53 protein-coding genes (1 of these 53 cut by a window edge) are annotated in these 55,942 nt (G+C 68.3%); 33 read left to right on the top strand and 20 right to left on the bottom strand.

Annotated features, from left to right (window positions below; genetic code table 11):
- Positions 1–249: the 5' portion of a YihY/virulence factor BrkB family protein gene (locus tag ACMGFI_RS20855; RefSeq protein ID WP_436912278.1), read on the bottom strand. The gene continues 600 nt to the left of window position 1, outside the view; 249 of the gene's 849 nt are visible here — the first part of the coding sequence; the start codon lies at positions 247–249; its stop codon lies beyond the left edge, outside the window.
- Between the two features lie 179 nt (positions 250–428).
- Positions 429–974: an iron transporter gene (locus ACMGFI_RS20850; protein WP_436912276.1), complete on the bottom strand. Its 546-nt coding sequence runs from the start codon at positions 972–974 to the stop codon at positions 429–431.
- A 163-nt stretch (positions 975–1,137) separates the two neighbouring features.
- Here ACMGFI_RS20850 and ACMGFI_RS20845 point away from each other — a divergent pair, with 163 nt between their 5' ends.
- Complete coding sequence (locus ACMGFI_RS20845; protein ID WP_436912275.1) at positions 1,138–2,859, top strand: FAD-dependent oxidoreductase; 1,722 nt, start codon at positions 1,138–1,140, stop codon at positions 2,857–2,859.
- 166 nt (positions 2,860–3,025) lie between these two features.
- Here the strand turns inward: ACMGFI_RS20845 and ACMGFI_RS20840 are convergent, their stop codons facing one another.
- Entirely contained in the window at positions 3,026–3,493 is a 468-nt protein-coding gene (locus tag ACMGFI_RS20840; protein WP_436912273.1) for an SPW repeat protein, read from the bottom strand.
- 173 nt (positions 3,494–3,666) lie between these two features.
- Here ACMGFI_RS20840 and ACMGFI_RS20835 point away from each other — a divergent pair, with 173 nt between their 5' ends.
- A complete protein-coding gene (locus ACMGFI_RS20835; RefSeq protein ID WP_436912271.1) occupies positions 3,667–4,239 on the top strand; it encodes a hypothetical protein in 573 nt (190 codons plus the stop codon).
- A 76-nt stretch (positions 4,240–4,315) separates the two neighbouring features.
- Here ACMGFI_RS20835 and ACMGFI_RS20830 read toward each other — a convergent pair whose 3' ends face one another.
- Positions 4,316–4,855 carry a four-helix bundle copper-binding protein gene (locus ACMGFI_RS20830; RefSeq protein ID WP_436912270.1) on the bottom strand — a complete coding sequence of 180 codons (540 nt, stop codon included), beginning with the start codon at positions 4,853–4,855 and terminating at the stop codon, positions 4,316–4,318.
- A gap of 256 nt (positions 4,856–5,111) precedes the next feature.
- Between ACMGFI_RS20830 and ACMGFI_RS20825 the strand changes: the two genes are divergently transcribed.
- From ACMGFI_RS20825 to ACMGFI_RS20815, 3 genes are all read left to right on the top strand, one after another.
- Complete coding sequence (locus tag ACMGFI_RS20825) at positions 5,112–5,447, top strand: DUF6788 family protein (protein ID WP_436912269.1); 336 nt, start codon at positions 5,112–5,114, stop codon at positions 5,445–5,447.
- Positions 5,448–6,665: 1,218 nt separating this feature from the next.
- On the top strand, positions 6,666–7,868 hold the full coding sequence (locus ACMGFI_RS20820; protein WP_436912268.1) for an orc1/cdc6 family replication initiation protein: 1,203 nt from the start codon (positions 6,666–6,668) through the stop codon (positions 7,866–7,868).
- A 1,823-nt stretch (positions 7,869–9,691) separates the two neighbouring features.
- Positions 9,692–10,042 carry a TRAM domain-containing protein gene (locus tag ACMGFI_RS20815; protein ID WP_436912266.1) on the top strand — a complete coding sequence of 117 codons (351 nt, stop codon included), beginning with the start codon at positions 9,692–9,694 and terminating at the stop codon, positions 10,040–10,042.
- Between the two features lie 77 nt (positions 10,043–10,119).
- On the opposite strand, the gene ACMGFI_RS20810 is transcribed toward ACMGFI_RS20815, so the two are convergent.
- Positions 10,120–11,064: an ABC transporter permease gene (locus ACMGFI_RS20810; protein ID WP_436912265.1), complete on the bottom strand. Its 945-nt coding sequence runs from the start codon at positions 11,062–11,064 to the stop codon at positions 10,120–10,122.
- A gap of 168 nt (positions 11,065–11,232) precedes the next feature.
- Here ACMGFI_RS20810 and ACMGFI_RS20805 point away from each other — a divergent pair, with 168 nt between their 5' ends.
- The 3 genes from ACMGFI_RS20805 to ACMGFI_RS20795 are packed head-to-tail and all read left to right on the top strand — an operon-like array spanning position 11,233 to position 14,794.
- Positions 11,233–12,444, top strand: coding sequence for an ABC transporter permease (locus ACMGFI_RS20805; protein WP_436912264.1), 1,212 nt, complete (start codon positions 11,233–11,235; stop codon positions 12,442–12,444).
- Complete coding sequence (locus ACMGFI_RS20800; protein WP_436912261.1) at positions 12,445–13,509, top strand: ABC transporter ATP-binding protein; 1,065 nt, start codon at positions 12,445–12,447, stop codon at positions 13,507–13,509. It begins immediately after the preceding gene.
- Entirely contained in the window at positions 13,502–14,794 is a 1,293-nt protein-coding gene (locus tag ACMGFI_RS20795; RefSeq protein ID WP_436912259.1) for an ABC transporter ATP-binding protein, read from the top strand. The genes ACMGFI_RS20800 and ACMGFI_RS20795 overlap by 8 nt, the downstream gene beginning before the upstream one ends.
- A 67-nt stretch (positions 14,795–14,861) precedes the next feature.
- Here the strand turns inward: ACMGFI_RS20795 and ACMGFI_RS20790 are convergent, their stop codons facing one another.
- Positions 14,862–15,458, bottom strand: coding sequence for a DsrE/DsrF/DrsH-like family protein (locus tag ACMGFI_RS20790; RefSeq protein WP_436912257.1), 597 nt, complete (start codon positions 15,456–15,458; stop codon positions 14,862–14,864).
- A 2-nt stretch (positions 15,459–15,460) separates the two neighbouring features.
- On the bottom strand, positions 15,461–15,706 hold the full coding sequence (locus ACMGFI_RS20785) for a sulfurtransferase TusA family protein (protein WP_436912256.1): 246 nt from the start codon (positions 15,704–15,706) through the stop codon (positions 15,461–15,463).
- A gap of 247 nt (positions 15,707–15,953) precedes the next feature.
- Here ACMGFI_RS20785 and ACMGFI_RS20780 point away from each other — a divergent pair, with 247 nt between their 5' ends.
- The 8 genes from ACMGFI_RS20780 (at position 15,954) to ACMGFI_RS20745 (ending at position 22,117) form a co-directional block, all read left to right on the top strand.
- On the top strand, positions 15,954–17,195 hold the full coding sequence (locus ACMGFI_RS20780) for an MBL fold metallo-hydrolase (protein ID WP_436912255.1): 1,242 nt from the start codon (positions 15,954–15,956) through the stop codon (positions 17,193–17,195).
- Positions 17,196–17,203: 8 nt separating this feature from the next.
- Positions 17,204–17,761, top strand: a complete 558-nt coding sequence (locus ACMGFI_RS20775; protein WP_436912253.1) for a YeeE/YedE family protein — start codon at positions 17,204–17,206, stop codon at positions 17,759–17,761.
- Complete coding sequence (locus ACMGFI_RS20770; protein ID WP_436912251.1) at positions 17,758–18,216, top strand: YeeE/YedE family protein; 459 nt, start codon at positions 17,758–17,760, stop codon at positions 18,214–18,216. The genes ACMGFI_RS20775 and ACMGFI_RS20770 overlap by 4 nt, the downstream gene beginning before the upstream one ends.
- 9 nt (positions 18,217–18,225) lie before the next feature.
- On the top strand, positions 18,226–19,404 hold the full coding sequence (locus ACMGFI_RS20765; protein ID WP_436912249.1) for an inorganic phosphate transporter: 1,179 nt from the start codon (positions 18,226–18,228) through the stop codon (positions 19,402–19,404).
- A gap of 354 nt (positions 19,405–19,758) precedes the next feature.
- Positions 19,759–20,163, top strand: coding sequence for a helix-turn-helix domain-containing protein (locus ACMGFI_RS20760; protein ID WP_436912247.1), 405 nt, complete (start codon positions 19,759–19,761; stop codon positions 20,161–20,163).
- A gap of 161 nt (positions 20,164–20,324) precedes the next feature.
- The gene (gene trxA, locus ACMGFI_RS20755; protein WP_436912245.1) at positions 20,325–20,684 is read left to right on the top strand and encodes a thioredoxin; all 360 of its coding nucleotides are present in this window, start codon (positions 20,325–20,327) and stop codon (positions 20,682–20,684) included.
- Positions 20,685–21,722 (top strand): NAD(P)/FAD-dependent oxidoreductase, encoded by a 1,038-nt coding sequence (locus tag ACMGFI_RS20750; RefSeq protein WP_436912244.1) that lies wholly within the window; start codon positions 20,685–20,687, stop codon positions 21,720–21,722.
- Complete coding sequence (locus ACMGFI_RS20745) at positions 21,722–22,117, top strand: DUF7968 family protein (protein WP_436912243.1); 396 nt, start codon at positions 21,722–21,724, stop codon at positions 22,115–22,117. The genes ACMGFI_RS20750 and ACMGFI_RS20745 overlap by 1 nt, the downstream gene beginning before the upstream one ends.
- Positions 22,118–22,177: 60 nt before the next feature.
- Here ACMGFI_RS20745 and ACMGFI_RS20740 read toward each other — a convergent pair whose 3' ends face one another.
- Both ACMGFI_RS20740 and ACMGFI_RS20735 read right to left on the bottom strand, forming a co-directional pair.
- Complete coding sequence (locus tag ACMGFI_RS20740; protein ID WP_436912241.1) at positions 22,178–22,681, bottom strand: CinA family protein; 504 nt, start codon at positions 22,679–22,681, stop codon at positions 22,178–22,180.
- A 195-nt stretch (positions 22,682–22,876) separates the two neighbouring features.
- Positions 22,877–23,149, bottom strand: coding sequence for a hypothetical protein (locus ACMGFI_RS20735; RefSeq protein ID WP_436912240.1), 273 nt, complete (start codon positions 23,147–23,149; stop codon positions 22,877–22,879).
- Between the two features lie 137 nt (positions 23,150–23,286).
- Between ACMGFI_RS20735 and ACMGFI_RS20730 the strand changes: the two genes are divergently transcribed.
- Positions 23,287–26,700: an alpha-L-rhamnosidase gene (locus ACMGFI_RS20730; protein WP_436912238.1), complete on the top strand. Its 3,414-nt coding sequence runs from the start codon at positions 23,287–23,289 to the stop codon at positions 26,698–26,700.
- Between the two features lie 188 nt (positions 26,701–26,888).
- Here ACMGFI_RS20730 and ACMGFI_RS20725 read toward each other — a convergent pair whose 3' ends face one another.
- On the bottom strand, positions 26,889–27,578 hold the full coding sequence (locus tag ACMGFI_RS20725) for a DUF7509 family protein (protein ID WP_436912236.1): 690 nt from the start codon (positions 27,576–27,578) through the stop codon (positions 26,889–26,891).
- 100 nt (positions 27,579–27,678) lie between these two features.
- On the opposite strand from ACMGFI_RS20725, the gene ACMGFI_RS20720 reads away from it, so the two are divergent.
- A complete protein-coding gene (locus ACMGFI_RS20720; protein WP_436912234.1) occupies positions 27,679–28,041 on the top strand; it encodes an ArsR/SmtB family transcription factor in 363 nt (120 codons plus the stop codon).
- 14 nt (positions 28,042–28,055) lie between these two features.
- Here ACMGFI_RS20720 and ACMGFI_RS20715 read toward each other — a convergent pair whose 3' ends face one another.
- Complete coding sequence (locus ACMGFI_RS20715; protein WP_436912233.1) at positions 28,056–29,423, bottom strand: nickel pincer cofactor-dependent isomerase, group 22; 1,368 nt, start codon at positions 29,421–29,423, stop codon at positions 28,056–28,058.
- Positions 29,424–29,495: 72 nt separating this feature from the next.
- The gene (locus ACMGFI_RS20710) at positions 29,496–30,857 is read right to left on the bottom strand and encodes a restriction endonuclease (RefSeq protein WP_436912231.1); all 1,362 of its coding nucleotides are present in this window, start codon (positions 30,855–30,857) and stop codon (positions 29,496–29,498) included.
- A gap of 436 nt (positions 30,858–31,293) precedes the next feature.
- Here ACMGFI_RS20710 and ACMGFI_RS20705 point away from each other — a divergent pair, with 436 nt between their 5' ends.
- A complete protein-coding gene (locus ACMGFI_RS20705) occupies positions 31,294–31,431 on the top strand; it encodes a hypothetical protein (RefSeq protein ID WP_436912230.1) in 138 nt (45 codons plus the stop codon).
- 846 nt (positions 31,432–32,277) lie between these two features.
- Here ACMGFI_RS20705 and ACMGFI_RS20700 read toward each other — a convergent pair.
- Positions 32,278–33,432: a mandelate racemase/muconate lactonizing enzyme family protein gene (locus ACMGFI_RS20700; RefSeq protein WP_436912228.1), complete on the bottom strand. Its 1,155-nt coding sequence runs from the start codon at positions 33,430–33,432 to the stop codon at positions 32,278–32,280.
- Positions 33,433–33,822: 390 nt separating this feature from the next.
- On the opposite strand from ACMGFI_RS20700, the gene ACMGFI_RS20695 reads away from it, so the two are divergent.
- Positions 33,823–33,975, top strand: coding sequence for a hypothetical protein (locus ACMGFI_RS20695; protein ID WP_436912227.1), 153 nt, complete (start codon positions 33,823–33,825; stop codon positions 33,973–33,975).
- A gap of 25 nt (positions 33,976–34,000) precedes the next feature.
- Here the strand turns inward: ACMGFI_RS20695 and ACMGFI_RS20690 are convergent, their stop codons facing one another.
- Positions 34,001–34,756, bottom strand: coding sequence for an IclR family transcriptional regulator (locus ACMGFI_RS20690; protein ID WP_436912225.1), 756 nt, complete (start codon positions 34,754–34,756; stop codon positions 34,001–34,003).
- Between the two features lie 387 nt (positions 34,757–35,143).
- Between ACMGFI_RS20690 and ACMGFI_RS20685 the strand changes: the two genes are divergently transcribed.
- A complete protein-coding gene (locus tag ACMGFI_RS20685) occupies positions 35,144–35,707 on the top strand; it encodes a hypothetical protein (protein WP_436912224.1) in 564 nt (187 codons plus the stop codon).
- 224 nt (positions 35,708–35,931) lie between these two features.
- Positions 35,932–37,434: a family 10 glycosylhydrolase gene (locus tag ACMGFI_RS20680; protein ID WP_436912222.1), complete on the top strand. Its 1,503-nt coding sequence runs from the start codon at positions 35,932–35,934 to the stop codon at positions 37,432–37,434.
- Positions 37,435–37,577: 143 nt separating this feature from the next.
- Here ACMGFI_RS20680 and ACMGFI_RS20675 read toward each other — a convergent pair whose 3' ends face one another.
- Positions 37,578–38,345 (bottom strand): IclR family transcriptional regulator, encoded by a 768-nt coding sequence (locus tag ACMGFI_RS20675; protein WP_436912221.1) that lies wholly within the window; start codon positions 38,343–38,345, stop codon positions 37,578–37,580.
- A gap of 336 nt (positions 38,346–38,681) precedes the next feature.
- Between ACMGFI_RS20675 and dgoD the strand changes: the two genes are divergently transcribed.
- The 3 genes from dgoD (at position 38,682) to ACMGFI_RS20660 (ending at position 43,213) form a co-directional block, all read left to right on the top strand.
- Positions 38,682–39,827: a galactonate dehydratase gene (gene dgoD, locus ACMGFI_RS20670; protein WP_436912220.1), complete on the top strand. Its 1,146-nt coding sequence runs from the start codon at positions 38,682–38,684 to the stop codon at positions 39,825–39,827.
- 80 nt (positions 39,828–39,907) lie between these two features.
- Positions 39,908–42,112: a beta-galactosidase gene (locus ACMGFI_RS20665; protein WP_436912219.1), complete on the top strand. Its 2,205-nt coding sequence runs from the start codon at positions 39,908–39,910 to the stop codon at positions 42,110–42,112.
- Positions 42,113–42,217: 105 nt separating this feature from the next.
- A complete protein-coding gene (locus tag ACMGFI_RS20660; protein ID WP_436912218.1) occupies positions 42,218–43,213 on the top strand; it encodes a hypothetical protein in 996 nt (331 codons plus the stop codon).
- A gap of 27 nt (positions 43,214–43,240) precedes the next feature.
- On the opposite strand, the gene ACMGFI_RS20655 is transcribed toward ACMGFI_RS20660, so the two are convergent.
- Positions 43,241–43,402, bottom strand: coding sequence for a hypothetical protein (locus ACMGFI_RS20655; protein WP_436912216.1), 162 nt, complete (start codon positions 43,400–43,402; stop codon positions 43,241–43,243).
- 107 nt (positions 43,403–43,509) lie between these two features.
- Between ACMGFI_RS20655 and lysA the strand changes: the two genes are divergently transcribed.
- The 4 genes from lysA (at position 43,510) to ACMGFI_RS20635 (ending at position 47,884) form a co-directional block, all read left to right on the top strand.
- A complete protein-coding gene (gene lysA / locus ACMGFI_RS20650; protein WP_436912213.1) occupies positions 43,510–44,778 on the top strand; it encodes a diaminopimelate decarboxylase in 1,269 nt (422 codons plus the stop codon).
- Between the two features lie 78 nt (positions 44,779–44,856).
- Positions 44,857–45,660: a creatininase family protein gene (locus ACMGFI_RS20645; protein ID WP_436912211.1), complete on the top strand. Its 804-nt coding sequence runs from the start codon at positions 44,857–44,859 to the stop codon at positions 45,658–45,660.
- Between the two features lie 59 nt (positions 45,661–45,719).
- Complete coding sequence (locus ACMGFI_RS20640) at positions 45,720–46,787, top strand: ABC transporter ATP-binding protein (protein WP_436912209.1); 1,068 nt, start codon at positions 45,720–45,722, stop codon at positions 46,785–46,787.
- A complete protein-coding gene (locus ACMGFI_RS20635) occupies positions 46,784–47,884 on the top strand; it encodes an ABC transporter ATP-binding protein (protein WP_436912208.1) in 1,101 nt (366 codons plus the stop codon). The genes ACMGFI_RS20640 and ACMGFI_RS20635 overlap by 4 nt, the downstream gene beginning before the upstream one ends.
- 169 nt (positions 47,885–48,053) lie before the next feature.
- On the opposite strand, the gene ACMGFI_RS20630 is transcribed toward ACMGFI_RS20635, so the two are convergent.
- Positions 48,054–48,347 (bottom strand): hypothetical protein, encoded by a 294-nt coding sequence (locus tag ACMGFI_RS20630; protein WP_436912206.1) that lies wholly within the window; start codon positions 48,345–48,347, stop codon positions 48,054–48,056.
- A gap of 176 nt (positions 48,348–48,523) precedes the next feature.
- Here ACMGFI_RS20630 and ACMGFI_RS20625 point away from each other — a divergent pair, with 176 nt between their 5' ends.
- Positions 48,524–49,744 (top strand): aminotransferase class V-fold PLP-dependent enzyme, encoded by a 1,221-nt coding sequence (locus ACMGFI_RS20625; RefSeq protein ID WP_436912204.1) that lies wholly within the window; start codon positions 48,524–48,526, stop codon positions 49,742–49,744.
- Between the two features lie 83 nt (positions 49,745–49,827).
- Here the strand turns inward: ACMGFI_RS20625 and ACMGFI_RS20620 are convergent, their stop codons facing one another.
- Together ACMGFI_RS20620 and ACMGFI_RS20615 are read right to left on the bottom strand one after the other, a co-directional pair.
- Positions 49,828–50,808, bottom strand: coding sequence for an ABC transporter permease (locus tag ACMGFI_RS20620; protein WP_436912380.1), 981 nt, complete (start codon positions 50,806–50,808; stop codon positions 49,828–49,830).
- An 82-nt stretch (positions 50,809–50,890) separates the two neighbouring features.
- Complete coding sequence (locus ACMGFI_RS20615) at positions 50,891–51,916, bottom strand: ABC transporter permease (protein ID WP_436912201.1); 1,026 nt, start codon at positions 51,914–51,916, stop codon at positions 50,891–50,893.
- Between the two features lie 169 nt (positions 51,917–52,085).
- On the opposite strand from ACMGFI_RS20615, the gene ACMGFI_RS20610 reads away from it, so the two are divergent.
- The 3 genes from ACMGFI_RS20610 (at position 52,086) to ACMGFI_RS20600 (ending at position 55,762) form a co-directional block, all read left to right on the top strand.
- Positions 52,086–52,307: a hypothetical protein gene (locus ACMGFI_RS20610; RefSeq protein ID WP_436912200.1), complete on the top strand. Its 222-nt coding sequence runs from the start codon at positions 52,086–52,088 to the stop codon at positions 52,305–52,307.
- A gap of 87 nt (positions 52,308–52,394) precedes the next feature.
- Complete coding sequence (locus ACMGFI_RS20605) at positions 52,395–53,642, top strand: HEAT repeat domain-containing protein (protein WP_436912198.1); 1,248 nt, start codon at positions 52,395–52,397, stop codon at positions 53,640–53,642.
- A 158-nt stretch (positions 53,643–53,800) separates the two neighbouring features.
- Positions 53,801–55,762: an ABC transporter substrate-binding protein gene (locus ACMGFI_RS20600; protein WP_436912197.1), complete on the top strand. Its 1,962-nt coding sequence runs from the start codon at positions 53,801–53,803 to the stop codon at positions 55,760–55,762.
- Here the strand turns inward: ACMGFI_RS20600 and ACMGFI_RS20595 are convergent.
- Positions 55,705–55,942: hypothetical protein (locus ACMGFI_RS20595; protein ID WP_436912194.1), on the bottom strand; the 238-nt coding region annotated here is incomplete at its 5' end. The two genes, ACMGFI_RS20600 and ACMGFI_RS20595, sit on opposite strands and share 58 nt — an antisense overlap.

Below are 55,942 nucleotides of genomic sequence, written 5' to 3'. Positions count from 1 at the left end.
GCTCACCAGGTCCCGCGCCGAGGGCGTGAGATACTGTTCCGTCATCGCGAGGACGGACTGCTGCAGGGGCTCCCCGCCCAGCACCGAGGCGGCGACGAGCGCGAGCAACAGCAACGGGACCAGCGACACGAACGCCGCGTAGGCGATGCTCCCCGCCATGAACGGCACGTCCCGCGTCCGATACACCGACACCAGGCTCCGAACGAACGTGAGGGCCCGGCTGACCGGTCGTCGGGTGGCAAGGCTCATCCGCGAGACTCACCTCTGACGGCCGCGTCAGCCCCTATCCGGGACATACGGCGGATTGGGCCGGGACGCACTTAACGCCGTGGCAGGTAACCGCTCGTTACTCGGCGGTGAGGCGTGTTTCGCCGTCGCAGCCGGCCGTCCCGTTCGGTCCCGTCCCGCCCGATTCCGGGTCGTCCCGGTCAGCCCTGTCCGGTCTTCACGTCCACGTCCTCGAAGGTGACCTCGACGGGTTCGCCGTAGCGGTCGCCGTTCTCCTCGTCGTGGCGGTGCATGGTCGGCGGTTCGACGCGGATCTCCAGCGTGTACGTCCCGTCGTCCGGGAGGCGGACGTTGGCGCCGTAGTGGTACAGCCCCGGGTGCCACAGCAGCGGGAGTGTCGCCGCCTCGACCTGCTCGCCGTCGCGGTCCGAGATCCGGAGGCTCACCTCCGCGCCGGGCACCATCCGGCCGTCGTCGGCGTCGGCGACCGCCACCTCGATGTGGGCGTTCTCGTCGTCCGGTTCCCGCCACTCGAACTCGCCCTCGCCGACGAGTTCGTAGAGGCCCTCGGCCTCCTCCTGGGCGAACCCGACCACGTAGTCGCCGGCCTCGCGGGTGTCGCCCGTGTGGGCGACCTCCTCGATCATGTAGTCGACGGCCGCGCGGTAGGCGTCACCCGCCTCCTGCGCCAGTCGCAGCTGTCGGTCGTCGACCTCCTCGCTCGGCTGCTTGCCGTGCTGGCTCATGGGACCGGGGGTACGGGCGGCGACTCGGTAGTCGTTCGGCCGGCGATCGAAGGGCCGCGTCGCTATCGACACCGGACACCCGACGTTCGGCCCCCGCGCACGTCCCGGGCGAATCTTCATGCCGCCGCCGGGCGTGTCTCTCCCGATTCGGAGGCTCCGACAGATGACACCAGATCTACCTGCGGGCGATACTGATCCCGACGGCGACCCCGGCAGCGTGCTGGATGGCGATGTTGCCCTGGCCGACGGCGGCGAGCCGGCCGGCCGCCACGAGTCGCTGTGGACCGCCACGTCCGAACCGACGGACTACGGACCGCTCGACGGCGACGTCCGCGTCGACGCGGCGGTCGTCGGCGGCGGCATCGCCGGGATCGCGACCGCGTTCGAGCTCGTCGAGCGGGGCCGGACCGTCGCCGTCGTCGAGCGCGACCGCATCCTCGACTGGACGACGGGCCGCACGACCGCCAAGGTGACCGCGCTGCACGGGCTCGTCTACGACCACCTGATCGACCACTTCGGCGAGCGGCGGGCCCGCCAGTACGCCGAGGCGAACCAGGCGGCGATCGAGCGGATCGCCGACACCGTCGACCGGCTCGACATCGGCTGCGAGTTCGGCCGCGCCCCGGCGTACACCTACGTCGAATCGTCCGCCGACCGCCGCGACGTGCGCCGGGAGGTCGACGCCGCCCGACGGCTCGGCCTCCCCGCCTCGTTCGTCGAGTCGACCGAGCTCCCCTACGAGGTGGCCGGCGCCGTCCGGTTCGACGACCAGGCGTACTTCCACCCGCGGAAGTACCTCCTCGCGCTCGCCGAGCGAGTCGCCGACCAGGGGACCGGCGAGAGGGACGGCGGGAGCGGCGCCGGCGGCGAGTCGGGTTCCGCCGGTGACAAGTCGAGTTCCGCTGGCGGCGGGATCTACGAGGAGACGGTGGTCACGGAGGTCGACGACGGCGACCCCTGCCGGCTCGGCACCGACCGCGGCGAGGTCGTCGCCGACGACGTGGTTCTGTCGACCCACTTCCCCGTCTCCGACCACGCGCTGTACTTCTCGCGGCTCTCGCCCAAGCGGTCGTACGTCCTCGCCGCCCGGCTGTCGGGCGACACGCCGGACGGGATGTACTACGACCCCGGCGAGCCGTACTTCTCGGTTCGTCCCCACGCCGGGTCGGAGTCGCTGGTCCTGATCGGCGGACAGAACCACCGTACTGGCCACGCCGACAGCACGACCGACCGCTACCGGACGCTCGAACGGCGGGCCCGCGAACGGTTCGACGTCGAGGCGATCGAGTACCGCTGGGCGACCCAGGACTACGTGTCGGTCGACAGCGTGCCGTTCGTCGGCCGGGCGGCGCCACAGCTCGACGGCGTCTACGTCGCGACCGGCTTCGGCGGGTGGGGCATGACGAACGGCGTCGCGGCAGGGGTCGTCCTCGCCGACCTGATCTCCGGCCGATCGAACACCTGGAGCGACGTGTACGACCCGACGCGCTTCGAGTTCGGCGCCTCGAAGTCCGACCTCGTCTCGCACAACAGGCACGCGATGGAGCACTTGCTCTCCGACCGCGTCCGCGGCCGACCCGACCTCGACCTCTCGGGACTGGCACCCGGCGAGGCGACCGTCGCCGACGAGCGCGACGACCCCGTCGCCGTCTACCGCGACGAAGACGGGGCGGTCCACGCGGTCTCGGCGGTCTGTCCGCACATGGGCTGTCTCGTCTCCTGGAACGACGGCGAGCGGTCCTGGGACTGCCCCTGTCACGGTTCGCGGTTCGACGTCGACGGAAGCGTCCTCGACACGCCGGCCGTCGACGACCTCGATCCCGTGGACCTCGGGCACGGCGACGGCGGGCAATCGCGCGACAGCGAGCCGCCTCCTGATCGGTGATCTCCCCGATCGGTGACTCTCGCGAACCGTTCTCGCGAAACTATCCTTGGGGCGATTCATACCGCGACACGGGTTCGAAAAAGTACGAACCGGGCGTCGGATCTGTACCGGGCCTGGCGTCGGATCGGTTCGTCGGTGTGGCGTTGACTACCGCGTTACCGTTCCGTCAGGTTCGGGCCGCCGGGGTCGCGACGTCGGTGTCGCGCGCCTCGTAGGCGCTGTAGGCGCCGAGGACGAACACGAGGAGGCCGACGACGATGTCGTTCCAGAACTCCAGGTCCGTCTCGACCGCCGCGAACCCCTCGGTCGACCCGAGGATGAACGGTGTCGCGATCAGCCAGAGCCCGAGCAGCGCGACGAAGGCGCCGACACCGACGCTGCCCAGCTTCTCGTTGGCGCGGCGGTAGTAGTTGTACCCGCCGAGGACGACCAGCGCTGCCCCGACGATGATGTCACTCCAGAAGTTCCCCGCGACCGGGTTGAGGATGAACGCCTCCGCGAGCATCCACAGCCCGAGCAGGGCTACCAGGGCGGACACCCACTTCCCGGCCTCCGATGGGTTCGTGTCGACTTCCCTGCTGTCGTGGTCGTCCTCTCGATGCTCCTGTTGGTCGTAGACTTCACTGTCGCTCATTGGATATCGCCACCCGATCCTTCGATCCGGACGCGTAAGTATTGCCGACTCGCTCCATCGAATCGGTCCGCGGAAAGGCCGCCCTAGACGGTAAGGCATTGATATACCCGGGTCGCGGCCGGACATCGCGCGCCGTGCGCTTACCCACACTGTTCCCATGTATGAGAGATAACATGGGTCGAACGTTCACCGCACTTCGCGACCGGCGACGAGAGGACACCGACACGAACGACGGTACCGCACCGGAGGGTCCGGACGTGGCCGGCCGGGTCCGTCGCGGCATCGAAGGCGGCGCGCTCGCGACGCTGGTGATGACGGTCTATCGGCTCCCGGTGACTCGGTCGCTCCCGCCGTCGGCGGAGTTCTGGACGACGTTCGTCGCGGGCGGGCGACCACAGGACCACCCGCTGGCGGCGCTCGTGCTCCACTTCGCCTACGGGATCGGTGCCGGTGGCGTCTTCGGCGCACTGGTCTCCGGCCGCGCGTCGCTGGACCGCGAACGGATGCGGTCGTTCCTGGACGACAGCGTGAGCGGACCGCCCGAGCGCTCGGGCGAGGTCACCGTGACGATGGCCGGGTTGCTCTACGGCGTCGCGCTGTCCGTCGTCGGCGAGCGACTCGTCCTCGGTCGGCTCCTGCGCACGGAGCCCGACGACAGGTTCGCCTTCCACGTCGGGCACGTCCTCTACGGGATCACCCTCGGTGCGTGGGTCGGGACGCGAACCCGTCGCGAAAAAGGGGAGTGAGCGCGGTGTCGGCGTCCGCAGGACCGCTCCCGCGGAGACGGTCCACGAGTTCCCGCGAGCTCGGGTTCCCGCGGTGTCAGAAGCGCTGCTGGGATCCCGCGCCGATCAGCTGGTCCGTCGCGGTGAGCGTCTCGCCGAGGACGGTCGCGCACTCCTGGCAGTGTGAGTGCTGGTGCTGGCTGCACTCCTGGGCGCACGCCTGGGCCGCCCGCTGGAACGTCTCGACGATCTCTCCGGCGAACCGGGAGTTCCGCGGCACCGTCGCGAGCACGGCCTCGCCGAGCTCGACGACGTCCTCACAGAGACGGATACACTCCGTCATCATCGGGTCCGCCTCCTGGATACACTGGTCGGCACACCAGCCGCAGACCTGTATCGCCTCGGCCACGCTCGCGAGTGACGTGCGGTACTGCTGGGGGAGCGTCCCGCCGGTCTGCATCCCGGTCGACTGCATGCCTGTGGACTGCATTCCGCTCGATTGCATCCCGGCCGATCCCATCGATCCGCCGGCGGACTGCATCGACCCCTGTGTCGGTTGCATCCCCTGCGCCGAGGGCCGCTGATCGGTCGGCTGTGCGTACTGTCCCTGTTCCGTCTGAGTGATGTGCTGTGTCATGGTTCTGTCCGGGTGGCTACCCGTCCGATGGTTCACCGATCGGCCACAAATAGCGGTTCGATAGTTTCCTCGGCTAATTGATTCTTACCTGTCCTATCTCTCGTATTCGACCGTAAAACGCCCGAATCCGGCCGCAAAACGCGACCCTACTCGCGAGGTAACCAACTCCGATTCGGTAGCCGGAGCCGTTCCGGGCCCGTCGATGATCTTACGTAACAACTTTCTTGGTTACGGCGGGTGTATTGTTACATAAGACATGGCGGGCGATATCTCACCCCCTCCGTCGTTGCCGAAGTACCTCGCCGAGGGGCTCCCGAAGCAGGACGCGTCGACGCTGGAGGCGACGAGAGAGTTCATCGACGAGCTGATCGCGGAGATGGAACGGCCGGTCGAGTCGGGTGATTTGCCCGACGACGCGACGGTCGTCGACGACGACCCGGACGGATACGTCGTCGAGGAACTCGTGAAGTGCGGGAAAGACAGCTGCAGATGCGCCTCGGGCGCGGAGGGCGATATGCACGGACCGTACGAGTACAGATACTACCGCGACGACGACGGGACCCTCCGGAAGGAGTACGTCGAAAACCAGTAAGCCGGACGGGAGCCGTTGACGATGGGTTCACGTCGACGAGGTGGAGTGTCTTCAGTGGGGAGTCCCTACGGATGGGTTATGGTGACGAGTCCGATGAAGTCCAGGTCCTGAATCGCGGACGAGCCGGTGACCGGGCGAGACACACACACCGGGTTTCCGGTGAAACGGGGAGTAAGTGGGGCTGGCCTGTCGGAGTGCGAGGGGAACGTGGGAGACAGGATCGCCTTCACTGAGTCACGTATATTGCTAATTAGCGACTCATATTGCTAATTAGCGACTCTACAGACGGATTGCTGAGCGTACGCGGATCGAGCGACGAACGGCAGACCGCCTGACCACGAACAGACAGTGAAAACGTTCGAACTACTATGACAACACCCGATAGATTATAAAGAGAGAGTCGATTTCTTCGAGGCGGCTAAGAATGACACTCTGAGCTATTCTAAACACACACTAACTAACACTATAGAAAGATTTAATATAATATAATAGAGCAAAGTCCAAAGGATACTCCACTGGAAACAAGGTCGAATAGGCAATCGAGATACGGACCGGATCAGTTTCCAGGTCAGTTTCCGACTCTCTGTCGACTCCTACACGATTCATCTCTCAATATCACTGCATTCCTTCTCGTGTATCTCACTGCACTCCTTCTCGTGTATCGACCACTCGTGGTGCAGTTCCTTTCAGTCGCTCGTATCCCGGAACGGCTAACTGCTGGCACACTGGGTTTCCGGTGAAGCACTCTTCGGTGGTCACCGGGCCGTTCGTCGGTGTTCACTTCGTCGATCTCGGGGATTCGACCTCGTTCGAGTTGTTCCACTCAGTTCCGTTGTTCTGTCCTGAGCCTTCTTCTTGCTCCCAGTCAGCACTGGGTATCCACTTCTGTGTTCTCATTTCACCGTATTCACGGGTTCCAGCGTGTCTGTCGGTCATCGCCCTCTCGAACGATCTTCGTAGTCACCGTCTCGGTCGTAGTCACCGTCTCGGTTGTAGTCACTGTCTCGGTCGAATCTATGATGTCGTTCGTGGATTCCACAGATCCGCTCGGACCCGGCCCGAACCCCCGTTTCAACTGCACCCCTCCCCACCCGATCCCCCGTTTCACCGGAAACCCGGTGTGTGTGTCTCACCACCCTACTCCCCCGTCCCCCACCGAATTCCCGTGCTCTAGGAAAGAATAAAGTGATTTCACCGGAAACACGGTGTCACAATCGCATGTCAGGCTCCGACGATCTGTTCATCAGGGAAGACCCGATTTTCGTCCAGAAGGAACTGCTCGAGATCAACCACCTTCCGGACGAGGGCCGGATCGTCGGCCGCGACGAGGAGATCCAGAACCTCGCGAACGCCGTGAATCCAGCCATCTTCGGGCAGAGCCCGAGCAACGTCCTCATCTACGGGAAGACGGGGACCGGGAAATCGCTCTGCGCGAAGCACGTCTCCCGCCGTCTCACGTCGACGGCGAACGACGAGGGGGTGGCCGCGACGTTCGCGTACGTCGACTGCGCCCAGGACTCGACGGAGACCCAGGCCGTCCAGACCATCGCCGCGACGCTCAACGACCGGTCGCGGACCGAGATCAAGATCCCCGACAAGGGGATCGCCACCTCGACGTACTACAAGCGCCTCTGGCGGATCCTCGACGTGCTGTACGACGTGGTCCTCGTCATCCTCGACGAGATCGACAAACTCGAAGACGACGACATCCTGATGCAGCTCTCCCGCGCCGGGGAAGCCGGCAAGGTCGACAGTTGCAAGATCGGCGTCATCGGCATCAGCAACAAGATCAAGTACAAGGAAGAGCAGCTCAACGAGCGGGTCAAGTCCAGCCTCTGCGAGCGGGAGTTCGTCTTCCCGCCGTACGACGGCACGCAGCTCAACCGGATCATGGAAGCTCGACGGGACGCCTTCAGGGACGGGGTCCTCGAGGACGGCGTCATCCCGAAGGCGTCGGCGCTGGCCGCTCGCGAACACGGCGACGCGCGCCAGGCCATCGACATCCTCCGGTACGCCGGCGAGATCGCCCAGTCCCGCGGCGCCGACCGCGTCACCGAGGAGTTCGTCGTCGACGCCCGCGAACGCGCCGAGACCGACCGATTCCGCGAACTCATCCGGGGGTCGACGCCCCACTCCCGGTACGTCCTCCAGGCGCTGACCGTGCTCTCGCTCAACGAGGACAACCAGGACGGCTTCCGGACCACCGAGGTGTACGACGTCTACAAGGAGATCTGCCGCCAGGAGAGCTCGGACACGCTCTCGTTGCGGCGGGTTCGCGACCTGCTCAAGGAACACGCCTTCCTCGACATCATCGAACAGTCCCGCCACAGCGGGGGCAGCGCCGAAGGGAGTTACACCAACCACAAACTCCTCGAAGACCCCCAGGTCGTGCGGGATGTCCTGGCCGACACTATCGAGTGAGGACCTCCGTTGCTCGTCACCGCGATCCCTGAGTCGCCAGGACCGCTTAACGACCCATCCTCCTCCGACGGTCTTCCCGTTCAGCGGGTTCTCGAGTTACTGTTCGCCCGCGATAACCTTGCATTACTGATCTGTTCACCGGAAACGCGGTGTGCAGTTCCGCCGAAGTAACGGTCCGTTACTCGTGTTTCACCGGAAATCTAGTGTGCCCGACGGTCGGTGACCGACTACGAGCGGTTCATCGGAAATCCGGTGTCCCGGGAAATCCGGTGTCCCGCGTAGAGCGGGGCCGGGCGGCTCCAGCAGGCGGTTCTTATGTAACAATTATCCTCCGAGGATCTCCGTTTGTTACATAAGACTGGGGGAGATCGACGCCGATCGCGGCCCGAAACTGGCGAGGCAGCGTGGTAGCGAGGCGGCGAGCCGTTCCCGCTACGGCACCGAGCGATCGACGAGGGGATCGTCACCGTCGAGACGCGAGATATCCCGTGGTCTGGGCGCACGCGGGGTGGTGGCCCTCGGAGTCTTCCCCCTCGGATCCCACTCGCCACGCGGCGATGTCGGAGGTCGCGCCCGAGACTCGGGTCGACTGTCGCTCCGTTCGGGACCGTCCCATCCGGGACTGCATCCCGATGCACACGTTGTCGGACTTGGATGTCGAGCCTCCGTCGGAGGACGCGTACAGCGAGACGGTCCGCTCGCTCGGGACGGCACCGGCCACGAGCCGGTCCGGGCTCGCCGATCCGTCGTCCGTGTCGTCGACCGCCAGCGAGCTGACCTGTCCGCCGCGTTCGCCGGCGGGCTCTTCCCCGTCCGGTGGGGACGGCTCGTCGGGTCCAGCGTTCGACGGAGGGACGTGGCGGGTCCCGTCGCGATCGCTTCGACCGTCGGATCTCGCGTCGATTCGGAGGTCTCTGTGCTCGCGGTTCGGATCCCGTCCGTCAGCGATTTCGTGTAAACTCATATGCTGATGTGCGTCGCCGAGTCGCGATCGGTGATAGGAGGCCGGTGATGATAAACGGACGATACCGTTCTTTCGGTTCCATCGGGCGAAAGTCGCCGTTACCGGGCCGAGCGGCGCACACGGTCCGATTACTCGACGGGCCGACCGCCGCGGACGGCCTTCTTCGAACCGTGTATCCGCCCGAGCGGAGTAAGGACACCGTCGCGAGGAGTAAGTAACTCTTGACAGTTCAACTGTCGAAATCCACGCCTCACAGGCCGCGACGACGAAGTAGGGGGCCCGAACTGCTGTCTCGATGCCTGCGCCGGTGAGCATACATAGTAGATTACAATGCTATCAGCGTAAGCGGACGGTGTAGCCCTCGTTCCAGATACTCACCAGCGTCGGCCGGACGTAGTCACCGCGATCACCACGCTCTGCTGGGAGACAACGGCAGTGAGCACCGCTTCGAGAAGTGACAAAAGTAACGTAGATCGTTGAGATCAAAACTGATACATCGTACTCGACGCCCGATTTGTAATGACGCAAACGAGCGACGGATCGGTATCTCTCTGGGGATGGAACCGAAGACCGATACGGATCGCCGAGTCGAAACCGGATAGTTGCAGGACAACGAACCGGATCTGAATCGCTGTCCACCATAGGGGAACAGGTCGATTGATCGCAGTCGTCGCTCGACCTTTGAGGGCTGGAGCAGCGGCGTGGACCGATTGGACGGCTCGAAAACCTCAATTATACGGTGTGTATGTGGTAAAATATACGACTAGTGTTGGCAAATGATGGCCTCTCCGTCGGGGTGGCGGAACGCTGGCGGTCTGGACTCCGCAGATTTCATGGCGGTCGGAGGAGAGGGGCGGGTATGGAACCCGTCTGGGTCGCCGCCGGGGCCGGCTGCGTGGCGGTGCTGGCGGCCGCCGCCGCGGTACGCCGTCGACGCTCCGGGGACCGGAAGGCGTCGGAGCGTGCCCACGAGGCCGCACAGCAGCGGGACCCGCCCGTCGAGATCGGGGAGGCCCACACGCTGGGCGTGACCGAGTTCACCGACCACCATTCGGGGGATCGGGTCGCCGTCGGGAAGGTCGAGGGGTTCGTCCTGTTCGTCGAGGACGTTCCGTCGTCGGTCTCCGTCGGGGACCCGATCCGGGTCAAAGTGTCGTCGTTCAACAGCGGACACACGTCCGCAGACGCCGTGTTCGTCGATCGGGCCTGACACCGCCGCGGTCCACGCTGTTCGAGCCCGACGGGTATCACCACCGTCCGGTCCGGGCACGGACTCGCACGACAGAATCACTGCCGTTCGGTCTCGGCGCGGACCCGCGGGTCGAGCGAGCCGTAGAGCACGTCCTGGAGGAAGTTGCCTGTGATCCCGATGAAGACAACGACCAAAGTCGTCCAGATAACGAGGGCGGTGTCGCTCTCGCGGATAGCGCGCAGGCTCGCCTCGGCTAGTCCGGGGATACCGACGACCGCCTCGATGATGTAGATGTTCAACACGAGGACGGCCAGCAGTTCCGTCATCGACAGCGAGACGATCGGGATGGCCGCGTTCCGGAGCACGTGTCTCGCGAGCCGGAGGCGGTCGGCGCCCTTGGCGCGGAGCATCTTCACGAAGGCCCGCCCGGTCTGTTCGAGCGCCGCCGCGCGGGCGAACCGGACCTGTCCCGCGAGGAGGCTCGCGGCGACGGCGGTCGTCGCGAGCGCCCAGCGGCCGAGGCCGACGGGGATGATCCCCTCCCCGGAGAGGTACCGGAGGTAGATCACGAACATGAACACGGGGACGCCGAACAGCGCGTAGGCGACCAGTCGGACCGACCAGTCGAAGGCGCCGTCCTTCGCGAGCGCGGCGAACAGCCCCAGGAGCACCCCCGCGAGGACGGCGAGGACGACGCCGGGGACGACGTAGCCGAGCGTCGCCTGGACGCGGCCGTCGAGGACGGCGATCACCGGCTGGCGGTAGGCGAAGGAGTACCCCCAGTCGAGCGTCGTCACGTCGACCAGCCAGCCGACGTACCGTTCGTGCATCGGCGTGTCGAGGTCCCGCGCGGCGACGAACCCCGACCGGATCGCTTCGAGTTCCCGCTCGGTCGCCCCGGCCCACTCCGCGAACGCGAGCCGCTGTTGCAGCCGCAGCCTGACAGTGCTCGCGATCACGAAGAAGGTAATCGTCACCACCAGATACGCCGACAGGACGGCGAACGCGGCGCGCCGGAGGAGATACCGGTGGTAGCTCATCGGACCCGCACCTCCCCCGAGAGCACCGCGGGGGCGGACAGACCGGCAGCAGAGCGCCGAGCGCGTGCGGAACCGTCGCGGGCGGGCGGTGGCGTGACCATCGGTCGTGCCGTGTTTTGTCATCGCACGGTATAAAGTTTGATTTGGGCGGCTGTGCCATGGGCGGGCATGCCCTCCAGCGATCCCGACCCTCCGGAGTTCGCGCGGGTCGACTGGGACGCGGCGGCGTCCGGTCGGCGTCGGCCGTCCGCGCGGACGGCCGGGTTCGCGCTCGCACTGCTCGCGGTCGCAGGACTGCTCGCCTACGATCTCGTCGTCGCGCCCGAGAAGACGATCCCCTTCCTCGAGTGGGACGTGAACCGGTCGGGCTGGCTGGTCGTCGCCGCGTTAGTCGTCCTCGCGCGGTACGTCCTCGTGCCGCTCGTGGCCGACCGCGAGCGGACGGCCCGCCACGTCCGGGCGTTTCTCGACCGACCGGCGGGCGTCCTCGCGCTCGGCTACCTCCTCGCGTTCGGCCTGCTCGGCGTGCTCGGCCCGGAGCTGTTCCAGTTCACCTACGCGAAACTGGACGCGCGGCTCCAGCCGCCGGTGTTCGCCGGCGTGAACGCGAGCGCGGCCGACGGCTACTCCTGCGTCGGCTCGGTCGTCGACGGCGTCTGTCGGGGGACCTGGCAGTACCCGCTCGGGACGAACTACATCGGCGAGAACGTCATCGAGGGACTGGTCGGCGGGATGCACGTCGCGGTCAAGGTCGGCGTCGCGACCGCGGTAGTGATGGCCGTCATCGCGACGACGGTCGGGACGGTCGCCGGTTACTACGGCGGCTGGGTCGACGACCTGCTGATGCGCTACGTCGACGTCCAGCAGACGATCCCCGCGATCGTCGTCTACATCGTCCTCGCGACGCTGTTTTTCGGCAACGTCGAGGGCGTCTCCGACGGCGGCGCGTTCGCGTTCGTGCTCGTGTTCGGCCTGCTCGACTGGGGCGGGATCGCCCGCCTCGTCCGCGGCGAGGCGATGCAGCGGCGGAGCGAGGGGTACGTCCGCGCCGCGAGGGCGGCGGGCGCGAGCGACCTCCACGTCATCCGCCGCCACGTCGTCCCGAACTCGACGGCCACCATCGTCACCGCGCTCACGCGGCGGATCCCCCTGCTCGTGCTCGCGCAGGTCGGCCTCGCGTACCTCGCGCTCAACTCGACGCGGCCGGCCTCGTTCGGCGAACTCCTCCGGGTCAGCTTGGAGGGCCGACATATGCCCTGGCACGTCCAGTGGTGGACCTCGGTTCCCGCCGTCCTCCTGCTGGTGGGGCTGGTCGTCGCGTTCAACGTCTTCGGCGACACGGTCCGCGACGTGCTCGACCCGCGGGAGGAGGTGCGGTAGATGGCGGACCCGCTCCTCGACGTCCGCGACCTGCGGGTCCGCTTCGGGACCGCCGACGGCGTCGTCCGCGCGGTCGACGGCGTCGACTTCGACGTGCACGGGGGCGAGACGGCGTGTCTCGTCGGCGAGTCCGGGTCGGGCAAGACCGTCGCCTGCGAGTCGATCACCCGGCTGCTCCCCGACTCCGCCGCGATCGACGGCGAGATCCGCTTCGACGGGACCGACCTCACCGACTGCTCGGCGTCGGAACTCGAGTCCTACCGCGGCGGGCGGATCGGCCACGTCTTCCAGAACCCGCAGGACGCTCTGGACCCCGTCTACACCGTGGGCGAACAGGTCGTCGAGGCGATCCGCATCCACCGGGACGTGTCGAAGGCGGCCGCCCGGGAGGAGGCCGTCGCGCTGCTGGACCGCGTCGGGATCGGCGAGGCCGAGGCGCGCTTCGACGACTACCCCCACCAGTTCTCCGGCGGGATGAAACAGCGAGCGGTCGTCGCGATGGCGCTCGCTCCCGACCCCGACCTGCTGATCGCCGACGAGCCGACGACGGCGCTCGACGTGACCATCCAGCGCCAGGTGCTGGAGCTGCTCGCGGACCTGCAGGACGAGCGCGGGATGGCGCTGTTGTTCGTCACCCACGACCTGGGCGTCGTCGCGGAGATCGCCGACCGCGTCGTCGTCATGTACGCCGGGAAGGTGATGGAGACGGCCGGCGTCCACGAGCTGTTCGACGACCCGGCGCATCCGTACACGCGGGCGCTGCTCGCCTGTCTCCCCGGCCGCGGCGAGGGGTTCGAGACGATCGGCGGGTCGATCCCGGAGCCGACTGACCCGCCCGACGGTTGTCGGTTCCACCCGCGCTGTCCGCACGCGCTCGACGACTGCGTCGGGGGCGACCAGCCCGCGTTCCGGGCCGTCGACGGAGACCGTGCCGACACCGACAGCGGAGGACCGGGAGGTCCGGAGGGGGACACCGATGCGGGTGCGACCGACCACGAGGTCTCCTGCGTGCTGTACGGGGACGACCACGTGCTCCCCGCGGAGCTGGGGGTGAGCGATGACTGACGCGCCGCTCCTCGAAGTCCGGGACCTCGAAAAGCACTACCCGGTCCGGTCGGGGCTGCTCCGGCGAGTGACCGGCCACGTCGAGGCCGTCGACGGCGTGAGCTTCGATGTGCGCGCGGGCGAGACGGTCGGGCTCGTCGGGGAGTCGGGTTGCGGCAAGTCAACGACCGCGACGACGCTGCTGGGCCTCGAAGAACCGACCGGCGGCGAGGTGCGCTTCGACGGCCGGCCGGTCGCGGAGCTGTCCGGCGACGAGCGCGACCGCTTCCGCCGGCGCGCCCAGGTCGTCTTCCAGGACCCCAACTCGGCGTTCGATCCCCGGCTCACCGTCGGCGAGTCGGTCGCCGAACCGCTCGCGATCCACGGCCTGCGCGACGCCGACCGCCGCCGGGAGATCGTCGTCGACACGCTCGAACGCGTCGGACTGACGGCGGCCGACGCCGACCGCTACCCCCACGAGTTCTCCGGCGGGCAGAAACAGCGGATCGCCCTCGCCCGGGCGCTCGTGCTCGACCCCGACCTGCTGGTCGTCGACGAGCCCGTGAGCGCGCTGGACGTGAGCGTCCAGGCGGAGATCCTCTCGCTGCTCGACGACCTGCAGGCGGACCTGGGCCTCGCGATGGTGCTCATCAGCCACGACCTGGGGGTCGTCCGCCAGGTCTGCGACCGCGTCTGCGTCATGTACCTCGGCGAGGTGGTCGAGCGCGGGCCGACCGAGGCGCTGTTCGACGACCCGCGCCACCCCTACACCGAGGCGTTGCTGTCGGCCATCCCCGAACCGGAGCCGGACCCGGACGCCCGCGACGAGGCGGTCGAACTGACCGGCGACGTGCCCGACCCGTCGAACCCGCCCGCGGGCTGCTCGTTCCACCCGCGGTGCCACCGCGTGATCCCGCCCGAGGAGTTCGACTTCCGGGAGGGCGCGTTCCGCGCGGTGCTCGACCTCCGGCTCGCCGTCGAGCGCGGCGACGTGGCCGCCGGCGAGTTCGACGACCCGACAGCCGTCCGCGAGGCGTTCGGCGTCCCCGACCGGCTGTCCGGCGACGAGGCCGAGCGGCTCCTCGCCGAGGCGGTCGACGCGGTCGCGGCCGGTCGAACCGACGAGGCGGCCGACCGGCTCGACGCCTTCGAGAGCGTCTGCGAGCGCGACGACCCCGCGCTCGAACCGACTGGCGGCGGGGGAGAGGAGGGGAGCGAAAGGGCGGTGGACGGAGGTGACAGCCATCCTGCTGCGTGTCTGCGGGCGGACGAGTCGGTCGAGTCTGGGTCCCCGACGAGGGAGTGACTGTGGGCGTGCCCAATCGGGGGTCGACGGCGCGGAGCGGCCGCTCCTCCGACGTTTCGCCAGCGGGTCAGACGAGGAGCTGAATGTCGGCGTCAGCCATGTCCTGGAGAGCAGTCGCCGCGCCGACTCCCGTGGTGACGCCGTCGTAGAAGTCGTCTTCGTCGTAGTCCATCAGGTCGATGGTCATCTGACAGGCCTGGAACTCCACGCCCATGTCGAGGCTGGTCTCGATGAGTTCCTCGACGGTGGCCGTGTCGTTGTCGGCGATCCGCTTCTCCATCAGCTTCGTCGTCACGCGATCCATGCCGGGCAGCGCGGCGACGGCGTTCGGAACCGGCATATTGGGATTGCCGACGGAGCTCAGCTTGAGGTCCTTGGAGCGCTCCTCGTGGAGGATATCCAGTCCCCAGAACGTGTGGAAGACGGTCACCTCGTAGTCGAAGGCTGCGGCCGTGCTGGCGAGGATGAGCGGCGGGTACGCCATGTCCAGCGTCCCCTTCGTCGCGATGATGCTCATCTTCTTGCCGTCGTCCTCGCCGGTCGCCTCGGCGAGCGCGTCTTCCAGTTCGTCGACGCGCGCGGCCAGCGCCGCGCGCGTCGGGACATCGCCGTCGGTCGCCACGAGGGCTTCGTCGGCCGCCTCGTCGGATGTGTCCGTGCTCATCGTCACTCCGTCTTCCGGACGTAGTGTCTATACACGTCGTCGCCCTCCTCCTGTTCGACGAGCTCGACGCCGTCAGTCCCGGACGCCCAGCCGTCGATGTCGCTCGTGCTCCCCGGATCAGTCGCCAGCACTTCGAGGACCTCACCTTCGGCGAGGGCGTCGATCGCGGACTTCGTCTTCACCACTGGCATGGGACACGATGCGCCTCTGACGTCGAGCGTCTCCGTGATGTCGAATTCAGCGCTCATTGGGTATCCGCTCCGTTAGTCTGTATTGGAGCTATCGCACAATACCCTCCACCCGAATAAAAGATTGTTGATCCTTGTGGAGATTACAAACTACTAGAAATCGACAAAATCCAGTAAGACCCTCTAAAACGATATATGCGCCGGTGATACTATATCAGAGGCGGTTTTTCAGATACAGTATTGTCTAGAATTAGAATTACTATGCAAATCCTTTTGTGCGTCCATCCGGTAGAAGCGACTGCACAACATGAACGCCGACGACTTCCCGACTCCGGCCGTCGACGTGGAATCCGTCGATCCGGAGACACTGAAGGACAGCATCGACGCCGGCGGGGACGTCACACTCCTCGACGCGCGGATGCGATCGGATTACGAGGAGTGGCGCATCGACGGCAGGAACGTCACGTCGATCAACGTCCCGTACTTCGAGTTCCTCGATGACGACATCGACGAAGACGTCCTCGGGCGGATCCCCGACGACCGCGAGGTGACCGTCCTGTGCGCGAAGGGCGGGGCCAGCGAGTTCGTCGCGGGCACGCTCGCGGAGCGGGGTTACGATGTGGATCACCTCGAGGACGGCATGAACGGCTGGGCGAGCATCTACGAGGCCGTCGAGGTCGACCGCTACGACGGCGCGGGCACACTCGTCCAGTACCAGCGGCCCTCCTCGGGTTGTCTCGGCTACCTGCTGTACGACGGCGGCGAAGCCGCGGTCATCGACCCGCTGCGGGCGTTCACCGACCGCTACCTCGACGACGCCGACGAACTCGGTGTCGACCTACAGTACGCGCTCGACACGCACATCCACGCCGACCACATCTCGGGCCTGCGCGACCTCGACACTGAAGGCGTCGAGGGCGTTATCCCCGAGGCCGCCGTCGATCGCGGCGTTACGTACGCCGCGGAACGAAGTTCTGCGAGTCCTGCCTCGCAGGCTCGACAGGACGCGGACGAGCTGACGACGGCCGCGGACGGCGATACCTTCGAGGTCGGCGACGCCACCATCGAGACCGTTTACACGCCCGGCCACACGACCGGGATGACCTCGTACCTCGTCGACGACAGCCTGCTCGCGACCGGCGACGGGCTGTTCGTCGAGAGCGTCGCCCGTCCCGACCTCGAAGAGGGCGACGAGGGCGCGCCCGACGCCGCCCGGATGCTCTACGAGTCCCTGCAGGAGCGCGTCCTGACGCTCCCCGATGACACGCTCATCGGTGGTGCTCACTTCAGCGACGCCGCCGAGCCCGCCGCCGACGGCACCTACACCGCGCCCATCGGCGAGCTCGTCGCGGAGATGGACGCGTTGACGCTGGACGAGGACGACTTCGTCGAGCTGATCCTCTCGGACATGCCGCCGCGGCCGGCCAACTACGAGGACATCATCGCGACGAACCTCGGGCAGAACGCCGTCGACGACGAGGAGGCGTTCACGCTGGAGCTCGGGCCGAACAACTGCGCCGCCAGCCGGGACTCCCTCGCGGGTGACTGACGACGCCGATGGTCACTGACCCAGTCCCCCTCCAGGCGGCCGCCGACCTGTTCCCCGACGGGATCAGTCGGTACGCCGTCGGCGGCCTGCTCGTCGGCCTCGGGACCGTCCTGATCTACGTCGGGACGGGCGTCCCGGCCGGCGCCAGTACGTTCCTGGAGTCGACGCTGTCGTACGTTTCCGACCAGTCGCGGTTCCAGCAGTACGTCGCCTCCCGGGACTGGCGGCTCGTGTTCACAGCCGGCATCGTGCTGGGCGGGCTAGCATTCGCGGCGACGTTTCAGTCCGGTCTGGTCACGAGTTCGCTGTACGAACCCGGAACGACCGGCCAACTGTACGAGGTCGCCGGCGTGACGCTGTGGACGACCGACGTCCAGCCGTGGCGGCTGTTCGTCGGCGGCATCCTGGTCGGTATCGGCACCCGGATCGGCAAGGGCTGTACGTCCGGCCACGGCGTCTGCGGCGTCGGCTCGGCGTCGAAGACGTCGCTGGTCGGCGTTGTGACGTTCCTGACCGTGGCCATCGGCACCGCACAGGTCGTCGCTGCGCTGGGGGTGAACCCATGAGCGACCGCCACCCGCTGTTCGAGCCGCTGGTCTTCGTCGGCGGCCTCGTCTTCGGGTTCGGGCTCGGGTTCAGCCACATGGCGCGCCCGGAGGTCGTGCTGAACTTCCTCCAGTTCGAGGATCTGGGCCTCCCGTTCGTGATGTTCGGGGCCGCCATCGTCTCCGGGGTCGCGTTCGCGCTGTTGCCCCGCATCCGGGACGCAGCGCCGCTCACGGGCGATCCCTACGAGCGCCGCCTGAAGCCCTTCGACCGGAACGTCCTGGTCGGCGGCGCCGTCTTCGGCGTCGGCTGGGGCCTCTCGGGTATCTGCCCGGGCGCGGCGTACGCGAGCCTCGGGGTCGGCAACGTCACCATCCTCTGGGCGCTCGCGGGGATGTTCCTCGGCGCGTACGCCCAGGGCTACTGGCGGAGCCGCAGTCAGACTCCGGGCACCGCCGCGACGGGCGCGGACTAACCCGCTTCCATGGACCCCGCTCTCATCGCACTCTTCGCCGGTGCAGCGCTCGCCAGCCTGTTCATGGCGTGGGTGATCGGCGCCGGGTCGAGTGGTGCAACGCCGTTCGCGCCCGCTGTCGGCGCGAACGCTATCACGACGATGCGGGCCGCGTTCCTCGTCGGCATCTTCGGCTTCGCCGGCGCCGTCACCCAGGGCGGCAACGTCTCGGAAGCCGTCGGGAGCGGCCTCGTCGGCGGCATCAGCCTGCCGATCGCTGGCGTCATCCTCGTGCTCGTGCTGGGCGCGGGGCTGATGGCGGTCGGCATCACGACCGGCTATCCGATCGCGACGGCGTTCACCGTGACCGGCGCCGTCATCGGCGTCGGCCTGGCGCTCGGCGGGACCCCAGCCTGGTCGAAGTACCAGCAGATCGCCGCCGTCTGGGTGCTGACCCCCTTCGTCGGCGGCGGGGTCGCGTTCACCATCGCGAGTCTCCTCCCGCGTCCAGACGTCCCCGAACGGTACAGCGTTCCCGTCCTCGCCGGCCTCGTCGGGGCAGTCCTCGTGAACGTCCGGTTCGGCTTCCTGGGCGAGGGGAGCACGTCGGGAACCGTCCGCGGGCTCGGGCAGCGGGCGCTGGCAGCCGACGGACTCGCGTCGGCGGTCGGGATCACCGGCCTCGCGGCGCTGGCCGTGGCGGTCGTCGTCTGGTGGGACGTCAGTCGCGACGAACGCGGCGGCTTGCGTCGGGTACTACTGGCGCTGGGAGCGCTCGTCGCGTTCTCCGCGGGCGGGAGTCAGGTCGGCCTCGCCGTCGGGCCGTTGTTGCCGCTACTCGACGAGGTGGAGGCGGTATCGACGTTCGCCGTGCTCGTCGGCGGCGGTCTGGGGATGCTCGTCGGCTCGTGGACGGGCGCGCCGCGGATGATCAAGTCGCTCGCCCGGGACTACTCGTCGCTCGGGCCGCGACGCTCCATCTCGGCGCTCGTGCCGTCGTTCCTGATCGCGCAGCTGGCAGTCCTTCTGGGCGTCCCGGTCTCGTTCAACGAGATCGTCGTCAGCGCCATCATCGGGAGCGGCGCGGCAGTCGGGGGTCGGGAGGCTGTGGATGCCCGAAAAATCATCCTGACGGTGGGGGCGTGGGCCGGGTCGTTCGGCCTCTCGTTCGCACTCGCGTACGCCGCCGGGTTCCTCTTACTAAACTGAACGCCGACATCACCGAGCACGGCGACTGACCCCGACCGGAATCCGCGAACGCCCCGGGCTATTCTCGCCCCACGTCCTTCGGTGTTCGCAACCGGGCCGGCTGTCGGACCCGGGCGTCCCGTCGTCCCGTCCTGAGATGGACTCCTCGACGTCGAATCGTCCCACGTGATCGGGTCGTTCGCCGTCTCGTGTTCGTGAAGTCGATCCTCGACCTCTCCAGGCGGACCGGGCGTCTCGGGGCCGGCCCCGAAGCGGCCAACTCCATGTGCAGATATCCAGACGGCCTGTGCGTGCATTTGTGCGTTCTATGCACAAATCTTTTAACAGCAGGGTGTCTACGGAGACGTGATACCGATGCCAGATTCGATGTCCGAACAACTCCGCCGAGACATGGAGTGCGAGGGGCTGCTGGAGTGTTTCCACGGGCTCAAGGAACTGGACAAGGAGTGCTTCCGGGCGCTCGTCGAGGCCGAAGAACCGCTGACCGTCGACGAGATCGCCGAATCCGTCGACCGCGAACGCTCGACCGCGTACCGCGGCGTCCAGCGCCTGCTCCAGGCCGGGTTCATCGAGAAAGACCAGGTCAACTACGACCAGGGCGGCTACTACCACGTCTACTCGCCGGCGGACCCGTCGCAGATCGCCGACGATATGCAGCGGATGCTCAACGACTGGTACGCGAAGATGGGCCAGCTCATCCAGGAGTTCGAAACCAAGTACGAGCAGTCCGAGACCTCGGCTCCGCCCGCCGAAAGCTAACGCCGTTGTTTCTCTGCGTGGATCTCCGGTCCGCTCACCGATGAGCTGATCTGCGCCGGCCGTTCGTACCACCTCTCGGAATCCTGGTTTCGACTCATATTGGTTAGTATTGTAAATATAACCCAAAGCTCTTAACTGGCGCTGGTGCGTACGGTATGGTGATGGCAACTGATACTGCGACCGATACCGACACCGGGCCTGCGAACGAACCGCTCCACGTTGATGGCGAAGCCCATCTCGACGAAGTCGTTGCTGAAAACGAGGTCGTCCTCGTGGACTTCTACGCCGACTGGTGTGGCCCCTGCAAGATGCTCGAACCGGTCGTCGAGACGCTGGCCGCGGAGACCGACGCGACCGTCGCGAAGGTCGACGTCGACGCCAACCAGCAACTCGCACAGTCCTACGGTGTCCGGGGCGTCCCGACGCTGGTCCTGTTCGCCGACGGCGAGCAGGTAGAGGAGATCGTCGGGGTGCAGGGCGAAGATCAGTTGCGGTCCCTGGTCGGGAGGTACACCGAGTAAATGACCGAGGAACGACGGGACCTCGTCGTCGCCGGATCCGGGGTCGCCGGCCTCTCGGCGGCCGTCTACGCTTCCCGGGCCGACCTCGCCCCGCTCGTGCTGGAGGGCGACGAGCCCGGCGGCCAGCTGACGCTCACGACCGACGTCGAGAACTACCTCGGGTTCCCCGAGGGCGTCGGCGGCATGGAGCTGATACGGCGCGGGAGAGAACAGGCCGAGCAGTTCGGCGCCGAGTTCCGACACGGTAGTATCGAAGCCGCCGACCTCGACGGACAGCCGTTCGAGCTGTCGCTGTCGACCGGCGAGACGCTCCGGACCCGCGCGCTGGTCGTCGCGACCGGCGCGAGCGCTCGCTGGGTCGGCGCCGACGGCGAGGACGAGCTGATGGGGTACGGACTCTCGACGTGCGCGACCTGTGACGGCGCGTTCCACCGCGGCGACGACGTCCTCGTCGTCGGCGGCGGGGACAGCGCGATGGAGGAGGCGCTGTTCCTCGCGAAGTTCGCCGACTCCGTGACGGTCGTCCACCGGCGCGAGGAGCTCCGCGCCTCGGAAATCATGGCCGACCGGGCCCGCGACCACGGCGACGTCGAGTTCGCCTGGAACACGGAACTCGAAGCGATCCGGGGTTCGCAAGCGGACGGCGTGACCGGCGCCACGCTCGTCTCCCACCCCGACGGGTACCCGGGCGAGAAGTACGAGGCCGGCGAGGACGTCGCAGTCGAGAAGGTCGACGTCGGCGGCGTGTTCTACGCCATCGGCCACGAGCCCAACACCGACTTCCTGCGGGAGACGGCCGTCGAACTTGACGACGACGGCTACGTCCGGACGGCTGACGCCGACGGCTGGGCGACGACGGCGACCGCCGTCGACGGCGTCTTCGCTGCAGGCGACGTGATGGACCGCGACTACCAGCAGGCGGTGACCGCTGCCGGGACGGGCAGTATGGCTGCGCTGGACGCGGAAGCGTGGCTCGAATCGACTGCTGCAACCTCGGGCGACACCACGCGCCAGATCTCGGTGGAGGCCGGAGACTGATGGACACGACCAAACAGCGAACCGTCAACAGGACCGACCCGTCGACGGTCGAGGACCAGGCCGACCGGGTCGTGGTCTCGTTCCGGTCGCCGGAGACCGACCCCGACGAGGACGAGGGGTGGTGGGTCGCCGACAGCGAGTGGCTCCAAGAGAATATGACGGAACACACGTACCGACGGTACCTCCGGTGGGCCCACGCGGGCCCGGTCTCCGTCGGCGACGAGTGGGAGGAGTTCGTCAACTGCGGCTGTGCGAACCCCGAGGACGTGATCCTCCGCGTCGAGGCGGTCGACGGCGGAACGGGGATCGGCTCGGAGACGACGATCGAAGTGGTCCCGAGGAAGGCCGTCGTCGAGGGCTGTGGCGCCGAGGCGTCAAGCGGCGGCGAGCCGTGAGGGCGGAGTCCTCGCGGCAAGTAGCCCGACCGGGAGGCGACCGAAGGAGTCGCGGCGGGACTACGCCACCGACTCGATCTCCGACAGCGCCGACCGCAGTGCCTGCTCGACGATGCGCTCTTTGACGGCCGCGCGGTCGCCCTCGAAGCGGTGGTGCTCGACGGTCGCGTAGGGGTCGCGGCCGTCGCTGCCGGCGTGCGCGATGCCGATGTAGACGGTGCCGACCGGCGTGTCGGTGTCGCCGCCGGTCGGGCCCGCGTAGCCGGTCGTCGAGACGCCCCAGTCGGCGCCGGTCTCGTCGCGGATGTGCCGGGCCATCGCGCTCGCGACCGGCTCGCTCACCGCGCCGTGGCGCCCCAGGCTCTCCCGGGAGACCGCGAGCAACTGCCGTTTCGTCCGCTCCGTGTAGGAGATGACGCCGCCGACGAAGTAGTCGCTCGACCCGGCGACGCCCGTGATCGTCGACCCGAGCAGCCCGCCGGTACAGGACTCGGCGACGGCGAGCGTCTCCCCGCGCTCGCGCAACGCGGCGCCGATCCGCGCGGCCGGTCGGTCGTCGTCCATGCGAGCGAGTACGGGGCCGGGCGGGAAAACGCTCCCCCTCGGCGCCGGTCGGAGTGGCTCGCGCCGCGGTCTTATGTAACGATTTGCGGCCGGAAGCGCCGGTTTGTTACATAAGACTCTCCGATCGGTCCGTCGGCCCGTCCCGGTGGACTCGAAAAGCGGGCGCCCGCGGCGAGTCCGACGCCTGCTCGGGTCCTACGCTTCGGTGATCCCGAAGTCCTCGATCGACCGGCCCTCGCGGACGACCCGGTCGCTGACGAGGAACTTCTCGGCGCGGTCGAGTCGGTCCCAGTCGAGGTGCTCCGGCGGCGAGTCTTCGAAGGCGCGGTACTGCTCGAACACGTCGTCGTTGACGAACCGGGCGAACTCGCCGCAGTCCGCGCAGGTCACCGAGAGGTGGGACACGTCGAACCCCCGGGTGACGGTGCTGTCGAGACAGCTCGAGCACCGGTACGTGCGTTCGGTCATTGTGCGGGCTACGGACGCGACGCGGTTGAATCGCTCGGTCCGTCGTGGCGCGAGCGGGGTCCGGGTCGATCCGCGGAGCAGTCGGCGACGGGTACCGGGTCCCGACGCTTTACGTGGCTGGCCGCGCGCCACAGCCCATGCACGACACAGCGGACGACCGGACTGCGCCGGCGCCGACGGCCCTGACCGTCGAGTACGAGCGGGCGCCGGGCAACGTCGACCCGACGGACTCGCCTCGGTTCGGCTGGCGGGTCACGACCGACCGCCGCGGCGCGCGTCAGACCGCTCACCGGGTCGTGGTCGGGCGCGACCGCGAGCGGGTCGCGGCCGGCCGCGGCGACCTGTGGGACTCCGGGCGCGTCGACTCGGAGCGCGCGACGAACATCGCGTACGGCGGTCCCGACCTCGCTGCGGACGCGACCTACTACTGGTCGGTGAAGCTGTGGACCGACGCGGGCGAATCGCCGTGGGCCGACCCCGCGGAGTTCGCGACTGCGCTGGCACCCGAGGACTGGCGCGGCGAGTGGATCACCCACCAGCCCGGCGAGGGCGACACGAACGGCTGGCGTAGCCGGTGGCGTGACCCCGACGCGACCGCAGACCCCGACACGACCGCCGACACCGACGCGACCGCCGACCCAGACGCGGCCGCCGACTCCGACACGGGCGGTGCGGACGATGGGGCCGACCCGTGGGTCCAGGTCGACCTCGGGGAGCGACGCGAGATCGCCGGGATCGAACTCCACCCCGCCGACCCGGTCACCGTCGTGCGGACGCCCGACGACTACGCGGTGACGACCTCCTGGGACGACGACCCGCTCGTCGGGTTCGGCTTCCCGGAGACCTACCGCGTCGAGGTCGCCGACGACCCCGACTTCGAGACGGCGACCGTCGTCGCCGAGGTGTCGGCCGACTCGGCCCCCGGCGGCGAGTCGGGTGGCGGCGACCCGCCGGACGGCCAGCCCGAGCGGGCGGTCCGCACGCGGACCCACGACGTCGGCGGCGCGCGCGGCCGGTACGTCCGCGTCACCGCGACCGACCTCCCCGCCGTGACGCCCGCGTCGGGGGACCCGTCCTCCGCAGACGGGCCCGACCGACGCGTCGAATCCCACGACGAGTGGGCCTGTTTCGCGCTCGCGGGGCTCGCCGTCGAGGGGCCGGACGGGGGCGACCTCGCCCGGGGCGGCGACGTGACCGCCTCGTCGAGCGTCGAGACCGAGGCCTGGGGCCGCGAGCACCTCGTGAACGGCGTCGCCGAGTCGCGGATGGCCGCCGCCTCGCCGCTGGTCCGCCGGGAGTTCGACCTCGACGGCGAGGTCGCATCGGCGCGGGTCCACGTCGCCGCCGTCGGCTACGGCGAGCTGTACTGCAACGGCGAGCGCGTCGGCGACCGCCGGCTCGACCCCGTCTGGACCGACTACGAGTCCCGCGTCCCTTACGTGACCCACGACGTGACCGACCGGCTGACCGCGGGCGAGAACGCGCTGGGGATCTGGCTCGGCCGCGGCTGGTTCGCCAAGCGCAGCGCCCACTGGGTCGCGGACGGGTCGCCCCGCGCCCGCGCGGTCCTCACCGTCGAGTTCGCGGACGGCCGGACCCGCCGGATCGCCACCGGTCCGGACTGGGGTGCGGCGGAGAGTCCCATCGTCGGGAACGACATCTACGACGGGGAGACCTACGACGCCCGGCGCGAACGGCCGGGGTGGGCCGCTCCGAAGTCGGACGGCGACGACGGAAACGGCGACGCCGACTGGGACCCCGCCGCCGTCGTCGACGCGCCGGGCGGTACGCTTCGTCCCCAGCGCGTCGAGCCGATGCGCGTCGTCGAGACGTTCGAGCCCGAGATTGTCCACGAGCACCCGGAGGGACCGATCCTCGACTTCGGACAGAACCTCACCGGCTGGGTCGAACTCGCCGTCGAGGGCGCCGACGCCGGCGACGAGATCACGGTCCGCCACGCCGAGGCGCTGACCGAGGGGGGCGACCTCTCGACGACCGACCTCCGCAGCGCCGACGCGACCGACACCTACCTCGCCCGCGGCGCGGACCGCGAGACCTACGAACCCCGCTTTACCTACCACGGGTTCCGCTACGCGCAGGTGTCGGGGTATCCGGGCGAACTGAGCCCCGCGGACGTGACCGCGAAGGTCGTCCACACGGCGATGGACCGCCGCGGGACCTTCGACTGCTCGAACGAGGACCTCGCGGGCGTCCAGCACAACGCCGTCTGGGGCCTGCGGGGCAACACCCACGGGATCCCCGAGGACTGTCCCCAGCGCGACGAGCGGTTCGGCTGGACCGGCGACGCCCAGATATCCACGCGGGCGCTCCTCTTCAACTTCGACGCCGTCCGCTTCGAGGAGAAGTGGCAACGGGACCACGTCGACGCGGCCTCCGAGATGGGCTACGTCCCCGACGTGATCCCCGACAAGTCGCCGGAGGACCCCGCTGACCCGACGTGGTCGGTCACCCGCGTGATGCTCCCGTGGTACTGCTACCGCCACGACGGCGACCTGGGGGTCCTGCGCGAGCACTACGAGGGAATGGCCGACTACGTCGACTACTGGCTCGCGGTCGCCGACGACGGGGTCCTCGGCGGCGAGTACGGCAAGTACGGCGACTGGCTCGCCTTCGAGAATACCGACCCCGACGAGCCCCGCCGCGGCCTCCCCCACGACCTGTTCAACACCGCCTTCCTCTATCAGGTGACCGAGACGTTCGCCAAGATCGCCGGCGTGCTCGGCAACGACGCCGACGCCGAGCGCTACCGCGACCGGGCCGAGGATGTCGCGGCGGCGTTCCGCGACCGCTTTTTCGACCGCGACGCGGGCGAGTTCGGCCCCGGCACGCAGTCGTCGTTCGCGGTTCCGCTCTTCCTCGGTCTCGTCCCCGACGAGGAGGTCGACCGCGTCGCCGCCAACCTCGCGGAGAAGGTGCGCGCCGACGGGGGCAAACTGCGGACGGGCTTTCTCGGCACGCGGCCGCTGATCCACACGCTCGCGGCCCACGGCTACGCGGATCTGGCCTACGAGGTGGTGAGCCAGCCCGAGCGCCCGGGCTGGGTGTACATGGACCGCCAGGGCGCGACGACGATGTGGGAACGGTGGGACTCCGACGACAGCGTCGGGTCGGGCATGAACTCGCTCAACCACTCGCCGTTCACCCACGTCTCGGAGTTCTTCTACGAGGCGCTGGCGGGGCTCCGGATCGGTGACGACCCGGTGACCGACCACGTCGAGATCGCGCCGGCGTTCGTCGACGGCCTGGAGTGGGCCGAGGCCAGCGTCGACACGCCCAACGGCGAACTCGCGAGCGCCTGGGAGCGCACCGACGACGGCTACTCGCTGTCGGTGACTGTCCCCTGGTCTGCGACGGCGACGGTTCGACTCCCCGAGGCCGCCGACGCGACCGTCCGCGAGTCCGGGACCGCGCTGGCCGAGTCCGCCGACGGGACCGACTCGCGGCCCGACGGCGTCACCTCGGTCGCGCGGGAGGGGGACGCGCTGGTCGTCGCGGTCGGCGCCGGGACCTACGAGTTCGCCGTCGCCTGAGCGCCTTCGACGGGACCCCTCGTTCGGTCCCCCGGGCAGGTGCTCCGCGGGTCGACGCCGATACTCGTCGGTGCCCGCACCGCTGGCGACTACGTCCCCCCGTGGCGCGACCGTCTTAGGTAACAATCCGGCCGGGTGGATGGCCGGATTGTTACCTAAGAACGGCCGATCGGCGCCGGTCGGCGAGGTCAGTCGGCCAGCGGCTCGACGTACGACTCGACGAAGGCGACCAGGTTCTCGACGAGGTGGTCCCGGGAGGTGAAGTAGCCGAACCGGATGTCGTAGGCGTCGTCCATCTCGTTGATCGACGCGCTGGAGAACTTCGGCTCGTAGGTCCGCCTGTCGTCGTCCGAGGGCTCCGCCTCCGAGAGTATCTTGAACGTCCGGGGGTCGCGGCGCTGCGCAGCCTCGTCGCGCAGCCGGAAGTACTCCGGGATGGCGCCCGTCTCGGCGCCGACGCCGGTCGTGAGCCCCGCCTTCGTGAACACGAACGCGTTTCCGGCGCTCGCCTTCGCGAACGCGACCGACTGGTCGATCACGGACAGCCCCGGCTCGGACAGATCGTCCCGTTGCACCTCGGTCCGGGTCGGGATGTCCACGTCACTCGCGATGAACGCGGTCGTGTCCGTCTCTCCCGAGATCCGTTCCGCGACCGTTCGGAGCGTCGCCTCGATGCGGTCCGGTTCGACTCCCGCGCTCTCGGGGGCGAGCGGGTCGGGCGGGAGCGAGTAGTCGCCCTCGTCGTAGAGGTAGTCCGGGTCGAGCAGCCGGTACGGCCCCATCAGGAACACGAGCGGGTCCGACGGATCGCCGTATGGGAGCGACTCGTGGATCCGGTCCCGGATCGGCTCTCCCCGATACGCGTCGAGCGTGCCCATTCCTGTCCGTACCGCCACGCGGCGGCCACTTATACCGCAATCTAACCGATCTGTCTTAACTCGCGTTAAGCCTAAGTGGGCGCAGCCGGTAGGTGCGACCATGAGCGAACGAGAGATCGGCGGCGAGACCCGGCCGGCCGCGTACGACCGCGTCGAGCGGGAGTTGCTTGGCGACTCCCTGGACTTCGACCGGGAGGTCGAGCGGCTCGACGCGATGGGTGACAGGACCCGGTTCGCGATCCTCTATCTCCTCTCGCAGGAGGGGACCGTCGCCAGCGGCGACCTCGCCGACGCGCTCGACCGCCGCCAGAACGACCTCTATCACCACCTCAACGTGCTGGAGGAGGCGGGACTCGTCGGGAAGTTCCGCGACGGCGGCAGCCGGGTCTACGAGCTGTCCCCGCTCGGCGAGGGGACGGTGTCGCGGGTCTTCGACGCGATCGAGGCCCGTGCAGAGGGATAGGGGCGGCCCCGAGTTCACTCCGCTCCTGCCCCGTCGGCGGCCGCCTCGCGGGCCGGTGGCGCCGCGAACTCGCCGTCGTCGAACTCGATCGGCGACGGCTCCGCGACCACGCGGAGGTCGTCGCGGTCGCGCGCCTCGGCGACGAGCGCCGGCGAGGCGTACAGCCGCTGGAGATGCATCGTATCGGGCGCGCGGACGACCCGCACGTCCTCGGGGTCGACGATCCCGATGGTCGATAGCGCGGCGATCAGCCCCGCGCGGTCGGTCTCGACGGCCGGCGGGAGGCGAACACCGCGGGTCGTGCTCGCCGTCAGCGCGTTGATGAGTGTCGTCGGCATATCGATCCCCGAGAGGAGGTCCGCGTGGACGAAATCGGCGGACCCCATCCCCATCGCGTTGCCGTGGGTCGTCTCGGTCAGCCCGCGGGTGTAGATCCGCTTGATGTCGGGCGCGTCGGGCTCGGGCTCCTGGATGGCGAACGGGCGGCGGCCGATGACGTTGGTGTCCATCCCCTGGCCGCTGACGTCCTTGCCCTGCCGGTCGAGGACGAGCACGTCGATGTCGTCGAACGGGAGCGTCGGCATCTCGTCGTAGGCCCGTTCGAGCAGTTCGGCCTCGCGGTCGAGGAAGCCCTCGGGCGGGACGCCCTCCAGCAGCGCGGTGTCGTCGCGCTGGTCCTCCAGGATCGCGACGCCGCCGACGACGGGGAGTTCGTCGAGCAGTCGCTCGGTGATCTCGGGGATCATGTTCCGCAGCGACCAGTCGACCGCCCAGTCGTGGGCGGTCTTGGCGCCGCGCTGTTTCCCCATGCCGATGACGAGCATCTTCGAGAGCCCGCTCTCGACGCGGCCGTCGAAGTCGGTGTGGGGCTTGACCCGGTTGATCGGCACGATGGCGTCGGCCGCGACGGCCCCGGCGTCCGCCACGACGGGCACGTCACGGTCCGCGGTCCGCCCCACCTCGACGGTGTCCATGCTCGACCGGACCTCGCAGCCGACGGTCCCCTCGTCGACGCCGAGCTCGGCCAGCATCTCCCGCTGACCCTCCGCGGTCGCGCCGCCGTGGCTGCCCATCGCCGGGAACACGAACGGTTCGTACCCGCGTTCCCGCGCCTCCGCGACGACGCCCGCCACGATCTCGGCGAGGTTCGCGATACCGCGGCTACCGACCCCGAGCGCGACCTCCCCGCCGTCGGGCACCTCGTCGAGCGGTAGCGACGCGAACGCCCCGCCGGCGCTGTCGGCGATCTCGCCGGTCGGTATCGGGTCGGTCTCCCAGACCTGTTCGATCACGCCCAGGTCCGGCAGCGGCGTCTCGCCGCAGGCCTCCCGGATCGCCGACTCCGGGACCACGAGCGAGTCGATCGGTCGGTCCGAGTCCATACCCCAGCGTGGCCCGGTCCCGCCAAAAAGGTGCCGCGGGCGGTTCGTCCCCGCCGTCGGAACCCCGACGGCTCAGACCAGGCCGGCCGAGACGGCGAGCGCGACCAGCGCCAGCAGCGCCGTCGCGACGGCGCCGACGGCCAGCGGCACGTTCTCCCGGGCCTTCTCGTGGACCGGCATGGCCTCGTACTCCTCGCGGAAGGCGTCGCGGTTGGCCTCGTCGTAGAAGTACTTGGTCTTCAGCGCGAACCGCTCGGTGACGGCACAGCCCGTACACACCGGCTCGCCCTCCAGGCGCTCGGTCCTGGTGTGGCTCGGACAGCTGATGCTCCCGCAGTTCTCGCAGTAGGTGTAGGTCTCGTCGTCGCCCGCCGTCTCGCAGTGGACACAGCGGTGGATCCCGTCCTCGACTGTGACCCGCGAGGGACCGGCCGCGTAGTACTCCAGCGGGTAGGTGTACTCGCCGGCATCGACGGTCTGACGGACCTGCGGCAGGTACACCGGGTCGATGGAGCGGACCGAGATGTCCGACTGGTTCGGCTCGCAGGTCTTCTCGTAGGTCACGTTGTTGTCGCCGGTGTAGGTGACCGTCGTCGCGTACCGCTCGCGCAGGCGGTCGACCGTCCACTCCTTGTACTCGGTCTCCGTCTGCCCGAACCGTCGCTCGGTGACCGCGTCGAACGCTTCGGTCAGGTCGTCGTCCAATTCGACCCGCGCGTGGGAGTTGTTCTCGACGAGTCGGGCGACGGTCCCGCCCGCGACCTCCGGGTGCCCGCGGTCGGCGTGGACGACGAGGGTCGTCCGGTCGTCGACGCGGTGGATCACCCCGACGGCGGTTTCGAACACGGCGTCGGCGTCGGCGGTGACCGACACCACCGGCCGGAACGTCACTTCCGCGTGGGGCCGCGGCAGCGTCGCCGGGTCGAGGTTCTCGATGTCCCGCAGCGCGGTCTCGACGGGCCGGTACACGCCGCCAGCGGGGTCGAACGGCCGGAGCGTCTCGTCGCAGAGGATCTCGATCCGGCCGTTGTACAGGTCCAGCCCGACCTCCTCGGCGATCTCCCGCAGGTCGGTTCCGTCGACCAGCTCGATCGGATAGGGGTCGCCGGTCCGCTCCAGCTCGGCTGTGTATTCCTCGGCTGGTCCCGTGAACCGCCCCGTCGTGACGACCATCCCGCGTTTCGGCCCGTCGAACTCGAACGTCGCGATCGCCGAGTGGAGCTTCTGGACGACCGGCCGCCCGACCGACTCCGTGTGCTTGCACTCGACGACGACCGCCCGGCGCGTCCCGTTCACGACCTCCTCCATGAGGATGTCCCGCCCCTCGTCGGCGGTCTTCGCTGCCTGGCGCACCCGCTCGTACCCGAGGTTCCGGAACACGTCCTCCATCAGGTCCTCGAACTCGAACCCCGAGAGGTCGTCCAGGACTGCCATCTGCTTACCGATCACTGCGTGTCGGTCCACAAATACGTTCCCCTCGGAGATCCGCGCTCGGATCCCGGTCCGACCCCACACCGCGTTTCCGGTGAACGACCCGTCGACTGGCCGGCCCGTCGGCCGAAATCCGACCGTACTCCCGCTCGCTCCGCGCTCGGCGCCGTCGCGACCACCGCGCTCCGGCGGTGTTCCGGCACTCCGGATCCCGACGCTCGAAACCGGGAGTTACCGACGGAAAATCACTCCCTACGGCTCCGATATCGTCACGTATCACGCCTCTGTGGCCTGTCCTCGGAGGGGTCCCGCAACGGCGCTCTCCGAACGTCTCCCGCCGGATTATGCGCCCCCCATCGCCCGGTGGGACGGTTCGAACTATTCGGAATCCGAGCAACGTCGTTCCCCATTCAAGGGGGTCTGAGACAGTGATGTAGCCATGCGCGAAGTCGTCTGCGAGGACTGCCAGCACGTACAGCAGGTCACCGACCTCGAAGCCCCGGAGTGCAACAAGTGTGGCTCCCGGTCGCTGACCGCCACCGCCGGCTACGAGTCGTTCGGATCGCCGACGGCGTGAAACGGAGAATATAAAGGAGATGTCTGTTGTGGAATATCCCGCCCTGTCAGTATCGGTGGACGGGTCACTGAGTGACGGCGCGTATCCACGGCCTTCAGGCCGTGGTATTGCCCCTGTTCAGCGTATAAACTAGGCCACGTGAACGCGGCGGGTCTGAGCCAGTCATCGGAGGCCGCTGGACCGGCGTGACTGAAATATCTGAAATGAGACTGATTCTCACTTCTTACGAATAAATTATGATTTAGACACTGTCGTGATCTCCGTGGCGTTCGTATCTGAGCAGGTCGGATCGTCAGATCGCGTTCAGGTGAGCTGATTCCACGCGATCGTGACGGATCTGAGCCGGTTGTCGGTGGGTTCTAGATATCGTGACTGAGACGGTTTGAGACCGCATTCGTACGCACTTATCTCTCGAGAAGTCCATTCAAGCTGTTCTGATTTCTACTGCGTCCGAATCAGAGATCGAGACCGTGTCGGTGACGGGCTTCTTTCAGCGGGGTGGCGTCGTGGACCGCAACGAGACTCGGTGATCGATCGGGCTCTACCCGGTCATTATCTCTCCGATGCTGCAATACAGTCAATTCAGCATTCATAACAATATTATTATATAACCTCTCGTCGAGGGTCTTTGATCCGGCCTGGACCGCCCTCGACGGACGACCATCGGCGACCCGATCGGTCGAGGGAGAGCGGGGGTCGCGTCCGGGGCTCGATCCGTGGTATCACGGGAAACGGACCGTCGGGGGCCGATCGCCGGAGCGTGGAAATCGGCCTCCGGCGCGTTCGCTCGGGCGGGTTCGCTTCGAACCGCCTCCAGGAGGGGAACGCCGACGGCGGACGTGGTGCTCACGCAACTCGGTGGGCACGGAGTCTGTCCTCGTCTACGCTGACTCCGAGGCCGGGTCCGTCGGGAACGACGATGCTCCCGTCTCTTATCGTGAGCGGCTCCTCGAGGATGTCGTCGGTCCAGGCGTAGTAGACGGTGTCCATCGGGAGGGTGAAGCCGGGGATCCCGCTGACGGCGTGCGCGATAGCGGCGGTCCGGATCCCGAGATCGAAGGCGCAGTGGTGGGCGGCAGGAACACCGGCGTCCTCCGCGATACCGGCGAGTTGCCGAACGGCGGAGATACCGCCGGCCGGTGTCATGTCCAGCACGGCCACGTCCAGCGCACCGCGCTCGATCATCTCACGGAGGTTCCGGGCGATGTAGGTGTCCTCGTTGGGCCCGATCGGCTGTGTCGTCCGCTGTCGGAGCCGCGTGAGGGAGGCGTGGGCGTCGACGCGGATCGGCTGTTCCATGTACTGGAGATAGACGCCCTCGTCCTGGAGCGCGGCGCCGACGCGCACCGCATCCTCGAGTGACCACCCCTGATTCGGGTCGAGCCTGAAGTCGAGTTCGCCGTCGACGGCGTCGTGCATGGCCACGATCCGGTCGACGTCGTCACGCCAGTCGCGTCCGGCCTTGGTTTTCAGGACGGAGTAGCCGTCTTCGAGTGCGCGTTCCGCGTGGTCACGCGACTCCTCGGGCGGGAGGATCCCCAGACAGTACGCCGCGTCGACGCGCTGGGTCTCTTCCCGGGCCGGCGCGTCGGTCCGCCCGGTGGCGTCGGGCGCCGTCCAGCCGCCGAGCAGTTCGTAGATCGGTTTCCCCAGGTCCTTCCCGACGATGTCCCAGCACGCGATCTCGACGGGCGCGAAGAACATGTCGGCGTTCGTGTACTCGATGAACAGCTGGCGCCTGAGGCTCTCCACCTCGAACGGCGAGCGGCCGACGACCCACGGTTCGATGCCGTCTTCGAGGATCGACTTCGTCGCCTCGGGCGAGAGGAACGTCCGCATCTCGCCCCAGCCCGTGATACCGGCGTCGGTGCCGACCCGCACGACGACCCTGTCGACGTCGGTTACCTGGCCGTGGTTCGTGACGTACGGTGCGATCCCGCCGTCGGCGCGGTCCAGTACGTCGACGTTCACCACGAACGCGCTGAGATCGGTGATCTCCATTCGACCGTATCTGACTTCGGCGCGGATTAAAGCTACCGACGCTCGGGATCGCGTCGTCCCGGGAACGGTGGCACCGCTCGTTTCGACCGAGCAGGCCGCGATCACGGCCGTTCGAACTGTTCGAACGATATCGGCAGTCGGTGCTCCCTCTCGGAACGACGCCCGCGAAACACAGACATCCAGGACAGGTCGGGTATTCAATTACAGTCCTAATATTGTAATATCAAATCGGGCTGCGGTCGAATCGGGGAGAGACGAGAAATTACAAAGCTATCACTGTAATTTACTGGCGTGGTCGTGCCACGTGATCTACGCGAACGCGACGGATCGTCCGCCGACGGACCTGCGGTTTATTCACTCCCGAACGCGTGGGTCGACCGACAACCGACAATGAATCCGATGCGCGCGCTCCGACGGCTGCTCGGGCGGTCCGATACCGACGAGACGACCTATCGATGCATCCGCTGTGGCGACGAGTTCGAGTCCGACTACCGGGACTGTCCGACCTGCGGTCAGCCGTACGTCACGGAGCTCGAGGAGTAGCGCCGCACGCGGCCCGCGGTCGCGTTCACGAGGAGAGTTCGTACTCGATCCGTTCGGCGAACCGTTCGACGAGGTGCGGGAGTTCGTGAGCGAACCGATCGCTGTACAGCCGCGAGGACGGGCCGACGATACCGACGGCGCCGGCGACCGAATCACTCTCGTCCATCACCGGGGCGGCGACGCTGTGAATGTCGGGGTCGAACTCGCCGCGGTCGAACGCGTGCCCCTCCGACCGGACCGTCTCCAGTCGGTCCCGCAGTTCGGCCTCGGACGTTACGGTCTCGGCGGTGTGGGCCTCGAAGCCGTGGTCGGCGAGTATCGCGTCCCGCCTGTGGGCCGGCATCGCTGCGAGCTGCGCTTTCCCGACGGCGCTCCCGTGTACCGGGAGATGCATGCCGACGGAGACGTCGACTGCGGTCGTGAGCCCGGTGGGCCGTTCGACGTGGAGGAGAACCGGTGTCCCTCTCTCTTCGACCGCGAAGACCGCGATCTCGTTCGTCTCCGTCCCGAGCCGTTGCAGGTTGGGCTCGACGACGCCCGTTAGCTGCCGCCGATTGCGGGCGCGTCCGCCCAGCTCCAGCACGCGGAGCCCGATCTCGTACCCGTCCTCCCCGTCGGTCACGTACCCGTGGTCTTCCAGCGTCTGCAGGTGGTAGTAGACGGTCGCCTTCGGCGTGTCGAGACTGGCCGCGAGTTCCGTGACCCCCAGCGGCGCGCGCTCCTCTAGTTCGGCCAGTATCCCGAGGGACGTCTCGACCGCGTCGACCGGCACTTTGCTCATACGCGTGTTTCACCGAGGAGACCGTGATAAATCTGTTCACCTTGTTCGAACGTCGCGCAAGAATTGGGGCTATCTAGCCGAACACACGTGTTCAATTCAGTATATAATGTACGTTCATTTCAGATCCGCGGGCGCATTGCGGCCTCCCCCGCAGTTTCGTGAGACGCCGGATCCGTTCACCCTGTTCGAACGTCCTGGCCTGAATCCGGCTCGGTCGTCCCTGGAGTCACGGGGTTCGGTTCCCACCGAGAGCCGGCGACAGGGCCGTCGGAGCGGGCCCCGTTCGCGGCCGCGCGCTGGTACCGCCCGCCGGCGGAGTGAACTCGGCCGACGGCCGTCGCCGCGGCCGGGGATAATCCTATGGTCGTCCGCCTGCCACGCGTCTGCATGGCAGACGACATCGACGGCGGCCCGGGCGAGACGGAGAGCGGTCCCGGCGACAGCGATCCGGAGGTCGAAGAGCGGGACTCCGGGGACGACCCGGACGGTCGGGGCGACGCCGCGGAGCCGAGCGAGCGAGCGGACGCCGACGCCGCGTCCGGTGGCGTGTCGGACCCCGAGGAACCCGACGGGGAGGCCGGTCGTGGGGGTGGTCCTGCCGGGGGGGCCTCCGGATCGCGTTACTCGGGCCCGGAACCCACGGTATCACTCACGATAGAGGGCACGTACGCGAGCGTGTTCGAACGCGTCGATCATCCCGAGGCCCGCCAGCACAGCGAGGTCGACAGGATCGTCGAGAACCTCGAGAGCACGCTGTCGGCGGTCAATCGCACGGGCGGCGGGATCCGGAGCGAGATCTACGACGCGGTCGAGTTCGAACTGGACGACCCGTGGGAGATCCGGAAGTATCTGGAACTGCTCGAGATGCACGACCTCATCCGTATGCAGGACGACCGCTGGGTCCCCCCGGACCACGCGGAACAGTCCGAACGGAACGGGAACTCCGGGTAGCGGGCTCGACGGCGTCGCTCTCCGCGAAACTGTTCACGGATACAGTAATTTTAAATGCCAGGTGGCAGTATTTTCCTGTGGAGTATGTTAGCAAGCACTCCACCAGTGGCGACAGTTCCGAATCGCTCGCGGCGAGCGGAGGGTCGCTCGTGACGCCTCGCCGCCGAGACGTTCTCAAGGGGGCCGCCGCCGGCTCCGCGCTCCTCGTCGGGGGGAGTGGAACCGTGGCCGCGGACACGGACGCGGGCGACGGCTCCGACGGCCAGTTCCGCGGCTACTGGGTCGACGCGTTCAACGACGGGCTGTACACCCCCGAACAGGTGTCGACGCTCGTCGACGAGGCCCGGGATGCAAACCTCAACGCTATCGTCGCCGAGGTCGTCCGGCGCGGCGACTTCTTCGGCGACGAGGCATTGCCGCCGCGGACCGAGGCCGACATCGCCGATGACTTCGACCCGCTGGCGGCGCTGATCGAGGAAGCCGACGAGGCGGGCATCGAGGTCCACGCCTGGATGGTCGTCAACCAGATGTGGAACCGGGCGGAGCCGCCGGAAGCCGACGACCACGCGTTCAACCGCCACGGGCCGGACAGCGACGACCCGTGGGTCAGCGTCCGCGAGGACGGCGCCGTCCACAGCGGCGACAACCAGTACTTCTTCGACCCCGGCCACCCCGGCGCGGCCGACTACATCGCCCGCACCGCCCGGAGCATCGTGGAGAACTACGACGTCGACGGTATCAACCTCGACTACATCCGGTACCCGACGCCGGAGGAGGAGCTCTACCAGGTCTGGGGGTACAACGAGGTCGCGCTCGACCGGTTCCGGGACGCCACCGGCCGCGACGACCGCCCCGAGTACACCGACGACGAGTGGGAGGCCTGGCGGCGCAAGCAGATCACGAACCTCGTCCGCCGGATCTACCTGGAGTGTTACGAGGCGGACCCGGACGTCCGCCTCACCGCCGACACGATCACCTGGTGGAAGGGGCCCCAGGAGCGCGACGGCGGGTTCGCCGCGACGGGCGCCTACTTCCAGGTCCTCCAGAACTGGCCCGCGTGGATGGAGGAGGGGATCCTCGACACGAACATCCCGATGAACTACAAGCGGGGCGGCGACTCCGAGATGTTCGCCGACTGGGCGGACTTCGCCGTCGACCACCAGTTCGACCGCGACGTGGCCGTCGGGTCGGCGCTGTATCTCAACGACAGGGCCGACAACGTCGCGCAGATCCGCACCGCCGTGGACGCCGGGACCGACGGGAACGAGTCGATCGGCTGGAACGGCTACTCGTACGCGAACCCCTCGAACGCCGTGCTGTCCGGCGAGGAAACGCCGACCGAGGGGCGCTCCGCGCTCGAGGAGGCGCTGACCGAGTCCGACCCGACCGGCGCCGACGAGCCGCTGTTCGCCGAGCCGGCCGAGGTCCCGGACATGCCCTGGAAGTCCGAGGAGGCCCACGTCGCCGGCGTCGTGGAGACGCGCGACGGCGACCCGGTCGACGACACGACGATGCGCGCGAAACGCCGGGGAGAGGTGGTCGCGACGACCGAGACGACCGGCAACGGCTGGTTCGGCTTCGTCGGCCTCGATCCCGGGCGGTATCACGTCTCGGTGGAACCCGGCGAGGTCGCCGGTCCGCGCAACGAGAAGGTCCGCGTCGACGCGGGCTCGCTCGCGACGGTCGACTTCGAGGTCAACCGCGAAGTGCCCGACGGGGACGACTAGACCCGCCGGATGGCTGGTCCCGCGCGACGGTAACCGATAGTCTCGGATGCGCCGGCGTCGAACTACCCATCGAACGTTCGATCTTTTTTAAGTACATCGTCCACACAGCGGAAACGCCGACGTGACGAGCAGGGCGGCGGGGCTCATCGTCCGTCCGCGGCGTCGAACGCGTCCTCGACGGCGTCTTTCGACCGCAACAGCAGTCCGGGGAGGTGTTCGTCGAACCGCTTGCTCGTCAGCCGATCCGCCGGTCCGTAGACGTATAGCGCCCCGACCGGTCCGCTCGCTCGGCGCTCCAGCGGGGCCGCGATACCGCGAACGCCAGGTTCCTGCTCCTCGCGGTCGAACGCGATCCCGCGCTCGCCCACGCGCCGGAGGTCCTCCCGCAGGACGGCCGGGTCGGTGATCGTGTTCTCCGTGAGCTGTGGGAGTTTCTGTGATGGGAGCAGTTCGTCGACCCGACCCTCGGGGAGTCGGGAGAGGATCGCCTTGCCGGGCGCCGTCGCGTGGAGGTGTTCGGAATTCTGGAACTCCGGGTCGTCGCTGTCCTGGCCGGTCCGGTACACGTCGACGCCCCGTCCGTTCTGGACGACGTGGATGCCGGCGATCTCTCCGGAGGTCTCCGACAGCCGGTCGACTTCCTCGGTGACTTCCGGGCGTTCCGCGTCGGAATCCCCGCCCTGGGCGACCGTCGCCAGCTTGTCCGTCAGGTAGTAGTCCCCCTCGTCGGAGTCCACGTACCCGATCTCCTGCAGCGTGGCGAGGTGCTTGTAGACGGTGCTCTTCGGCAGGCCGGCGTAGGTAGCCAGTTCGGTGACGCCGGCGCCCCCCAGTTCGCTCAGTGCTTCGACGACGCCGAAGGTCGTCTTCGACGCCTGCACCGTTGAGACGGCCTCGCTGTCTCCTGTCATGGTCGTGACTTCTCGAACCGCGGTTATAGTGTTTACTCCGCGTGAACGTTCGGTATCGCCAGTTCGGTCCGGCGAGCCGCTGGCCACGCACGCGCGAGCATAATATATGTTCCATACCGTGAGCCGGCGACGCGGGGACACGCGCGCCAGTGGTCGAGTCCGGCCGTCACGGGGCCGCCCGCAGGGCCGGGACGTTCGGGTTCACTGCCGAGGCGGAGATGCGATACCGGCGGTCTATATCTCGGCGTTTCGACGTGAGAAACGAACCGGTGTCACCGAGGGACGTCGACGTGGACGGGCTCCAACACTTTTCTCGGTCGCCGCGAATGACGACGCATGGAGATCACGAGCTTCGACCTGTTCGAGGTCCCGCCGCGCTGGCTGTTCCTCAAGGTCACCGCGAGCGACGGGACGACCGGGTGGGGAGAGCCGGTCGTCGAGGGACACACGAGAGCGGTCCGCGCCGCCGTCGAGGAGTACATGGAGAGCGTCGTCCTGGGCGAGGACCCGCTCGCCATCGAGGACCACTGGCAGGCCATGTACCGCAGCGGGTTCTACCGCGGCGGGCCCGTCCTGATGAGCGCCATCGCCGGCATCGACCAGGCGCTGTGGGACATCAAGGGCAAAGAACTGGGGAAGCCGGTGTACGAGCTGCTCGGCGGCGCCGCTCGCGAGCGGATCCGGGTGTATCAGTGGGCGGGCGGCGACCGGCCCGACGAGATCGCCGCCGAGGCGAGGGACCTGGTCGACAACGGCTACACCGCGGTCAAGATGGACGCGAGCGAGCCGCTCGAACACATCGACAGCCCGTCCGTCGTCGACAGGATCGTCGACCGCGTGGAGACGGTCCGGGACGCCGTCGGTCCCGAGGTCGACGTCGCCGTCGATTTCCGGGGCCGCGCGTCGAAATCCATGACGCGACGGCTCCTCGACGCCCTGGAGTCGCACCGGCTGCTGTTCGTCGAGGAACCCGTGCTCCCCGAACACGGGCATCTCCTCGGCGACGTGGCCCGCGAGACGGTCACGCCGGTCGCGACCGGCGAACGGCTGTACACGCGCTGGGACTACCGCCCGCTCTTCGAGGAGAACGCCGTCGACGTCGTGCAGCCGAACGTCTCCCACGCGGGGGGTATCTCCGAGGTCGTGAACATCGCGCGGATGGCCGAGACCTACGACGTGGCCGTCTCGCCGAACTGTCCCATCGGACCGATCGCGCTCGCCGCGTCGCTGCAGGTGGCGGCGCACGTCCCGAACTTCCTCATCCAGGACCACGGCTCCGAGACGCACGAGACGGCCGACACGTACGAGTACGTCGCGAACACCGACGCCTTCGACTTCGAGGACGGCTATCTCGACCTGCCGTCGGATCCCGGGCTCGGGGTCGCCATCGACGAGGAGCAGGTCCGGGACCTCGCCAGCAGGGAGTCCGTCTGGGAGTACCCCGTCTGGCGGCTGAACGACGGCAGCGTCACCGACTGGTGAGCGCCGGCGCCGCGGGTCGCCGAAGTCGAGCCCGCAGAAAGCTATTAGACCCGCCGCGCAGACTGGGGATCCGTGTCCAGATGAGCGACTTCCTTCCCGTCTCGGTGTGGTACGGCGAGAACCGGGCGCGCGCCCCGATGATGCCGACCTCGACCGAGGAGAGCCGACGACGCGCCGGGCGCGACTTCGAGTCGATCAGCGAGCAGGGGTTCAACGCGGTCCGCCTCTGGGTCGACTGGGCGTCGCTCGAACCCGAACCCGGCGAGTACGCGGTCGACCGGGTCGACCACCTCCTCGACCTCGCCGCGGACCACGACCTCCGGGCGATCTTCCAGCTCTACGTCGAGTCGGCGCCGAGTTGGGTCCACCGGCGGTACCCGGAGGCCCGCTACACGGCCCAGAACGGCGACCAGATCGACCCGCAGGCGTCGCCGGGGGTCACGCTCGACCACCCCGAGGTGCGCGAGCGGGCCGGCGAGATGCTCCGCCGCGTGGCCGGCCACGTCGCCGACCACCCCGCGTTCCACGCCTGGGACCTCTGGAGCGAGCCCCACATCGTCCAGTGGACGTGGCTGGAGTGGCTCCCGTTCGACGTCGCGTGGTTCGACTACAGCCCGGCCAGCCGGGAGCGGTTCCGCGACTGGCTGCGCGAGCGCTACGACGACGTCGACGACCTCAACGAGCAGTGGTACCGCACGTACGGGAGCTTCGACGAGGTGACGCCGCCGAAGTACGTCACGCTCTCGACGTACGCCGACCTGCTCGACTGGCAGGAGTACACCCTCGAGAAGATCGCCGACGACCTCGCCTGGCGGCGCGAGACCGTCCGCGAGGTCGACGCCGAGAGCGTCCTCTCCAGCCACGCGGCGATCACGTCGGTCTTCACGCTCCCCCTGTCGTGGTACGGCAACCCCGACGACTGGCGCGTCGCCGACGAGGTTGACGTCTGGGGGACCTCGATGTACCCCAAACACACCGGCGACGCGATGCCGCTCGACCCGGCGACCCGCGCCGCGGCGCTCGACGCGACCAGGAGCGCGTCCGAGGCCAACGACGCCGACTTCTGGATCGGCGAGCTCCAGGGCGGCCACGGCACGACCGGGATGCGCTTCGGCGAGCCCGTCACGCCCGAGGACGTCGCGCTGTGGGGCTGGACGGCGCTGAGCCGCGGCGCGAAGGGGCTGAACTACTACGCCTGGTACCCGATGAGCTGCGGCTACGAGACCTCGGGGTTCGGGCTGGCCGACGCCGACGGGTCCGTCACCGACCGCGTCCGGTCGGCGGGCGACCTCGCAGCGACCGTCGACCGCGAGATGGACCTGTTCGCTGCCGGTCGCCCGGTCGACGCGGACGTCGGCCTCGTCTACAGCGTCGAGACGCTGAAGATGTTGCTCGCCTCCCGCGAGCCCGCCCGCGACGACGGGGACCCCGCGATGTACCGCGACGCGCTCACCGGCATCTATCGCGTGCTGTTCGACGAGAACGTCCCCGCCGACTTCGTCCACGGCAGCGACCTGCGCGCCGGCGACCTCCCCTACGACGCGCTGTACTTCCCGCTCCCGATCATGCTCTCCGAGGCGACCGCGGCGAGCCTCCGCGAGTACGTCCGCGACGGCGGTCACCTCTACGCGTCGGTCCGGCCCGCCTGGAACGACGTGGACGGCACCCTGAACGACGCCATCCCGGGCCACGGCCTGGCCGACCTGTTCGGCTGCGAGGAGCGCTGGATCCGCGAGGTCGAGCGACCGACCGCCACCGTCACCGCGGACCACGACGTTCTCGGGTCGCTGTCGGTCGGGGACGCCGTCACCGGGTCCGCGTTCCAGGAGGCCCTCGACGTGACCGACGGGACGGCCGTCGCCGAGTTCGACGACGGGACGCCCGCAGTCGTGACCAACGAGTACGGCGACGGGCGGGCGACGCTCGCCGGCAGCCTGTTCGGCAAGGCGAACGACGCCACCGGGGGCGAGGCGGACGGGGCCGCGGCGCTCCTCGACGGCGTGCGCGAGCAGGCCGGCGTCCGCGCCCCCGTGTCCGTCTCCGGCGTCGGCGACGACCGGACCGTCGAGGCGCGGCTCCAGACCGCGGCCGAGTCCCGCCTCCTGTTCGCCTTCGACCACGACGGGGCGTCCGCGCCGTCGTTCGCGGTCGACCTCGACGGCGCCCACGCGGCCCGGGACCTGGTGGCCGACGAACCGGTACCGTGCGACCGGCGGGACGGCCGAGTCGTCGTCGATCCGACCGGCGAGGACTCGCTCTGGATCGTGGAACTCGCGCCGGAGTGACGCCCTGCGACGAGCGCCGTTCGACCGGGAACGCCGACAGCCGACCCAGCGGCGCCCCGTCGCGACCGAAATTTTATGGCGCTCGTCGGTGACGGTCCGGTAGCCATGGAGCGAGGGACGAGTTACTTCGGCGTCAGAGACCGGAATCACGTGGAACGGGACCTCGACCGATTCGTCGACGAGGGACTGAACGCCGTGTTGCACACGTTCAGCGAGCGCGACCAGCGGTACTACGAGGGGACGATGGCGGACGTCGTCGACGCCAGCCACGAGCGGGACCTGACGGTGTACGTCAACCCGTGGGGCGTCGGCCGGGTGTTCGGCGGCGAGGCCCTCTCGGAGTTCATCGGCCGCAATCCGGGTGCCCGACAGGAACTCTCGACCGGTGACGCGGTGCCGGCGGCCTGTTTCAACCACCCGGAGTTCCGCGCGTTCATGCGCGAGTGGACGCGCGACGCGGCCGGGCTCGGCGCCGACGTGCTGTTCTGGGACGAACCGCACTGGTACATCACCGGCTGGTACGACGAGGACTACCCCGACGACGCGTGGGGCTGTCGGTGCGAGCACTGCCGCGAGCGCTTCGCGGACCGCCACGGCGAGCCGATGCCCGAGGAACACACCGAGGCGGTCGCCGCGTTCCGGGAGGAGTCGCTGCTGGACTTTCTGCGGGAGATGATGGCCGTCGCCGGCGAGGAGGGCGCCGAGAACGCCGTCTGCCTGCTGCCCAGCGAGGACGCCGACCACGGCCTCCGCGACTGGTCGGACCTGGCCGCCAGCGACGACCTCGACGTGCTGGCGACCGACCCCTACTGGGGCGCCTTCGAGGAGGGGAGCGTCGAGTCGTTCGTCGGCTCGTTCTCCGAGACGGTCGCGGACCTGGCCGACGACCACGGCATCCGGAGCCAGATCTGGATCCAGGGGTTCCGCCTCGACGGGGACCCCGAGCGGGTCGAGGAGGTCCGGACGGCGACGCGGACCGCGTGCGACAGCGGCGTCGACAGCGTGTTCATGTGGGGCTACGACGCCTGCCGCTCCATCTCCAGCATCGCCTGCGAGAACCCCGACGCGGTCTGGGAGGCGTACCTCGACGAGCTGCCCTGAGTCAACTCCCGAGTCAGTTTCACCTGTTCAGTCGCGGCTCGCCCACCACTCGACGACCGCGTCGACGTCGTCGACGCTGCGGAGGACGGCGACGAAGGCTCCCAGGCGGCCGTCGATACGGTCCGCGTAGCCGGTGACGTGACGGGAGAGCGCCTCGCGCGTCTCGACGGCTGGCGTGCCCGGTCGCATACCCGCCCCGAGGCGCGGGCTTGCCTCAAACCTTTCCACGGCGGGTGGCTGTTCGGTATCTTCCGCGGCGGGGATAGCTTTTCGTGACTGGTGGCGCCACGGGGAGTATGGACCAGGACGCCCGCGAGCGTCGTGAACGGCTGGCGGAACGCGAGCCGACCCTCTCGGAGTACGGCAGCCCGCTGTTCGTCTTCTTCGAGGCGGACCTGCGGCGGAACTACCGCGCACTGCGGGGCGCGCTGGACGACCACTACCCCGATTCCCGCGTCCACTTCGCCGCGAAGGCGAACTTCAACCTCGGCGTGCTCTCCGTCCTCGCGGACGAGGGCTGTGGCGCCGAGGCGTACTCCGGCTGCGAGCTATCGGCGACGCGACGGGCCGGGTTCGACCCGGGGGACACTATCCTGACAGGGATGAACCGGGACGCGGCGGCGATCGAGCGCGCGCTGGCGGCGGGCGTCGGCCACCTGCTGGTCGACAACGCGGCCGAACTCGACCGGATCGAGGCGGCCGCGAGCGCGACCGGGACCGTCCCGCGAGTACTGCTCCGGGGCAACCCCGCGATAGAGGTCCCGACGCACCCGGACGTGGCGACGGCGACCCGCGAGAGCAAGTTCGGCCTCGACATCGACTCCGGGCGAGCGATGGCGGTCGCCGAGCGGATCGCCGACAGCGACCGCGTGGAGCTGGCGGGCGTGCAACTTCACATCGGGAGTCAGATCCGGGGAGTCGAGCCCTACGCGGTGGCGACGCGGGCGATGCTCGACTTCGCGGCCGACATCCGCGACGACCTCGGCGTCGAGATCGACGTGCTCGACATGGGCGGCGGGCTCCCGGTCCGATACGACGAGGCGGTGCCCGAGACCGACGCCATCGTCGAGGCGATCGCGGCCGCGGTCGAAGCAAGCTGTGCCGAACACGGGCTGTCGCGTCCGAGGCTGTTCCTCGAACCCGGGCGCCGACTCGTCGGGACTGCGGGAGCGCTGGTGGGGACCGTCGGCGCGGTCAAGGAGACGCCGGCCGGGGCGTTCGCGGTCCTCGACGTCGGCACCAACGCGGTCGGGTCCCACTGGCAGTATCCGATATACGCCCTCGACGGCGGCGAACCGGCGCGGACCTACGACGTGGCCGGGCCGCTGTGTTACACCGGCGACGTGATCCGGGAGGACGTCGCCCTCCCGGAACTCGGGGTGGGTGACCGCCTCGTCGTCGACCGCGTGGGCGCGTACTCGCTCGGGTCGGCCTCGCACACGAACGCGACGCCGAAACCGCCCGTGGTGCTGGTCCGCGAGGGTGGCGGCGTCGACCTGGTCCGCCCGGGCGAGACCTGTGCCGACGTGATCGGCGACGACCGGGTCCCGGACGACCTCCGCTGACCCCCGGACCCTCGACGACCGCTGCGGTCACCCCGGTGGACGGAAAAGTATTTTCGCCCCGTCCGACAACGGTGTGCCATGGCCTACGACTGTCTGGGAGCGGCCGATAGCGCCTGGGCCGGACGGACGGCACCCGAGATCGTCGAAACGGCGGACGCCGACGGCTCGGTGCTCGTGCTCCCGATCGGCAGTATCGAACAGCACGGACACCACCTCCCGGTGGCGACCGACACCATCCTCGCCGACGCCGTGGCACAGGAGGGCGTCGAGCGGGTCGCCGACGACGTGCCGATCCTCTGTGCGCCCCCCTTCTGGGCCGGCTACTCGCCCCATCACCTCGCGTTCGGTGGGACGCTCACGCTCGAGTTCGAGACGATGCGCGAGGCCGTCGAGGACGTGGCGGACGCGGCGCTGTCGAACGGGTTCGACGCCCTCGTGCTGGTGAACGGCCACGGCGGGAACAAGCCGCTCGTCGGGGCGGCGACCAGCACGGTCGGCGCCGACCACCCGGAGGCCGAGGTGCTCGGACTGACCTACTTCGACCTCGCCGAGGGATTCGTCGACGAGGTCCGCGACAGCGAGACGGGCGGGATGTCCCACGGCGGGGAGTTCGAGACCTCGCTGATGCTCCACCTCCGCCCCGACCTCGTCCGCGAGGACGCGATGGACGCTCCAAATCTGGACGAACCGTACGACCGGGGCCTCCAGGACCTCTTCGGCGGGGGGGCCGTCTCCGTCTACCGCGGGTTCGACGAGTACTCGGAGACCGGCGCCATCGGAGCGCCGTCGGACGCGAGCGCCGAGAAGGGCGAGCGCCTCTTCGACCGCCTCGGGGACGAACTCGGGTCGCTCCTCCGGGAGGTCCACGCCAACAACCGCTGACCCCGGCCACCGGTACTTTTACTTGACGTGTGGGAATAGTTGGCCACCACCTGACTCGCATGAGCAAGACCCGACACACGACCGAGGGCGGCGTCGGTTCGGCCGACGCCGGTGACGACGTGATCCTGGAGGTACGGGACGCGTCGGTGACCTTCGGAATGGAGCGAGGTGAGTCGAAAGTCCTGGACGACGTGGACCTCGACGTCAGACGACAGGAGATCCTGGGGGTCGTGGGCGAGAGCGGGAGCGGCAAGTCGATGCTCGCCTCCTCCATGCTCGACGCCGTCGTCGACCCCGGACAGCTCTCCGGGGACGTGATCTACCACCCGGACGACGGCGAGCCGGTGAACGTCGTCGACGCCGACCGGGAGGAGCTCAAGCGGCTCCGGTGGGAGGAGATCTCCTTCGTCATCCAGGGCGCACAGAGCGCGTTCAACCCGACGATGACCGTCCGGACGCACTTCGTCGAGACGCTCCGAACTCACGACTACGACATCGACGAGGGGATCGAACACGCCCGCGAACTGCTCTCGGACCTGTATCTCGACCCCGACCTCGTGCTGGAGTCGTACCCCCACGAGCTGTCCGGCGGGATGAAACAGCGCGCGCTCGTCGCGCTCGGCCTGATCCTCGACCCGGAGGTGCTCGTGATGGACGAGCCGACGGCGGCGCTGGATCTCCTCATGCAGCGGTCGATCATCAGCCTCCTCTACGAGATCAAGGAGAAGTACGACCTGACGCTCGTGTTCGTGACCCACGACCTCCCGCTGGTGGCGGACATCGCCGACCGGATCGCGGTGATGTACGCGTTCGACATCGCGGAGGTCGGGCCGACCGACGCCATCCTCGAGGACACCGCCCACCCGTACACGCAGGCGCTGCTCGACGCCGTTCCGGACCTCTCGACCGCGGCGGACGACATCCGACCCATCGAGGGGTCCAGCCCCGACCCGGTGGACATCCCGCACGGGTGTTCCTATCACCCCCGCTGTCCGCTGGCGACCGACGAGTGCACGTCGGAGGACCCGCCGTACTACGACGTCGGCGACGGCCACGAGTCTGCCTGTCACCACTGGGACGAGGTCGACGACGCCTTCGAGAGCGACGACGCGGAGGGCGAGGCATGAGCGCGGACACCGACCACGTCGTCGCCATGGAGAACGTCGAGGTCCACTTCGACAACGAGCGGATGTTCGGCCTGCTGGGGTCGGACACCGTCCGCGCCGTCGACGACGTCTCGCTGACGATCCCCGAGAACGACGTGGTCGCGCTGGTCGGCGAGTCCGGCTGCGGCAAGACCACGCTCGGCAAGACCGCCATCGGCGTCCAGCGGCCCACGGACGGGACGGTGCGATACCGCGGACAGGACATCTGGGCGACCAAGGACGACCAGGGCCTGCTGAGTCGAAACGGGAGCGCGGACCGGATCGCCTGGTCGGAGATCCGCCGGTCGCTCCAGATGATCCACCAGGACCCCGGCAGCTCGCTCAACTCCAACTACACCATCGAGTCGGCGCTCTCGGACCCCCTCAAGAAGCAGGAGCCCGGCATGAGCCGGGAGGACCGCCGCGCGCGCATCTACGGGCTGCTCGAGTACGTCGGGATGACGCCGCCCGAAGACTACGCCAGTCGCTATCCCCACCAGCTGAGCGGCGGCGAGCAACAGCGGGTGGCGCTCGTGCGGGCGCTGATGATGAACCCGGACCTCATCCTCGCCGACGAGGCGATCTCGGCGCTGGACGTGAGCCTCCGCGTCGAGATGATGGACCTCATGCTCGAACTGCAGGAGCAGTTCAACACGTCCTACCTGTTCATCAGCCACGACCTCGCGAACGCGAAGTACCTGACCGAGAAGAGCGACGGCCGGATCGGCATCATGTACCTCGGCGAGCTCGTCGAGGTCGGGCCGGCCGAGGAGGTCCTCCGGAACCCGAAACACCCCTACACGAAGGTGCTGCTGTGGGCCTCGCCGGACCTCAACGACCGCGGTGAGCTGTCCGACCCGCCGATGCGAGCCCTCGACGTGCCGGACCCCTCGGACCCGCCCAGCGGCTGCCGGTTCCACACTCGCTGTCCCGAGGCGCGGGAAGTGTGTCGGGAGGACACCCCGGAACTGGTCGGGGACGACCACCGGGGGGCCTGCTTCCGCGAGGAGGACGACCATCCCTACTGGAACAGCCCGCCCATCGAGGACGACAACGAGTTCTCGCTGACGACCCGGTGAGGGCGGTCCCGCGCCACCGCTATCGCAGGACCCGCGGCCGGCGGAGACTCGGACGATGCCTGTCTGCGGATGACGGAGCAGTCGACGACGAGCGCCACGGCGAACGGCTGAAAACCGATGTTCGGAGCACGAAACGGGGCCGTTGGCGCGACCCTGACGCGAGCGGCGGTCAGCTGTAGCCGATGAGTCTGAGCAGGCCGTAGCCGGCGACGGCGTAGATGTATGCGCTGACGCCCCAGACCAGGCACATCGCGGCGAGTATGCCGTGGATGAACCCCGGTAGCACTAGGCCCGAGAGCAGGAGGCTACACAGCAGGAACACGGTCCCGAGGGTTCCGACGAAGGCGATGAACGAGCTCCTGATCCAGATCAGTATCGACGCCCCGATCCGGACGAGCGGGTTCGAGCGCCCCTCGCGCTGGGAACGCTCGGCTGCGGCACTGTCCTCCTGAACTTCACTCATAGCCAATCGATCCCATGCATCACACTTAATGCTGGCGCCGCTGCGGGGACCACCGGCGCCGCGCTGACCCCGACTGCGACTGGTCGCCGTCGTGACTCGGCGTGGCGTGCGGCCGGCGACCGCACCGCGGCTCGCGAGCCCCCGTGCTTTATCCGGGTCGAGCGAACAGTCGGTGTATGGGCGATTCGCATCCCGCCACGGACGTGTACGAGGAGCTTGGCGTTCCGACGGTCGTCAACGCCGCAGGCACGAAGACGCGGATCGGCGGCTCGCTGATCAGGGACGAGGCCGTGGAGGCGATGGCCGCGGCGGCGGAGTCGTTCGTCCGTATCTCCGACCTCCAGGCGCGCGCGAGCGAACTGATAGCCGAGGCCACCGGCGCGGAGGCCGGGTTCGTCAGCTCCGGCGCCGCGGCGGGCCTCGAACTGGCGGCCGCGGCCTGCATCGCCGGCGACGACCCGAGCGCGATGGCGCGGCTCCCGGACACCGAGGGCGTCGCGAGCGACGTCGTGATGCCGCGCACCCACCGGACGGGCTACGACCACGCGCTCAGAGCCGCCGGCGCCGACGTGGTCGACGTCGGGACGAACGACCGCCGGCTCGGGACGGGCGCGACCGACGTCGAGCCGTGGGAACTCGACGCGGCGATCGACGAGGAGACCGCCGCGGTCGCCGTCGTCCAGAAGGAGTACACCAGACCGTCGCTCCGCTCCGTCGTCGAGGTCGCCCACGACAACGACGTGCCGGTTATCGTGGACGCGGCGGCGGAACTCCCGCCGGTCGCGAACCTCGAACGGTTCGTCGCCGACGGGGCCGACCTGGTCGTCTTCAGCGGCGGGAAGGCGGTTCGCGGCCCGCAGTCGACCGGCATCGTCGCCGGTCGCGAGGACCTCGTCGGCTCGGTCGCGATGCAGCAACTGGACATGCACGCCGAACCGTCGGTGTGGGAGCCGCCCGAGGGGATCTTCGGCGGCATCGAAATCGAGGGCGTGCCGCGACAGGGGATCGGCCGGTCGCTGAAGGTCGGCAAGGAGGAACTGGTCGGGCTCCTCCGCGCGCTCGAACTGTTCGTCGAGGCGGACCACGACGCGCTCGCCGCCGCGTGGCGCGAGCGGGCCGAGACCGCCTCGGCGGCGCTGTCGGAGATCGAGGGGCTGTCGACGACGGTCGAGGGCGGCGCGAAATCGGTCGCGCCGGAGGTCGTCGTCACGGTGGACCCGGACGCCGCCGGGACGACCGCCGAGGCGGTCGTCCGGACGCTGCGCCGGGAGGACCCGAGGGTGTTCGTCGGCGCCGACGACGTCGCCGAGGGCCGGTTCGGCGTGAACCCGATGTGTCTGGACGACGGCGAACTCGAGTACGTGCTCGAACGCGTCCGGGCGGCGGTCGAGACCTGAGCCGGTCGATCGCGGTTCGTAGGTTCTATTGGGTCTGTGCGGGAGCGGTCGAAGCGACCGGAAAAGAGCGGCGGGAGTGGACGTTACTCGACGGATTCGCCTTCGCCTTCGTCGGCGCCGACGGTCTTCGCGTGGCGGGCGCGCAGTCGGACGTTGAAGACGCGGTCGAGGCCCTGCGCGAAGAGGATGAACCCGAGCGAGACGAGCGTGATGACGAACATGGGGACGAGGACCCAGTGGAGCTGGCTCATGTCGGTCATGTTCCCCTGGTTGTAGGCGGTGTTGAGCATGACGCCCCAGTTGAGGGAGCTCGTGACGCTCAGGATGCCCAGGAAGTACAGCCCGACGGACTCGAAGATGATGCGCCGGGAGCTGTTCGCGAAGTTGACGGAGATGTACGGCATCAGGTTCGTGATCACGTCCTTCCGGAGGATGTGCCACTGGGAGAGGCCGAGGATGCGCGAGGCCTCCGTGAACGCCTCCTCGCGGATGGAGAGCACCTGCGAGCGGATGGTCCGCGCCAGGCGCGGCCAGTTGTCGATCCCGAGGAGCAGGCCGACGACGAAGGGGTCGGTCGGGTCGTAGATCGCCGTGAGCACGATGATGAGCACGAGTCCGGGGATGGTCAACACCACGTCGGTGATCGTCATGAACACGGAGTCGACGGCGCCGCCCTTGTAGCCGGCGACGGTGCCGATGAACGTGCCCAGGCCGACCGACAGCAGCGAGCCGGCCATGATCATCTTCAGCATCGCGGGCGACGCGTGGACGACCATCTCGAAGATGGACTGGCCCATCACGTCGGTCCCGAGGGGGTACGCCCAGTTCTGGAACGGCGGGACGAACGTCGGTCCGTCCATGATCGACGGTTCGGGGACGATCCTGACACCGATCGTCGCGGTCAGCACGAACAGGAGGAGGATGCTCGACCCCAGTGCCGCCCGCCAGTCACGCATGGCGATGGAGACGGGAGCGTAGATGTAGGCGTCGAACCCCCGCCGGACGCGCTCGAAGAGCGTCGGTTCGGGAACGTCGGCCGTGCGGGTGAAGATCTCCTCGTTGATCTCCCGTCCGCCGTCGGTGGCCGCGGCCCCTGCGTCGCCGCCTCGACCGCCGTCCGACGCCGCGGGCCCCGTCGGTTCGTCGTCAGAAGGACTCACGGTCGGCACCTCCCTTGACGCGGGGATCGATGATTCCGTAGGTCAGGTCGGCGATGAGGATGCCCAGCAGCGTGATGAACGTGAAGAAGATGAACGCACCCATGATGACGGGGTAGTCCCGGTTCATCAGCGCGTTGAACGTGACGAACCCCATCGCGGGGTAGTTGAAGATCGTCTCGAGGATGATGCTGCTCCCGAAGACGCTCGCGATACCCATCATGAGGCTCGTGTAGACGGGCAACAGCGCGTTCCGGCCGACGTAGCGGATGGAGATCCGACCGCGGCTCAGCCCCCTGAGCCGCGCGACGCGGATGTATCCCTTCCCCATCTCGCGGATGCAGTTGCCCCGGTAGGCGAGCGCGCCGCCGAACCCGGCGACGAACGACGAGAGGATCGGGAGCGTCGCGTGCTCGATCAGGCCGGCGATGAAGGGGTAGTTCAACCCGGGCGTCGTCCCCTGGGTGACGCGGCCGCCGGTGGGCAGCCACTTCAGGTTGAACGCGAAGATGATGAGCAGGATGATGGCGACGATGTAGTACGGGACGCTCGTGTTGAAGATGGAGAAGACCGTCATCCCGGTGTCGAACCGGCTCCCCTCGGTGTAGGCCATCGCCGCGCCCAGCAGGAGACTGACGGTCGTCCCCAGCGCGAGTCCGTAGACGCTGATGAATATCGACCACGGCATGGCCGAGAACAGCATCTCGCCGACCGGACGGCCCTTGAAGATGGACTCGCCGAAGTCCCCCTCGAGGAAGACGCCCGACATGTAGTTGAGATACTCCTTCCAGAGCGGCTGGGACGGGTTGATCCCCGTGTGGATCTCGACCATGCGGTTGATGCGCTCCATCTGCTGGGGTGAGGGCGAACCCCCGCCCTGGGCGTACTGCTGCATGAACTGCACCCGCATGATCTCGACGGGACCGAACGGGAGCATCCGGTACAACACGAACGTGACGGTGACCGCGAGGAAAAACACGAGCACCGTCTGTCCGATGCGCTTCAGATAGTACATCCGTCGCCGGGAATTCCACAGTCGCTCACAATAAATCTATGGGACGACTACCCGTGGCAACGGCCAGCACGTGCCGCTCGCTCCAGCGTGTGGCCCCGATCTGTCGGGTGACTCCCGACGGGCGTGTAAACACTCAAGTGAGTCGCTGGATACCCTCGGAGTGGAGATGATGGAACACCTGCGCGGGATCCTGGTCGAACTCTGCAGGAACGTCGACAAGCTGCTGATGCTGTTCGTCGCCGAGGCGCTCGCGCTCCTGCTCCTGGTCCCGTCGCTGTTCTACGTCGAACGGGGGACCGCGACGTACGTCGTCCTCCTCCTCGATTTGGTGGGGCTGGTCGGGCTCATGTCGTTCACGGGCGTGATTCTCGTCAAGTGCTATCGGATCTAGAACCGTCGAGCGGAGCGCGACCGGGATCCCGCGGGCGCCCCGTGGTCGGGCGTGCCATTTTTCCGTGTGTCGGGAGAGCGTCCGTCCATGACGGATGCCAGTGACGCCGCCGGGGAGTTCGAGCGCCTCGCCGACCGCGCCGTTTCGGACCCCGACGCCGTGTCGGTCGACGCGCTCGTCGACGCGCTCCGGCGCGACCCGCCCGAGGGAGCCGAGCCCGTCAGGCGGGCGTTCGCGTCGGTGACCGAAGCCGACCCGAGTACGGTTCCGGACGCCGTGGCCGCGCTCGGGTCGTTCGCAGCCGATCACGAGGGGGCCACCGCGGCGCGCGTCGCGTACGCGAGTCTGGTGGCGGCCCACCCCGAACGCGTCGAGGGTGTCGCGCCGGAGCTGCTGGAGGCCGTCGAGGGCGACGACCCGGACGCACGCGACCACGCCTTCCACGCCCTCGAGTCGCTGGCCGGGACGCGACCGGCGGAACTGCTCCCCGAGGCCGTGCCGGTGCTCCGCGCGAAACTGGGCGCGGAGAGCGCGACCGAGCGGAGCGCCGCGCTGGCTGTCACCGCCGAACTCGCCCGACAGCGACCGGCGGCCGTGGCTGCGGCGGCCCCGGAACTGCTCGCCCTCGCCACGACCGAGCGCGAGTTCGACACCGGCGAGGAGTACTTCGACGAGCTCCCCGACCAGCTCAAGTCGCAGCTGGAGGAGGAGAAGCGCCGAGCGATCCGGACCCGGATGGTCGCCGCGCTCGCGCTCGTCGAGGTCGCCCGCGCGGATATCGAGGCCGGCGTCGCGGTGGTCGACCCCCTGGTCGAGCGGCTGCCGGACGAAACGAACCTGACGGTCCGCGAGGCCACGTACGACCTGGTCTGGTTGATCGGCCAGCAGCGTCCCGCGGCCGTCCGGTCGACCGTCGAACCGCTGGCGGCACGCCTGTCGGCGGAGGACGACACGGCGATTCGGGGGAAAGTCGCGCGTGCGCTCGGGATCCTCGCGGACGAGCACGACGAGGCCGTCGCGGCCGCCGTCGCGTCCGACGCGTCGACGCTCCGTGACCTGCTCCGCGCCGGGGAGCCGGTCGCCCTCGGCGGCGCGGTCGGGCTCCTCTCGTACCTGGCAGAGCGACGGCCGGAGGTCGTCGAACCCGTCGCCCCTCGTCTCCGTGAGCTCGCGGCCGACGGCCCTACCTACGTCCGCGGGAACGCGATCTGGGCGCTCTCGTACGTCGGCAGCGACGCGGCCGCCGAGACGCTGGACGATATCGCCGCGACCGACGACGACGAGGACGTCCGGGCGATCGCGGCCGAAGCGTCCCGCCGGCTCGACGACGCGTAGCGCCGGAGGGCCGCAGCCCGGCCCGTTTCCGAGGCATTAATAACAAATCAGACATAATTTTTATAACCCTGATACTGTTTGACGTGCATATGGTTCGTCAGGAGGACCCACCGGAAGGTGACGAGCGATCCCGCATCTCGCGGCGGAAAATACTCGCGATGACGTCATCAGCGGCGGCAACCGGGTTGGCCGGTTGCGGCGGTGGTGGCGAGGAGACGCCGATGGGCGGCACGGAGCCGGGCGGCGACGGCGGCAGTGGTGACGGGAGCGACGGTGACGGCGGCGACGGCGGCGACGGTAGCTCGACGGACGATACGGGTACCCCGGCCGGAGAGCCGGTGACGACGGAGATCGCCCATCGCGCGGCGGTCTCCTGGCAGCCGGGCAATTCGAACCTGAACCCGTGGGCCGAGGCCAGCAACATGCAGTACTGGATGGACTACATGTGGTGGGAAGGCGTCACGTATCCTTCCGACGGTCCGTTCATGGGTGAGGCGGTCAAGTGGATCGTCGACGAGGTCGAGTTCCAGAACAACGGGTGTGAAGTCCTCCTGCACTTCAAGGACGGCTACACCTGGTGGGACGGTTCAGACGTCACCGCGCGCGACTACATGACGCTGCGCGAGATCAGCGCCTACCAGACGTGGGGCGCGAGAGAGAACTGGGAACTCGAGTTCGAACTCGTCGACGACTACACGTTCAAGGAGATCCACACGACGCCGCAGAACCCCTCCGCGCAGCGGAGCGGGTACCAGACGCCGGTCCACACCAAGCACAGCTACTGGAAGTCCTGGCTCCAGCAGTACCAGGATGCGGGCTCCCAGAGCGAGATCGACAGGATCACCAAGAACCTGACCGAGGAGCAGATCTCGATGCAGGAGATGGTCGACGAGGGACTCGGCAACGGGTTCTGGATCCCCGAGGAGTGGGGCCCGACCGAGGTCACCCACAAGAAACACTCCGGGCATCCACGGGCCGATCAGACGAACATCGAAACCGACCGCTGGGCCCTGATGTCGGAGAAGCAGAAGGCGATCCAGGCCTTCCAGAACGACCAGTTCGACGTGGGCGAATCGCTGTTGCCCCAGGTGAACTCGGGTTCGAACCCGAACGTCGAGGTGTTCCAGAACTTCCCGCAGGGCGGCGTGCCGAAGCTGACCTTCAACCAGCACAACAAGCACCTCGCCCGGCGCCACGTCCGGCAGGCGATCTCCTACCTCATCGACTACAAGGAGCTCCGGACGGTCATCAAGAGCGCACACGGGACGAACTACCTGAAACACCCCCACGCCGTGGGGATGTCGGCGCCGCTCGCGAAGAACTCGATGGGGGATGACTTCGTCGGCAATCTCATCGACTACGGCGACCGGGCCAAGACGGACAAGGCGGCGCAGGTCCTCGAGGAGGGCGGCTACTCGAAGCAGGGCGACGTGTGGGTCGGCCCGGACGGCGACGAGTTGAAGGGACTCAAGTACATCACCCCGCCGTGGCCCATCTACCAGACCATCGCGAAGTACGTCGGGCCGAAGCTGGACGAGTTCGGCATCAAGAACGACGTCAACATGCCCTCGGGCAGCGCGTTCTGGAAGAACTGGCTGAACAACTTCGACTTCGACCTCGTCAACTGGTGGGCCAACGCCTCCCACCCCTCGGCGGCGTACACCACCGGATCGGCCGCCGGCATCGACAACTTCGTCGGCGGCGCCGGCAACATCCAGGGCATCATCGAGGACCGCAACACGCCGGGCGACTGCTCGGTCAACCGGAACGAACCGGACTACTCGGCCGACCACACCGAGCGCCTCAACATCCCCGTCAACGCGGAGTTCCCGTCGGAGGTCGGCGCGACGGACCTGTCCGGCGGTAGCCAGCAGCTCAGGCCCGTGAAGTGGGGCAACATCCTCTCGCAGACCCAGGACGAGGCCGAGATCCAGGAGTACTCCCGGAAGCTCGGCTGGTGGTACAACTGGTACCGCCCGCACGTCGGGCTCTACGAGGAGAAGTGGACCTACTGGGGCGACACCACGGACTTCAACATGCCCGACGGCTCGAAGCCCGACCACTACGTCGCGTTCTTCGAGAACCTCACGCGGGGGGAGATCACCGCCAAGACGGAGTGAACCGCCCCGAACGCTCCCGTCTCGACCGCCTCGCCGTCGGAGACAACGCTCCGGCCGTCGGATACGGTCGCGCGCTCGCCGACGGCGCGAATCGCTGTCAGGTCTGCAACGCGCCCGAGGTCCGCTGTGGTTCCCGCTGACGCGTCCTTCACCCGTCCTCTCCCGCAGTCGACGCCCCCA

It is taken from the genome of Halosimplex marinum, from assembly GCF_051414075.1.
GTDB classification, from domain to species: Archaea; Halobacteriota; Halobacteria; order Halobacteriales; family Haloarculaceae; genus Halosimplex; species Halosimplex marinum.
This window is presented reverse-complemented; position numbering and strand designations above follow the sequence as displayed.

Coding starts and splice junctions, on each gene's coding strand:
- ACMGFI_RS20765 (WP_436912249.1), top strand. CDS start 18,226: ATGGACCCCGCTCTCATCGCACTCTTCGCCGGTGCAGCGCTCGCCAGC.
- ACMGFI_RS20820 (WP_436912268.1), top strand. CDS start 6,666: ATGTCAGGCTCCGACGATCTGTTCATCAGGGAAGACCCGATTTTCGTC.
- ACMGFI_RS20830 (WP_436912270.1), bottom strand. CDS start 4,855: ATGACACAGCACATCACTCAGACGGAACAGGGACAGTACGCACAGCCG.
- ACMGFI_RS20795 (WP_436912259.1), top strand. CDS start 13,502: ATGACTGACGCGCCGCTCCTCGAAGTCCGGGACCTCGAAAAGCACTAC.
- ACMGFI_RS20815 (WP_436912266.1), top strand. CDS start 9,692: ATGGAACCCGTCTGGGTCGCCGCCGGGGCCGGCTGCGTGGCGGTGCTG.
- ACMGFI_RS20615 (WP_436912201.1), bottom strand. CDS start 51,916: ATGTACTATCTGAAGCGCATCGGACAGACGGTGCTCGTGTTTTTCCTC.
- ACMGFI_RS20630 (WP_436912206.1), bottom strand. CDS start 48,347: ATGAGTGAAGTTCAGGAGGACAGTGCCGCAGCCGAGCGTTCCCAGCGC.
- ACMGFI_RS20600 (WP_436912197.1), top strand. CDS start 53,801: ATGACGTCATCAGCGGCGGCAACCGGGTTGGCCGGTTGCGGCGGTGGT.
- ACMGFI_RS20660 (WP_436912218.1), top strand. CDS start 42,218: ATGGAGCGAGGGACGAGTTACTTCGGCGTCAGAGACCGGAATCACGTG.
- ACMGFI_RS20605 (WP_436912198.1), top strand. CDS start 52,395: ATGACGGATGCCAGTGACGCCGCCGGGGAGTTCGAGCGCCTCGCCGAC.
- ACMGFI_RS20665 (WP_436912219.1), top strand. CDS start 39,908: ATGAGCGACTTCCTTCCCGTCTCGGTGTGGTACGGCGAGAACCGGGCG.
- ACMGFI_RS20690 (WP_436912225.1), bottom strand. CDS start 34,756: ATGAGCAAAGTGCCGGTCGACGCGGTCGAGACGTCCCTCGGGATACTG.
- ACMGFI_RS20740 (WP_436912241.1), bottom strand. CDS start 22,681: ATGGACGACGACCGACCGGCCGCGCGGATCGGCGCCGCGTTGCGCGAG.
- ACMGFI_RS20810 (WP_436912265.1), bottom strand. CDS start 11,064: ATGAGCTACCACCGGTATCTCCTCCGGCGCGCCGCGTTCGCCGTCCTG.
- ACMGFI_RS20845 (WP_436912275.1), top strand. CDS start 1,138: ATGACACCAGATCTACCTGCGGGCGATACTGATCCCGACGGCGACCCC.
- dgoD (WP_436912220.1), top strand. CDS start 38,682: ATGGAGATCACGAGCTTCGACCTGTTCGAGGTCCCGCCGCGCTGGCTG.
- lysA (WP_436912213.1), top strand. CDS start 43,510: ATGGACCAGGACGCCCGCGAGCGTCGTGAACGGCTGGCGGAACGCGAG.
- ACMGFI_RS20775 (WP_436912253.1), top strand. CDS start 17,204: ATGGTCACTGACCCAGTCCCCCTCCAGGCGGCCGCCGACCTGTTCCCC.
- ACMGFI_RS20750 (WP_436912244.1), top strand. CDS start 20,685: ATGACCGAGGAACGACGGGACCTCGTCGTCGCCGGATCCGGGGTCGCC.
- ACMGFI_RS20675 (WP_436912221.1), bottom strand. CDS start 38,345: ATGACAGGAGACAGCGAGGCCGTCTCAACGGTGCAGGCGTCGAAGACG.
- ACMGFI_RS20610 (WP_436912200.1), top strand. CDS start 52,086: ATGGAACACCTGCGCGGGATCCTGGTCGAACTCTGCAGGAACGTCGAC.
- ACMGFI_RS20825 (WP_436912269.1), top strand. CDS start 5,112: ATGGCGGGCGATATCTCACCCCCTCCGTCGTTGCCGAAGTACCTCGCC.
- ACMGFI_RS20625 (WP_436912204.1), top strand. CDS start 48,524: ATGGGCGATTCGCATCCCGCCACGGACGTGTACGAGGAGCTTGGCGTT.
- ACMGFI_RS20770 (WP_436912251.1), top strand. CDS start 17,758: ATGAGCGACCGCCACCCGCTGTTCGAGCCGCTGGTCTTCGTCGGCGGC.
- ACMGFI_RS20725 (WP_436912236.1), bottom strand. CDS start 27,578: ATGGGCACGCTCGACGCGTATCGGGGAGAGCCGATCCGGGACCGGATC.
- ACMGFI_RS20710 (WP_436912231.1), bottom strand. CDS start 30,857: ATGGCAGTCCTGGACGACCTCTCGGGGTTCGAGTTCGAGGACCTGATG.
- ACMGFI_RS20785 (WP_436912256.1), bottom strand. CDS start 15,706: ATGAGCGCTGAATTCGACATCACGGAGACGCTCGACGTCAGAGGCGCA.
- ACMGFI_RS20735 (WP_436912240.1), bottom strand. CDS start 23,149: ATGACCGAACGCACGTACCGGTGCTCGAGCTGTCTCGACAGCACCGTC.
- ACMGFI_RS20635 (WP_436912208.1), top strand. CDS start 46,784: ATGAGCGCGGACACCGACCACGTCGTCGCCATGGAGAACGTCGAGGTC.
- ACMGFI_RS20805 (WP_436912264.1), top strand. CDS start 11,233: ATGCCCTCCAGCGATCCCGACCCTCCGGAGTTCGCGCGGGTCGACTGG.
- ACMGFI_RS20695 (WP_436912227.1), top strand. CDS start 33,823: ATGAATCCGATGCGCGCGCTCCGACGGCTGCTCGGGCGGTCCGATACC.
- ACMGFI_RS20840 (WP_436912273.1), bottom strand. CDS start 3,493: ATGAGCGACAGTGAAGTCTACGACCAACAGGAGCATCGAGAGGACGAC.
- ACMGFI_RS20640 (WP_436912209.1), top strand. CDS start 45,720: ATGAGCAAGACCCGACACACGACCGAGGGCGGCGTCGGTTCGGCCGAC.
- ACMGFI_RS20835 (WP_436912271.1), top strand. CDS start 3,667: ATGGGTCGAACGTTCACCGCACTTCGCGACCGGCGACGAGAGGACACC.
- ACMGFI_RS20645 (WP_436912211.1), top strand. CDS start 44,857: ATGGCCTACGACTGTCTGGGAGCGGCCGATAGCGCCTGGGCCGGACGG.
- ACMGFI_RS20685 (WP_436912224.1), top strand. CDS start 35,144: ATGGCAGACGACATCGACGGCGGCCCGGGCGAGACGGAGAGCGGTCCC.
- ACMGFI_RS20700 (WP_436912228.1), bottom strand. CDS start 33,432: ATGGAGATCACCGATCTCAGCGCGTTCGTGGTGAACGTCGACGTACTG.
- ACMGFI_RS20655 (WP_436912216.1), bottom strand. CDS start 43,402: ATGCGACCGGGCACGCCAGCCGTCGAGACGCGCGAGGCGCTCTCCCGT.
- ACMGFI_RS20760 (WP_436912247.1), top strand. CDS start 19,759: ATGCCAGATTCGATGTCCGAACAACTCCGCCGAGACATGGAGTGCGAG.
- ACMGFI_RS20780 (WP_436912255.1), top strand. CDS start 15,954: ATGAACGCCGACGACTTCCCGACTCCGGCCGTCGACGTGGAATCCGTC.
- ACMGFI_RS20715 (WP_436912233.1), bottom strand. CDS start 29,423: ATGGACTCGGACCGACCGATCGACTCGCTCGTGGTCCCGGAGTCGGCG.
- trxA (WP_436912245.1), top strand. CDS start 20,325: ATGGCAACTGATACTGCGACCGATACCGACACCGGGCCTGCGAACGAA.
- ACMGFI_RS20790 (WP_436912257.1), bottom strand. CDS start 15,458: ATGAGCACGGACACATCCGACGAGGCGGCCGACGAAGCCCTCGTGGCG.
- ACMGFI_RS20730 (WP_436912238.1), top strand. CDS start 23,287: ATGCACGACACAGCGGACGACCGGACTGCGCCGGCGCCGACGGCCCTG.
- ACMGFI_RS20705 (WP_436912230.1), top strand. CDS start 31,294: ATGCGCGAAGTCGTCTGCGAGGACTGCCAGCACGTACAGCAGGTCACC.
- ACMGFI_RS20720 (WP_436912234.1), top strand. CDS start 27,679: ATGAGCGAACGAGAGATCGGCGGCGAGACCCGGCCGGCCGCGTACGAC.
- ACMGFI_RS20800 (WP_436912261.1), top strand. CDS start 12,445: ATGGCGGACCCGCTCCTCGACGTCCGCGACCTGCGGGTCCGCTTCGGG.
- ACMGFI_RS20745 (WP_436912243.1), top strand. CDS start 21,722: ATGGACACGACCAAACAGCGAACCGTCAACAGGACCGACCCGTCGACG.
- ACMGFI_RS20850 (WP_436912276.1), bottom strand. CDS start 974: ATGAGCCAGCACGGCAAGCAGCCGAGCGAGGAGGTCGACGACCGACAG.